This window comes from Neglectibacter timonensis (genome assembly GCF_900048895.1).
GTDB lineage: Bacteria > Bacillota > Clostridia > Oscillospirales > Acutalibacteraceae > Acutalibacter > Acutalibacter timonensis.
Genome location: NZ_LT160635.1, coordinates 169,439 through 226,428 on the forward strand (window position 1 = coordinate 169,439; position 56,990 = coordinate 226,428).

The window sequence follows — 56,990 nt, forward strand, 5'->3', positions numbered from 1 at the left end:
CTCCCCCGCCGCCCGGCTACCGCCCGCCCAGACAGCAGGCGGCTCCGCGCCCCGCGGGGGTGAATCCCGCGCCGGCGCCGCAGATGAAGCTGGTGCGCCGCCCCAGTGTGGCAAAATACTATATTACCGGGGTTACGGCGCTGCTCTACGCGCTGATGCTCCCCATGAACGAGCCCGCGCATTTCGCGGTGTTCGCCATTGTGGAGGTGCTGATTTTCCTGCTTTCCGGGCTGGTTTTCAAGGGCAAAAAGGAGTTTGTGCCCGCAGAGGCGGAAAAGCCCAAGGAAAAGCCGAAGGAGGAGCCCAAAAAGGAAGAGGAAAAACCCTCCCGCACTGGCAACCCGGAGGTGGATAAAATCATCGACGAGGGGAACGGCTACCTGAAGAAGCTGCGCGCCGCCAACGACGCCATTCCCGACGAGGCCCTTTCCGACTGTATCGACAGGATGGAGCGGGCTTCCTCTGACATCTTCAAGTTTATTGCGGAGAACCCGGCGAAAGCGCCGCAGATCCGGAAATTCATGAACTATTACCTGCCCACCACGCTGAAGCTGCTGGGCAGCTACCAGCGCCTTGCCAGCCAGTCGGTGAAGGGGGAGACCATCACCTCCACCATGTTCAACATCGCCGGGATGATGCACACGGTGGCCGACGCCTTTGAAAAACAGCTGGACTCCCTGTTCGGCGACGAGGCTATGGATATCTCCGCGGACATCACCGTATTCGAAACCCTTTTAAAGCAGGAGGGGTTTGTGGAGGACAAAAAGGAAGAAGGCTGAAGCAGGGGAGAGCCCGCGGCCCGTTAAAAGGGTATTTGCCGGGATTTTTACAGGAAAGAATTCGGTTACCGCCGTTACCGTTATTATGAAAAGGAAGGGAAGATCACCATGGATGAAATTAAATTGACACTGGACGCGGAACCCCCCAGGGTTCCCGCGCTCACGCTGGAGGGCGCCCAAGCGCCCAGCCTCACCCTCGCGCCGGAGGAAAAGCCGGAGGAGAAGGCGGAGCCTGTGGTGCTGGACGAGAGCATCCTCTCGCCGGAAGAGCAGAAGGTGGTCAACGAGTTTGCCGACAAGATCGACCTTACGAACAGCACCATGGTGATGCAGTACGGCGCCGCCGCCCAGAAGAAGATCGCCTCCTTTTCCGACAGCGCTCTGGACAAGGTGAAGACCAAGGACCTGGGCGAGGTGGGGGAGGATATTTCCAACCTGGTGGTGGAGCTGAAGGGCTTCGACATCGACGAAGAGGAGAAGAAGGGCTTCTTCGGCTTCTTTAAAAATACCAGCAACAAGATTACCGCCATGAAGGCCCGGTATGACAGCGCGGAGGTCAACGTAAACAAGATCGCCGCAGCGCTGGAAGCGCACCAGGTGCAGCTGATGAAGGACGTGGTGATGCTGGATAAGCTTTATGAGATGAACCTGAACTATCACAAAGAGCTTTCCATGTACATCATCGCGGGCAAGAAAAAGCTGCAGCAGGAGCGGGCCACCACCCTCAAAGAGCTGCAGGATAAGGCGCGCCAGACCGGCCTTGCGGAGGATGCCCAGGCGGCCAACGACTTTGCCCAGCAGTGCGATGGCTTTGAAAAGAAGCTGCACGACCTGGAGCTGACCCGCATGGTGAGCGTGCAGATGTCGCCCCAGATCCGCCTGGTGCAGAACAACGACAAGATCATGTCGGACAAGATACAGTCCACCCTGGTGAACACCATCCCCCTCTGGAAGAGCCAGATGGTGCTGGCCCTGGGCGTGGCCCATTCCGAGCAGGCGGTGCGCGCCCAGAGGGAGGTCTCCGACATGACCAACGCCCTGCTGCGCAAGAATGCGGAAAAGCTGAAGATGAGCACCATCGAGACCGCGAAGGAATCCGAGCGGGGCGTGGTGGATATGGAGACCCTGCGCATCACCAACCAGTCGTTGATTCAGACCTTGGACGAGGTGGTCAGGATTCAGGACGAGGGCCGCAGCAAGCGCCGTGCCGCGGAGCAGGAGATCGGCCGCTTGGAGGGCGAACTCAAGCAGAAGCTGCTGGACATCCATACCTGACGGCCCGTGCGGGCTTGGGATGAGCCGGGGACAGGGGACTTGTTTTCCGGGAACCGGAAGAAAGGAACGCGTTTATGAAACAGAAAAGAATCGCCGCGGCGGTGGTGATGGTGTGCATGGTGCTGCTGGCTTTGCCGCTGGGAGTGAACCGTTCCCTCACAAAGCTGCGGGAAGAGGCGGAAAATTCCTATTATTATGACAGCACGGGGTTTGCCGTCTATTCCGGTATCGATGCCAGGGAAGACGCGGCCAGCAACATGCTCACCGTGGCGAAGCGGTATACGGAGGAGAATGAAAAGCTGGAACCTCTGATCAACGAGCTGGACAGGGCGATCAAGGTTTCCCAAAACACCACCTACGGGGATTTTGGGGAGGAGGCCGAGGCCAACCTGCGTCTGGGAGACGCCGCCCAGGTACTTTTTGAGGAGCTGGAGAAGACCCAGCTCTCTGAAACAGACAAAAAGTACCCCGGCCAGCTGATGGCGCAGATGAAGTCCCAGCAGGACATGATTGTGCGCAGCAGCTATAACGACGACGCCAGGGCTTTCAATGAGAGGCTGGAACGGTTTCCCGTGAACTTCTTAAAGTATGCGGCATTTGTGAAACCGCTGGGTGTTTTTGAGGAAAATTGACCGGCTTCCCCCTTCCGGCAGGCGCCGGAGGGGGGAAAACTTTGGAAAGGGGGCCAACCCTATGAAGCATAGCACAAAGTACCTTAGGAGGCTGGCATCGCTGTGCTGTACGGCGGTGCTGTTCCTGTTTTCAGCCGCTGTGCCCGCTCTGGCTGCCGTGCCGGAGCGGCCGGCCAACCTGTATGTGCTGGACAGCGCCGGCGTGCTCTCGGAGGAGACGGAGAAAAAGATCGTTTCCGCCAATGAGAAGCTGTTCCGGGAGACCGGAGCGGAGATCGTGGTGGTGGCGGTGGATTTCCTGGATGGCGAGACGCTGGAGGATTACGTCTACTCGATCTTTAACAGCTGGGGGATCGGTTCCTCCCAGAGAAACAACGGCCTGCTTCTGGTGATGGCCATTGCGGAGGACGATTACATGGCCCAGTCGGGCTACGGCATTGTGGATTATTTCAGCGGCAGCAAGCTCAAGGGCATGCTGGACGAGTATCTGGAAACGGATTTTGCCGCCGGGAATTACGACGAGGGCGCTTTGAAATTTTTTGAAGCGGCGGTTTCCGAAATGAATTCCTATTACCGGACCCACACCGACGAATATACGGACCAGGGGACCGGCTTTGAAAACGGCGGCGTGGTGGACCGTCCCTACTACGAATCCCAGGGGAGCGGAAACGGTTCCTCTTCCGGCATCGGCTTTGTATTTTCCCGTGTTTTCTCTGTTCTGTTCCGCGTTGTGATCATTGTGCTGGTGGTGGTGGTCTTTATCGTGATTCTGCGGGCGCTGGGCGGACGGGGCGGAAGAGGCGGCGGCTCCGGAGGCGGAGGCGGCGGGTTCTGGACCGGTATGTTCCTGGGGAACATGGTGGGGAACCGCCGCAGCCGCTGGCGCGGGCCTCCGCCCGCGGCGGCGGCTTCACCCGCGGCGGAGGTTCCCGCGGCGGCGGCGCAGGACGCAGGTAAGGAAGGACGCTCCGTATTCTGCCGCTGGGGTGTGAGCAGGGAGTTTTCCACCTCATCCAGCAGATTCCGCAGGAATCTGTTCGCCTTCTCCCCTCAAGGGGAAGGCGAAGGACGTTCCACCTCATCCGTCACGGCGCAGCCGTGACACCTTCCCCTCAAGGGGAAGGCTAAGGGCGCCTTTCTCCAGCCCGGAAGCAAAAGATACTCGAACGAAGTGAGAGCATCTTTTGCTGGAGGGCTGGAGCATAAGGTTCTTTGCCAAGCTTTCTGCGAAAGAAAGCGGAAGGAGGAAGAGATGAAGAAATATTTTTTGTTTGACCTGGACGGGACCCTGACGGATACGGGGGAGGGGATTCTCAAGAGCGTGCAGTATGCGCTGGACGCTTATGGAATCCATGGGGAGCCGGAGGAAAAGCTCCGGCGGTTCGTGGGGCCGCCCCTGCACCAGTCCTTTATGGAATACTACGGCTTTCCGGAAGAGCAGGCGTTTGAAGCGGTGGAGAAATACCGGGAACGCTATCGGGAAAAGGGCGTGTTTGAAAATTCTCTGTACCCAGGTATGGAGCGGCTGCTGCCCGCTTTGGCCCAGAGGGCAACCCTCTGCGTGGCCACCTCCAAGCCGCTGGTGTTCGCCTCCCAGATTCTGAAGATGCGCGGAGTGGACGGCTGCTTCACGGTTACGGTAGGGGCGAACCTGGACGGCACCATGACGGATAAGGCCGAGGTGATCGGAGAGGTGCTGCGGCGGCTGGGCAGTCCGGAGCCGACGGAAGCGGTCATGGTGGGAGACCGGAAGCACGACATCCTGGGGGCCAAGGCCTGCGGGCTGGAGAGTATCGGCGTGGAATACGGCTTCGCCGAGACGGGTGAACTGCGGCAGGCCGGGGCAGAGTATGTGGTCCCCACAGTGGACGCCCTGGAAGAGCTTTGTCTGAGGCTGGTGTAGATGCCGGCAGACCTGTTCCGGAGGAAGGTTGGGGGCGCGATACGCTGCAGCAGCGGCGGAAGATCGTTTTTAGATGCCGTACCCGTTTTCGTAAAAAGGCCCTGACGCAGGAAAAGACTGTGTCAGGGCTTTCTGTCTGCTGTGCGCTTTTACAAAACCTGTTCAAGCTGAATTCTGACTTTATTTTTTGGGGAATTCGTTCTTTATGTCACTGATACCGGCGATATAATTTAAGTCTACGTTATAGAATTTTGCCAGAGCGATCAGACAGTCAAGAGGAATCCGAACTTTTCCCTTTTCATAATCAGAGTAGGTCGTTTGCGCCACATGAATCCCGTGGGCAACCTCAGTCTGATTCAGGTCCTCATCTTCCCGCAGCGCTTTCATACGCTCCATCCATGTCATTTCTCTCACCTCTATCAGCATCTTATCTGATCGCAGTATTTTAGATTGACTTTTAACGGTGTTTCCGTTAAAATTAATTTAAATGGAAACGGGAAGAACAGATATGCAGGGGGTTGGTTTGAGAAAGAACTAAAACCAAAGCAGAACCCGGGCAAATAGGAGGACGAACCATGATGCGTTCCCTTTGAGGGGGACGCCCTTAACCGGGAGCCGGACTTCAAGGACTGGCTCCCGGTGGTTAATATTTCATACAGGGAGGCGAAATGTGATGCAGAGTAATCAGAAAAAAATCCTGATCGTGGTGGACATGCAGAACGATTTTATCACCGGGGCGCTGGGGTCGGAGGAGGCCCGGGCCATTGTGCCCAAGGTCTGTGAGAAGATCAAGGCATTTGACGGTGAAACGCTCTTTACCCGGGATACCCACGGGCCGGAGTATCCGGAGACCCAGGAGGGGAAAAACCTGCCGGTGTCCCACTGTGTCAAGGGAACCTGGGGCTGGGAGCTGGAACCCCATATCGAGGCGCTGCGCGGTTCCGCCCCCATTGACAAGCCCGCTTTCGGCTCTGTGAGCCTGGCGGAGGCGCTGAGAGACAGGGAACGGTGCGGCGGCCTGGAAGAAATCGTGCTGGTGGGGCTGTGCACCGATATCTGCGTCATCTCCAACGCCGTTTTGCTGAAGGCCTTTCTGCCGGAGACCCGGATTACGGTGGACGCCGCATGCTGCGCGGGGGTGACGCCGGAAAGCCACAGAACCGCCCTGGAAGCCATGAGGGCCTGTCAGATCCGGGTGGAAGAGGCGGAATGCTGAGGCTGCGGACGGGAGAGACTGCGATAGAATAAAGAGAGTGCTGACCGTGTTGAACTGAACCGGAGGTTTTTGACGCCAGCCAAACTTTTCGTAAATGGGGGGAGTTCCATGAAGCCGGATCAGGAGAGGCCGGAGGAATATAAAATGCGGCTGGAAATCGCCCTGAAGGCCGCAAAAATCTGTGTTTTTGAAGTGGATATCCCCCGGCAGGCCTATATCTATTTTTTCAACGCATGGGATATTTTTCACGTATCCGATGAAAAAATACTGAAGGATGTTTCCGAATTTGCGTGCTTGAATCCGGAGGATTATCAAAAGGCGATTTCTGACTATTTTTCCCACCCAGGCGACCAAGAAGCGATCGATGAGGCGTTTCGGAACATCTACAGCGGCCTTCCTGCCTCGTATGAGGCGCGGATGAGGGCGGGGGGATCCTCATATCGCTGGTGCAGGATTGACGCGACCCCGGTACTGCAGGACGGCGTTCCCGTCAGGATGATCGGAGTGATTACCGATATCGACAAGCTCAAGCAGGAAACCTTTGCCTTGGAAAAAGCTGTCATGCTGGACAGCTTTACCGGACTTTACAACAAGAAAAGGTTTATAGAATTGTCTGAACGGATATTGACGGAGCATCAGGATCAGAGCCATGCGCTGCTTCTGCTGGACATAGATAATTTTAAGCAGATCAATGATACTCTCGGCCACCAGGTAGGGGATCAAGTCCTCCGGCTGGTTTCAGAAATGCTGAGGGAGGCTTTCCAGGAGAGGGATATCGTCGGGAGGTTCGGCGGCGATGAATTTGTGGTTTTGTGCAGGAATCTGACAAATTGGGAATGGCTGGTTCAAAAGCTGGAAGCCATTCTTTGCTGCGGAGAGGTTAGGGGAATCGTCTGCACCAACAGTGTGGGGATCGCGCTCTTTCCCGGGGACGCGGCGAATTTTTATCAGCTGCTGGAAAATGCGGATGTAGCCTTGTATCAATCAAAGCAGCGCAAGCGCGCCTATACGTTCTATACCAAGGAATAGCACCGGCTTTCCCGCCCTTCGGCAGCAGGCGCGCCGGGAGGAGAAATCAGCTCGGCAGGAGATGGAACGGATTCTTTGGAAAGGCTTCCTTTTTTTATAAAAAATGATACAATGGCAGAAAGACAATCCCCTCTGCCGGAGAGAGGTCCGAGGGGAGGCTTTCCCGGAGAAAGGAAGAGGATTGCGTTGAAAAAGAAGCTGTTTTCCCTGCTGCTGGCCGTTGTAATGGTGGTTTCTGCGGCCCCTGCCGCCCTGGCGGCCACGCCGTTCCGCGATTTGGAACAGGACGCCTGGTACATTCCGGCGGTGGACTACGTCTATGAAGAAGGACTGTTTGGCGGAGTGTCCGCTACGGAATTTGCCCCCAACCAGCCCATGACCCGGGCCATGTTCGTCAAGGTGCTGGCCAACAACACCGCGAATTTTACCCCCTATGACGGCAGTACGCCCTTTACCGACGTGCGCCCCGGGGACTGGTACTGCGACGCGGTGAACTGGGCCTATCAGAACGTGATCGTCAACGGCGTCAGCGAAACCAGGTTCGACCCCGGCGCCAACGTCACCCGGGAGCAGATGGTGACCATGCTCTATAAGTACGCCGTCGGCATCGGGGCAGACACCACAATCGACAGCGACAGGTGGAAGCAGTATCGGGATTTTTCCGCTGTCTCCGGCTACGCCAGGACGCCCATGCGCTGGGCGCTGGGAAAGGGGATCATCAACGGTGTGACCGCTGATACCCTGAAGCCCAAAGCAAACGCCCTGCGGTGCGAGGTGGCGAGGATGTTCCAGAACGCCGCCTTTCTGCTGCCGCCCGGAAGCAGCACGGTATCGCCGGAGAGCAAGCCGGACCCGGCCCTGCCCATGGTCAGGGCGCTGCGCCTGAGTCACCGGCAGCTGCGGGCCTGGGGCGCTGTGGAAACGGACAGTATGTCCGGCGACTATCAGTCCATGGTGGTCAGGTACAAGCTCTTCCCGGAGCTGGATTTTTACCTGCCCTATACCACCCTGGACGACAGCTCCATGCCGGAGGCGGTGGTGGGTACCCTGGACCAGGTGTTCCCCCGCATTGTGGGGAGGTCTGTGGGCACGGCGGCAAACTATCTGGGAGGGAACTTTTCCCTGTTATATCACCCGTTTCCCGATTACCCTCAGGAGGGCTGGTATGAGGTGGCGTACAGAACGGAAAACTGCCGGTTCTACATCAGCATGATGAAGCCGGACCGGTTCTCCGCCTCCGACATCATCGAAATTCAGCCCCTGAAGCCCCTGACGCCCTCTGTGCCGGAAAGCGGACCCGCCCGGATCCAGGACTATCTGGACTGCCTGGACCTGACGCTGTATGAGGCGATGCAGAAATATGGCGTGACGCCGGACGATTCCTATTACGCCTATATGGGGGACAGGATCGCCTTTGAATCCCTGCCCGGGGCGAATTATACCTGCCCGAACCTGAGGGCCAGCAAGTATTCCCGGAACTATGCCTACCTGGATGAACCCCTCTCCGGGGTGACTGCTGCGGCAGAGCTTCTGATACCGGAGCTGGTGGGAACCCCCTATGGGGACTATGACGCGAGCCTTACCGATTACAGTGGGATTTTTCACTTCGAGCGGGACGGATATACGTATTTTGTGAAGTTCAGCCGCAATCCGGAGGAGCTGATCCCCGCCGATGCGGAGGTGTCGGTCTTTCAGAACCGCTCCTAGGCAGCCGCAGAACCAATCGCGCCTGATGCAGCGCTTACGCAAGGGAAAGGCAAGGGGAAGCGTGCAAAAAGATGTTCTCGCTTCGTTCGGCCATCTTCTGGCCCGTATTCTGCCGCCGGGGAGAGGGGACGAGGCTTTCCACGATGCCTAACTGAATAGAAAAAGAGACGTTTCGGAGAAATTTTCACCCGGATCGTCTCTTTTTTGTACAGCGGGGGATGGATTTGTCTTGACAAAATAATAAAATGATATTAAAATAATATCATAACAAAATCAGAAAGAGGGAATTGGCATGGAGGGCAAGGAAAAAATGGTCAACCGTTATCAGGAAAGGGAGGCAAAGGCGGCCAACGGCTTTATGATGCTGCTTGTCACAATCCTGGTGTTCGCGGCGGCGGTATGCGGCATTGTGTTCGGGGCGATTCAGCTGGATGAGTACGGCAGCGGCCTGGGCGCGTTCCTGCTGGCGCTGGGCGTGGTGTGCATCCCCCTGGGGTGCATCCTGTGCCCCGGCTTCAAGGTGCTCAATCCCAACGAGGCGGTGGTGCTGACCCTGTTCGGCAAGTACTACGGCACCATCAAGCGGGACGGCTTCTTCTGGACCAATCCCTTCTGCGCCTGCATCAACCCGGGCTCGGAGCGCACGGTGACCACCATGGGAGCAAACGGCATGAATATCTCCTTCGGCGGCACACGGAAAATCTCGCTCAAAACCATGACGCTGAACAATGAAAAGCAGACGGTCAACGACGAGCGGGGCAACCCCATCATCATCGGCACCATCGTCATCTGGCGGGTGGTGGACACCACTAAGGCGGTGTTCAACGTGCAGAATTACCGCACGTTCCTCTCCACCCAGTGCGATTCCGCCACCCGGAACATCAGCCGCCAGTACCCCTACGACCTGATGGAGGAGGGCAGCAGCGATGAAAAGACCCTGCGCGGCAGCAGCCAGGAAATCGCCGACATGATGAAGCAGGACCTGCAGGAGCGGGTTTCCATTGCAGGGCTGGAAATTTTGGAGGTGCGCATCACCCATCTGTCCTACGCGTCGGAAATCGCCGCGGCCATGCTGCAGCGCCAGCAGGCCGAGGCCGTGGTAGTTGCCAGGAAGAAGATCGTGGAGGGCGCCGTGGGCATGGTGGAAATGGCCCTGGAGCAGCTGAGCCAGGATGAGGTAGTGCAGCTGGACGACGAGCGTAAGGCGGCGATGGTCAGCAACCTGCTGGTGGTGCTGTGCGGCAACAAGGACGCCCAGCCAATCGTCAACAGCGGCTCAATCTATTGACAGGGGCGTGGTCCTATGGAGCAAAAGGACAAGGATAAAAAGCAGATTCTGCTGCGGATTTCCCCCAGCCTCTGGCAGGAACTGGCAGCTTGGGCGGAGGACGATTTTCGCTCCATCAACGGGCAGATTGAATACCTTCTGACCGAATGCGTCCGGAAGCGGAAGAAGGGAAAAGAGCAGACGCCGGATTCCAACCGGTAGCTGTTTGAGAAGAATAGGGACAGGCGGGATTTCTGAAAAAGGCAGGAACGCCCTTTTCAGGAATCCGGCGTCTGACGGCAGGGTGCGAAAACGCTCCGCAGGCCGGCTTCACCGCCGGCTTACGGAGCGTTTGTTTTTTTATGTACAGCCCGGGGCAAGGGGCTGGGACGCCGCCCCGGCTATTTCCCGGCAGGTTCCGGCCGTTTCCTTTTTACGGCCTCCAAGCCCAAGCGGATCAGCTCTACCGTTGCCTCGGAACGGGTTTGAAACTATACTTTTTGATTATCTCTTTAGCACTTCGGGCAGTAAAGCGGAAAGTTTTTAAGTTCTGTATCTGCCCGTATCTGTAACCTTGTTTTACTTCCGCAAACAGAGGGGACAGCGTACCCATTTTATTTCCTGTATTAGAATATTACCTTTCTGTAATTAAATTTGACGTGCATATTTTCATATGGTTATTCACCGTTAGAACACCCCAAGTTTTTTTGTTGGCAGGTGAAGCAGGTGGTATAAAATTAGCTTCTGCAATTATATTACTTTCAATTTTCCCTAAATTGGTTATGCTATAACCGTTTTGAGAGCCAAATCCAAACATATTTCTTCCTACAAACGTTCCTGCTTTACTTTCAAAATTTCCTAATGTAGATATTGCAACAGCGTCAATCAGCTCTGGCTGCATATGTATATAACAAGCAAGCACAAGCATTTCTTTCTGCGGGTGCATGCATATATTTATGACTTGTGACGCTACGCGCTTTGCAAGGGGAATTATATTTTTCTCGTTCTTTTTCACAGAAACGCTAAAAGCAGTAGAATAATTTCCCATTGCCCCTTGTCTGTAACATTTTGTCTGATTACGAATATCGGCTGCAATAACCACCTTATTTGTATTCTCTTCCAACATCATTTTTGCAATCAGATAGTCATTTACAGTAACGCTATGTTGTTTGCATAAAGTCTGTATTTCTTCTAACTCATAATTGCAAACGGTGAAAATATCCCGTTTTATTTTGCATTTTTGAATATAGGCTCTTTCAAATACGCTATATTCCCCATATGTAACCTGCTGTTTCTCTTTTTTCCGTTTCCTATTTGCGTCGCCTACAATCAATTTACTGATAAGCGGCAAGTCGCTATTTGAGGGAAGATCGTTTAAGCCTTGAATTAAGCATTCCGGCGCAAATTGCGGCATTACCCCGTTAGCATAATGCTCTGCGAATTCCTCTGCTAGTTGTAAAAGCCCTCTGCCGTCACACAAAAGATGGTGGGCAATAAAAAATATTTGAAATTCATTTTCATTTGGATAAACCACCACTTTTAGCAGACATTCTTTCTTGACATTCCACCCACGGACAGATATTTCTTCATAATCTTGTTGCCACAAAGCAACTTCGTCCTTTACCAACACTGGAATATTCAAACAATCTTGTATTTGATAATATAATCTGCCAGTGTCCGTTTCCTCTGCAATTAAGCTTTGCAGAAACGGGTGTGCTTTTTGAAGCGTGTCTACGCTTTGTCTTAGCTGTCTTTCATCATAATTGCTTTCTATTTTTGCCATAATTCCAAAGTGCATATTAGGACACATAAAATGCGCACGTTCTGTATACACATAATTTTTAACCGATTTCATATTTTTTCTCCAATTCATTATTTTCTCGCAGAGCAATATCATTCAAAACCTTGTCCTGATGTGCTTCAATGGCTACTAAGATTAACAAAGCAGCAAATACGGCTCCTGCCAAAAACAATGAAATTGCAGAAATCCAATGCCGCCCTGCCACCCAAAATAAAATACCAATTACAAATAATACTCCAATGATTTTCATCATGATAAGTCCCGGTTCAAGCATATTTAGTTTATATTTATAGCGGTTATCATAGTACATATTCTTATGTTTCATTTGCCAAACCTCCCTTGTTTTCATTGTGATATAATTTGAAACCGGCACACGCTTCTATAAGTAACTGCCTTATTTCTTCGGGTGCAATGTTTGTTGTGTTCGTAGAAACAATCGTTGCTATACCATGCGCAAATATCCATGTTTTCACAAACACTTCCGGTTCAATCGAAACAGGAACGTGCTTTGCCAAATCGTAAAGGCTTTCAAGTCTTGTTCCACTATCTGACATACATAGAAGATGAAACAAATTTTTTTCATTTTGAGCAAGCTCCACATACTTTAGTCCCATACTTAAAAAATACGGCGTTTCTGTATCTGATGGCCGTTGCATCATGGTTTCTTGAAATAGTTTTTGCGTTTTTTTGTAAACTTCTTCCTTTAGTTCTTCCATATTGCGAAAAGCATGAAACACTGGTTGAGTAGAACATTTTAATTCACTGGCAAGCAAACGTGCGGTTACTTTTTCAAAACCATATACTTTTGTCAACTCAAATGCTTTTTCAATAATTGCTTCTTTGGGTATCTTAACTTTTGGTGGCATAATATCCTCCTTGCTATAACTAAGATATATATCAATGTTATTATATGTCGCACAAAGTTTTTTGTCAATTCCTCTGGCTGAAAATTAAAAAGGAATTCGGGAACGCCAATATTCCCCGTACCGTACGGTTTCCAGAGCCCCTGTTTGAGAAGCTGAACCGGGCGGCGGGGCGCAATGGAGTCTCTTTCAACCTGCTTGTGCTCCAATGCTGCAAATATGCCCTGGAGAACATGGAGGAAGCTCCGGAAGAAAATTAGCCCGCCGCGAAATGAATCGCGGCGGGGAAAGAGAAAGGCTTTTCTGTTTTCTTGCGGCTGGGGTGTAAGGGGGTTCTATCCCCGTATTCCGCCGCTGTGGGGTGAGTAAGACACTACACCTCATCCAGCAGTTTCCCGCAGGAAATCTGTTCCCCTCAAGGGGAAGGCTAAGGGCGGCCCGGAGGCCGAGGGCGCGAGGGACGGAGCATAAGGTTGTCAGGTTTCGGAGTCCTCTGGGGTCAACTCGATGTAGGCGGCCACCGGGATGTCTGCCGGGGAGTCTACCTGCTGAAACACCAGGAGCATGAAGTTGAAACTGGGGCCTTCCAGCTGGCTCTCCGGTACGAAGAAGCCAACCTGTACAGTTTTGGCTTCGTCTGCCCCCAAAAGGAAGTGGTTATAGTTGGTGACGCCGTCCATGTGTTCGGAGAAGTAGGAGACACCGCGGTAGAGTTTCAGAAGGGTTTCTGTGTCGGCGGCGCTTTCGTCTTGGGCCTGGACGCCCAACAGGCTGGTGATCCAATAAGTGCCCTCCTCTGCGAGCGCATCGTTGTACTGAGGTTTGGACTGGGAATCCCAACAGGAAATTGCGCCGTGCCCCTGCAGCGCCACGTCAAACAGGACAAATTTCAGGCTGGCGTCCTGGGAAAGCGTTTCGCTCACCTGGGGATCAGCCAAATCTTCCAGAGCGATGCCCGCGTCCGTAATACTGTTGTATATCCGCATGTTGTCCACAGTGATGTCGAGGGAGCCGGACTGGACGCCCTCTGTGGTGGTCAGGGTCTCGCCCAGGCCTACGGTGGGGGCTTCGCTGTATTTTATCTGTATGGCATCCCGCTCCTGGCGGGGCGGATCGTAAACTATGGGCTCGCCGTCGTCGAGCCAGGCGGATTCCTCGGAGGGATTGCCGTAGCCGCCCTCTACAGGCACGGTGAATTCCGCTACGGGGTTGTTTCTGTCCTCCCAGGCAAAAAATTTTACCACCACGGCGGTGGCGTCCTTTTCCAGGGGAAGGTAGTACTGGATTCCGAGACCGCCGTCTTGGGCATATTTCGAGAGCTGTTCCAGCGGAACGCCGTCCTCATCATACGCCAGGGCCACCACATTGTTGCTGTCTGCGTCCAGAGTAAGCTCCGTCAGTGCCGGGGTGACCTTCACCTGTTTCAGGGTGCATCCGTTTTGAGTCTCGTTGACGTCATAGGTTCTGATCAAGCTGTCATCCTGCCGCACCTGAAGGGAAAAGACCGCGGGTTTTTGGCCGAGGTCGTAAGTTTTTTCCCGGTAGCTTCCGGATTCCAATATCATCAGCTTGGGGTTTTTTCCCACCGCGGAGCGCAGGGTCACGGTGAGGGGAAAGCTGCCGCCCAGATCCTTCCCGGTCAAGTCCAAAATAGACACGCCCACAAAGGAGCCGCTTTCTGTGCGGGAAAGCCGCCCCTGAAGCGCACGGCTGGGCAGAAGCTCTGTCTCCCCGGATAGAAAGCCCAGGTCAGCGTCAATGAAGCGCACCTCTTCCGGCGCGCCGGAGGCCTGCAGCTCTATCCCAAGGATCAGGGTTTTCCCGTCGCAGTACACGCCGCTGACCCGGAACCCGTTCTGGGCCTCGCCTGTCACGGGCGCATAGTATTCCTCCGTTCCGCCCTGGGTGAGGATAGGGCTTTGATAGCTCTGCGAACCGCCGCCCTTGAGAAAAGCGACAATGTTCCCCAGGAAGGGAAGCTGCTCCGCCAGGGCGGGGTTGGCCGCGCTTACCCCAACCAGAATGCATAAGCCCGCAGCGCAGGCTGCCGCGGCGATACCCACGCTGCGGAGGGCGCGGCGCAAAGGCCGGGGTTGTGGCTTCGGCATCTCCCCTAAACTCGAGTAGGCCTCTTTGAGAGCTCTGTCCACCAGGGCGGAAGAGACCGGCGCGCCGTATTCTGCCACCACTGCTTCTCTCATTTCATCGTATTCTTTCATGAGTTAACCGCCTCCTTGCAATAGATGCTTTTAAAATGGCTGCGCCCCCGCGCCAGCCTCTGCTTGACCGCGTTTTCACTGATGCCCAGCACCCTTCCGATTTCCCGCTGGCTCATATCTTCCACATAGAAGAGGGTGAGCACCAGCCTGTCCCCGGCGCTGGTTTCCTCCAAGGCCGTGCGTACGTCCAGTATATCGTCCCAGTTGTTCTCTTTGCTTTCCTCGGGCAGAAAGTCGCTGAGCGGTACGGTTTTTCTGCGCCGCAGAATGGTATAGCAGTGATTGATAAGAATGCGTATCAGCCAGGTTTTGAAATATTTTTCCTCCCGCAGGGTGCACAGCTTTTGAAATGCCGTGAGCACCGTTTCCTGCATGGCGTCCGCTACGTCCTCTTCGTCCTTCAGGATCGCCCTGGCCGCCGCCAGCAGGGAGAGCTTGCTCTCCTCCATCAGCTGCACAAAGGCCTCCTTGTCGCCGCTTCTGGCGCGTTTTACCAACAGATTCACAGCGCATCATCTCCTTTCGTTTTCCCAAGTCATCCATTAGACGCGGCTTTACCCGGGGAGGTGCCGCCGCGGATTTAAACTTTACCGGGCATTCTTCCGCGTGGAGGACGAAAACGGGCCTGCCGCGGACAAAACCGCGGCAGGCCCGTGGGACGCTGGACTTTAGACAAAGAATAAACGGCAGGGGAGGGCTTCTCCCAAAAGATAACCTCGCCCCCCGCTCGGGCAGCTTTCCCTTGTTCTCCCCGCAGCGGCAGAATACAGGCAGAAGATGGTCAAACGAAGCGAGAGCATCTTCTTGCCGCCTCATCAGCCGCCTTGCGGAATCCGGGAGCAGGCAGGGGCCGCGGGAGTAAAGTTGAAAATTTGAAGCCGGAGCGGAGCGGCTCCGCGGCTTAAAAAAGAGGGGAAGGTTGAAAAATTTTGCGGCGGATCTGTTGGGCGGCCTGCTGGGGGGTGAGGCTGTCCACACAGATTTTTTCCGTATCCATTGCCTCGTAGAGGGGCAAACGCTCCAGGCTCCGTTCCAGGATGTCCGCCGTGCGCAGCCCGGCATCCACATCCTTCTGCAGATGCGCCCGCAGGGTCTGGGGGGAGAGGGAAAGGGTGAATTTATACACCTGCACCCCTTCCGGCGCCAGCAGGGAAAGAAGATTGTCCAGAATTTCCTGGCGGTGCATCACCCAGCAGAAAATCACGTTTTCGTAGGCGGAGCAGGCCAAAAACCGGCGGAGCAGGAACACGATGTTTTCCTGCACCATGGCCTTGGTCTCCTCTGTGACGAGAAAGGGTTCCATGTCCCAGCACCAGTCCCCGTCCAAAAATGCGCAGGGCGGCAGCAGCTTTTTCAGCTCTTGGCATACCGTGGTCTTCCCCGCGCCCATGGTTCCGTTGATGAAAATAAGACGCTTCATAACGACGATTTACAGCCCCATCCCCCCAGGGAGGGCTCCCCCTTTCGCTTGCTTTTGCCGTGTCAGAGTTCGATCCGCATGCCGTCCCCGGCGAAGCTGACCCGGTCCCCCAGGACTTCCCGAGCCAAGGCCAGCTCGCCTTCAAAATCCCGGAGGATTTCCACCCCGTGGTGAAAGAAGAGCACCCGGCCGAAAGGCACGCCGGAATGGAGCAGTTCCCGGCAGAGTTCAAAGGCCCGGTGGTGGCCTGTCTCCAGCAGCACCAGGTCTGAGCCGCCCAGATGGGGAAGCAGCTCAGAAAAATCCCGGAAATCCCCGGAATAGAGAATCTGCCTGCCCTCTGCCCGCAGCACAAAGGAAAAGCTCCTCCAGGGCTCTCCCTGCGCGGGGGTCCCCAGATGATAATTGTGGAAGGCCGAAACCGAGAGCCCGCTGCTGAGCAGCTCCCCATCCTCCACCAGATGGGGCTCCAGGGTGAAGACCGTCTCGTAATTGCCCTCGCTGCCCCGCAGCATTTTGCAGACCCCGTCGAACACATCCAGGTCCGGCAGGAACACGCGGATGGTCCTGCCCCGCAGACGCTCTTCGTTTTCCGGGGACAGGGTGCAGAGCTTCCGCAGGTTCCACAGCAGCTCCGGCAGGCCGCCGGTGTGGTCCATGTGGGTGTGGGAGATGAAAATGCTGTCGGTACGCAGCTGGTCGATTCCCAGCAGGTAAGAGGTGTAAGAGCAGTTCTCCCCCGCGTCCAGAAAATAGAGCTTTCCGCCGGTCTCCAGGGAGACGCTGGTGTGGTGGCGTCCGGGCATGGGCTCGGTGCCGGAACAGCTGCCGAGAACGTGCAGAATCATAAAAATGCCTCCGTTTTCTGATGTTGAATTTTACAAGTGACCCGGGGAGAAAAGCGGGCAGGTTTTTTCCGGGTTCAGGCCCGGAGCGTAAACCTGCGCCGCCACGCCTTGCTGCGGTAGCGCAGCAGGAAGAAAACGCTGCGGCAGGCCCAATCCGCGGCCATGCCGTACCAGACGCCCTGCAGCCCCAGGTTCAGCGCGCCGCCCAGCAGGTAGCTGAAGCCCACGCGGAACACCCACATGGACACGACGCTGACGATCATGGTGTACTTCACGTCACCGGTGGCCCGGTACACGTTGGGGAACATGAAGGCGGCGGGCCACAGGGTGGAACTGACCACCGCGGAAAACAGCAGCACCCAGCTGGCCAAGGCCCCGGTCTCTTCCGTCAGGTGGTAGAGCTGGAGGATCAGGGGAATGGCCAGGGAGAAGACCAGGTTGATGGCGATGTTGCAGAAGAATGCCAGGCGAAGCAGGCGCAGGGCGTAGTAGCGCACCTGTCTTTCCTCCCCCGCGCCGAAGCAGCGGGAGATGATGGGCACCGCCGCCGTGCCGATGGCAGCCCCGGGCAGGATCTGGAAAACCCCGATGGCGTTGCCCACGGCGTTGGCTGTGATGGCCACCGTGCCGAAGGAGGAGATCAGGCTGACCACCATGATCTTTCCGAACTGGAACATGGCGTTTTCAATGCCGTTGGGAATGCCGATGCCCAAAATACGTTTCACCGTTCCCCCTTCCAGCCGGAAGCGGAAGGGACGAGAGAAGTGGAGGGAGTATTTCTCCCGCCGCAGAAGCAGCAGCACCACCACGGCGGCCACGATCCGGGAGAGGAGGGTGGGGATGGCCGCACCCTCGATCTCCCAGCCCAGCCCGTAAATCAAAAGGGCGTTGCCGGAGATGTTCACCGCGTTCATGAGGAAGGAGATCAGCATGGGGGTGCGGGAATCCGCCATGGTGCGGAAAATGGCCGCACCGCCGTTATACAGGGCGATGAAGGGGATGGAGAACAGGGTGATGGTCAGGTAGGTATCGGCATACCCCATCACCTCCTGGGTGATGGAGCCGAACACCGTGCGCAGGATCACCCCCCGCAGGAAGAACAGGGCGGCGGTGACCACGGCGGAGATCAGGAAGATCAGCAGGATCAGCTGGTCTGAAACCCTTCTGGCCCGCTCCTCGTTTTTCGCCCCCAGGTACTGGCCCGCCACCACCGCGCCGCCGGTGGCCAAAGCGGTGAACAGCTGGATCAGCAGGATGCTCACCGAGTCCACCAGGGAGACGGCGGATACCGCCGCTTCCCCCACGCTGGAAATCATGACGGAGTCCGCCATGCCCACGAACATGGCCAGAAACTGCTCCGCCACCAGCGGCAGGATGATGCGGAAAATGTCCCTGCGGCTGAAGATCAGCCCCTCGGGCGGCTTTTTCATCGGAAACCCCTCCCCAAAGCAAAAGTTGCGTTTGAAACTGATTTTACTCTTTTTGGGGAAATCCGTCAAGAAAGGGAAAGGGCTTCGCTCCGCCCTGCGCCGGCAGCGTCTCTTCCGGCACGGTTTTCCGGTACAGGAATACTCAATAAAAAGAGGGCCGTTGTTTTCAGGCAGAATTCACAAAAATGGAAAATAGGCAAAAAAAAACTTACGTGTGAGGAAGAAATGACGTAAAATAAAGCGTCGGGGAACGGGCCTGGCCTGCATGGCCGGGGAAAAGCCGCCCGGCTTACCGCAGCCCGGAAAGGCCGCGGCGGAAACGGAACCTGAAAATGGCATGTAGATGTAAGACCAGCTGGAAACAGTGCGTGATCTATGGAAGCTGATACGCTTCGGGAATCACGCGCTGTTTTTTGTTTTGCCCGGAAAACCAGGGGCGTCTGCAGGGCCTGGAGGCGGGGAAGGCATGGGAAAGAAACGATTGCAGCCCGCCGCCGCGTCGGGTGGGTTTCCGGGAATTCATTGCAAAGGAGAAACAGAGATGAATGAGACAAAAAAACACTACCTTGCGGAGGAGCCGCTGGGAAAACTGCTTTTAAAATTTTCGGTGCCCTGCGTGCTTTCCATGCTGGTAAGCGCCCTGTACAACATTGTGGACCAGATTTTTATCGGCCAGGGGGTGGGGTATTTGGGAAACGCGGCCACCAATGTGGTATACCCCTATACGGTGGCGGCCCTGGCTCTGGCGCTGCTGGCAGGGGACGGCTGCGCAGCGCTCTTGAGCCTTTCCCTGGGAAGGGGGGAAAAGGAATCCGCCCACAGATGCGTGGGCAGCGGCATGATGCTGTGCGCGGCGGTGGGACTTGTGCTGATGGCGCTGGGCTTAGCCTTTCAGGAAGAAATCCTGACACTGTTCGGCGTGACGGAGTCCTGCCACGGCTATGCGGCGGAATATATGACGGTAATCACCCTGGGGATCCCCTTCTATGTGTTCGCCTCCGGCATGAATTCCGTCATCCGTGCAGATGGGTCGCCGGGGTATTCCATGTTTGCCACGGTGTTGGGGGCCGTGCTCAATTTGATTCTGGATCCGGTGGCTATCTTTGCGCTGGGGATGGGGGTGTGGGGCGCGGCTGCCGCCACCATCATCGGCCAGGCGGCCTCCTGTGCGGCCACGCTTTTCTATTTCCGCAGGCCCAAATCCTTTTCCCTGCAGAGGGCCAGCTTCCGGCCCTCCGGCCTGCTCTGCCGCAGAATCGGCCAGCTGGGGATTTCCAGCTTTATCACCCAGATTGCCATCGTGGCGGTGATGGCGGTGGCAAACAACATGATTGTGCTCTGCGGGCCGCGCTCCGTCTATGGGGCGGATATTCCCCTTTCTGTTGTGGGGATTGTCATGAAGGTGTTCGGCATTGTCATCGCCTTTTCCGTGGGGATTGCCGTGGGCGGGCAGCCCATTGTGGGCTTCAACTACGGCGCCCGCAATTTTGAGCGGGTCCGGGGGACGTACAGCCGGATCCTCTGGGCCAATTTGGCGGTGGGGAGCCTGGCGATGCTGCTGTTCGAGGCCTGCCCCCAGGCGCTTGTGTCGCTTTTCGGGAATGAAAGCCAGCTCTACAACGAGTTTGCCTGCCTCTGCTTCCGCGTTTTCCTGGGAGGAATCCTGCTGTGCTGTATCCAGAAAGCCAGCAGCATTTTCCTGCAATCCATTGGAAAGCCGGTGAAGGCGGCCGTGCTTTCTCTGTCCCGGGACGTGGTGTTCCTGCTGCCTGGAGTGGTGCTGCTGGCACGCCTGTTCGGGGTGGAGGGGATGCTTTGGGCCGCCCCTGCGGCGGATGCGCTGTCCGCCCTGCTCACCTTGCTTCTGGTGGGGGGAGAGCTGAAAAAGATGCGGGGGAACCGCGCCGGCGTGATAAGTACAGTTTGCGGATAAGCCCTTTTGGGAACAGGGGCGGAGCGCCGCTTTTCAATTTTGGAAGGGCTGGTCACTGGGGAGGGAGGTCCTTCAGGCTGGACTCGTCCGCCGCAACCTTGACCCTGCCGCTGGCCAGCAGGGAGAGAAAGGCCTCTACCAGGCGGGGATCGAACTGCTTTCCGGCTTCCTCCCGGAGGATTTCCATCACCCGCTTCAGGGGGATGCCGGGCTTGTAGCAGCGCTTGGAGACCATGGCGTCGAAGGAATCCGCCACACAGAGGATTCTGGCGGTGAGGGGGATGTTTTCCCCGGCGATCCCCCTGGGGTAGCCTCCGCCGTCGTACCGCTCGTGGTGGCCGGTCACCGCGGGGATGACGTAGTCCAGGGAGGGAAGGTGCTTGATGATGCCGATGGAGGCCTCCACGTGGCCCTTGACCACGCCGAATTCCTCCTCCGTCAGCCGGCCCGGCTTATTGAGGATGCTTTCCGGAATCCCAATTTTTCCCACGTCATGCAGCAGCGCCGCCTGCCGCAGCATTTCGATGGTGTCCTGGTTCATGCCCAGGGCCTCCCCCAGGGAGGTGGCATAGTAGGCCACGTTGTTGGAATGGCGGAAGGTGTAATGGTCCTTGGTGTCGATGGCCGCCGTCAGGGCGAACACCGTGGATTCGTATTCCTGATAGATGTACTTCGGCGCGCCGGATTCCTCCAGTTTTTTGACGCCGTTTACGGTGGTGTCGAAGACCCGGATGGCGTTTTTCCCGCTGCGCTTGGCATGGTAGACGGAGAGGTCCACATTGTCCAGCAGTTCCTTGGGGGTGGAAGCCCCGTAGGGGTAGGCGCTGATTCCCGCGCTGATGGTCAGGCGCTTGATGGAGTATTCCCCGCCGCTTTCGTTCAGGCTGTAGATCTGGCGGCTGATGGATTCCGTCAGCTTTTTGGCGGCCAGCACGTCGTAATGGGGCAGCAGGATTGCAAATTCCTTGCCGCTGTACCTGGCCGCCACGCCGTTTTCCCCAATGCTGGCGGTGATGACCCTGGCGATGCGCTGCAGGGCCCTGTCGCCCTCCGCCATGCCGTACAGCTGGTTGTAGAGCTTGAAGTCGTCCACGTTGATCAGCACCAGCACCAGGGAGGATTTTTTGCAGGAGAGGAAGAGCTCCTCCATCTTGGCGTTGAAATGTTTCCTGTTGTAGAGCCCGGTCAGCTCGTCGGTGACGGCTTCCCGGTAGGCCTGCTCGTAGAGCATGGAGTTTTTGATGGCGATGGACGCCACGGAGGCCAGGGCCGCCAGAAAGGCCACGTCGTCCGCGCTGATACGGCTTTTCCCGTTTTTATGGGAGAGCAGGATGATGCCCACCAGCTCCCCCTGGTCCTTCAGGGGCTGGATGTATTCCACTCCCAGGCCGGCAAGCAGCTTTTTTTCGGAATCCCACATGGCCTTATAGGCCACGCTGTAGCGGAACTCCTTCAGGAACAGGCCATCGTCCCCTTCCTGAAGCCGGGCTACAATGGGGCTGTCTGCCCGCAGGAAAAAGGAATTGTCCGCAAGGGGCTTGTCCGTATGGACGGTGGAAAAGGGCGCGTCCCTGTGGTCCTGCATGCAGATGTAGACGGAATCCGCCTCGGTGGAGGCTTTGACGGCCCTGGTGATCTCCTCGTAGATGTCCCGGATCCGCAGACTTTTGGAAACCGTGAGGCTGAACTGCTGCAGGCATTCCTGCTTCATGCGGTCCTCCTTGATGAACACGGCGTTGAGGAATTTCTTCCACACAAGCATGAACAGCAGGGAGACGATGAGGAACAGGCAGCCCAGCACCAGGGTGGAATTGCTGCCGCCTAGCCGGGGGAAATACGCCTTCAGGAAGGAGAGGAACCGCGGGCTCAGGTTATAGAACAGGATGACCGAGGCGATCAGCGAGGCGCCGTAGCACACAGCTTCGCTGGTGAGCATCTTCAGCCGGAACAGCCGCCGTTTTGTCAGGGCGTAGAACATGAGCCCCGCGTTGAGCAGGCAGCAGAGGATGTCGATGGGGAAGCCCTTCAGGGCGGGGATCAGCAGGGCCAGGTTGCCGCTGAACATCAGCACAATGCCCGCCAGGGTGGGCTCGATCTGCTTGCGGAAAACAGGGTCCTTTTTGCAGTTGGTCACAATGATGTAGATCATGTGGAACATGATGCCCGCCGCAATGGCAAACAGCACGCCCACGGTCCAGCTCATCTCATAGACAAAAACGGCGTTTCCGTCTACCAGGACCAGGTCCGGCCATTTCAGGAAAATGCCGGTGGGGATATTGGCCACAAACCCGGCGGTGAGCAGCAGGAACCAGAACTTGCAGAAGCCCGGCCTGCGCTGCCCGGAAAAGGCGTTGACAAAGTAGAACAGCGCGTAGGCCAGATAGAGCAGGCCGCCCAGGGAGACATGGTACCAGAACTGATAGGAGGGCCAAAGCTGAATCCGCATAAAGAAGGAGCCGCCCGTCCACACCATGGAGGCCAGGATCACAAAGAGGTAGGAGGTGACGATCCGGTTTTTCTTGGCCGCCAGGAAGACCAGGAACAGGAAGGTGTAGCAGGCAAGGGCGATCACCGGGATATAATCGAAAGCGCCCATCAGGAACCCCTCCTTTCGCAGAACCCCTGGGAAGAGAGCAGGTTCTCCATCTCGTGGGGGGAGGGATTCATGCGGGGCGGCTCCCCGTACCGCTCCCGGCAGGCGGCGAAAGCGCCGCAGCGGAGGATGGTCACCTGCAGGGGATCGATGCCCAGGATCTTTTTCAAATCCCTGTAATCCTGGTCGATATAACGGAAATAGGTGCTCAGCTGCTCCCGCAGGATTTCCGCCGTCACGGCGGAGGAAACCAGGGAATCCGGGGACATCTCCACATAGAGGTGCATATAGGGGCGGTTCTCCTTGCTGAACTCCTTGCGGGCCGTCCAGTCCGTCACCGGGAGGCCGGACAGCTCGACGACGGTTTTGATCCCCTGCTCGGAGATCCTGGTGAAGCCGCCGATGTCGATGATGGTGGGGATCCTGTCCACATACTCGAACCTGGGGATGCGGGCGCCGTCTTCCCGGCTCTCCAGTCCCGCGCAGCGGTAGACGTCCCCCACCCGGTAACGGGCGAAAGCCCCTCCCTTAAACACGGTGACGGCCAGCTCGTATTTTTCCCCGGGGACCACCTGGTCCATCAGATAGGTCCGGGGCTGGAAGGAGGGGTCGGAAAGGCTTTTCATCATATCCTGCTCCGGAATGAATTCGTAAAAGCAGGTGTCGGGGAAGAAATAGATGCCGTTGCGTGTCCAGGTTTCCGTGCCCACCAGGGAGGGCTCGGTGCCGGCAAAGAGTTCCATGGGCCGTACGCCCCAGAGCTCCTCCAGGTCGTCCCGGTAGCAGCGGTTGTCCGTCCCGGCCACCATGAAGCCCTTGAGCTCAAAGAGGTCCTTGGGCATAAGGGCGCGGCCCTCCCTCCTGCAGCGGTACTTGCCGCGAAGGATTTTCACGGCCATTTTCGGGCTGCATTTGAGCAGGGATTTCAGCCCGCCGCCGGAACTCATGGAGCCCAGGCTCATGCTTACGGCGTAGGCCACGCTGCCCAGGCCGAAAAAGTAATCCAGCCCCTGCTTCATGGCCAGTTTGAAACCCGCCTTGTTCCGCTGGCTGAAGGTCATGTCCACTGCCTCCTCCACGGGGGGCAGGAAATCGATGCTCACAGCCTCGGAAAGGGTGACTGGAAGCAGGCCTGTGGCGTAGGGAAGGGGTGCCAGGCCGTAGAGGATTTTATCGTGAGGGCGGGTTTTGAACTGGCCCTTGGCCCGGCTGGTGCACAGCAGCTCGCAGGCCACCACATTGTCCCGGAAGGTATCCAGCATGCCCCGGGTATAGGGGGCCAGCTTGACGGGGTGCCTGCCGCCTTCCCAGGTGGTCTGAATCCAGATCAGAGGCTTCTCCGGCAGCATGTCGTCCCGCTTCAAAAGCAGCACGTCGGCGTAATCCTCATAGGTAGTGAGGGGCACCATCCGGCGGAATTCCTCCACGGTTTTCGGCTGTTTCCCCTTGAGGATACTTCTGCCCAGCTGGGAGTCCGCCCAAAGGCCGATCTGCTCCAGCAGGAGACGGTTTTGTATCTTCATATACCCGGGAAGGTCCAGGTCCAGGAACCCGCAGTACTGCTCCCAGATTTCCCGGTACTGCTTCTTTTTCAGCATCTCGTCCACAGGCTTCACAAGGCTACCCCTTTCTCAAGGTGCGCAGGCAGCGCACCACACTGGAAGGCCGCGGGATCAGGAACGGGGCCTCCCTCCGATACTCCTCATAGTCGCAGAAGGTTTTGGGAAAGGTCCAGACATCCTGAAAAACCGCATACAGGAGGTCAAGGACCGTGCCGGTAACCGCCAGCACCAGCAGCGGCGCGCCGCCCAAAGCCGCGTACAGCGAAAAATAGAACCCCGCGTACCACAACACCCCGGGGTGGCGGCAAAGGGCGTACATCCCTGTGCGGCATACCCTTCTGCCCCGGCTCTCCCGCACATAGGTTTCCTCAAAGGGCAGGGCGAAGAAAAGAGTGTAGCAAAGCAGCAGCAGAAAACACAGGGCGAGAATCCCGCCCGGGACCAGACGGGCGGGATTCCGGTTTTGGCCCTTCCAGCAGGCGGCCGCAGTCAGCAGCAGCAGACCCGCGCAGGATAGGGCAAATGCGCCGTGCAGCTTCCTGCTTTTCCACCGCACCTGATTAAAATCATAAAGCAGAAAAAAGAGGTAGCAGACCGCGGTGCCAACCCCAAAAATCATAGCGCCCTGCTCCTCCGTTTTTTCAAATTCAGAAACATTATATGTCATATTGGGAGTGGATTCAAGCGAATTCGCAAAATAATCAAGAAAAATTCGGGATCATCTATACAATTTCACCAAATAGTAATTTAAGCAGTTTTTATACTGGCGGATTATCCTGCATTCAGGCAGAGGCGTCCGGAAGAACGGCGGATGCCGCACGGAGAGGCAGGGCACGGAAAAGGAGCGGGGGAAAATTCCGGGAAGAAGCCCTGTAGGTCGAAATTGTCAAAGAAAAAACTGCATCGTCCATTCTTTTTATATGCTTTGCGCGGTATAGTGTGAAGATAGAACGGCCGGAGGGGCCGGATTGTGGGGAGGAATTTTACTATGGGATTTACTGCGCGCCTGATCCTTATGGCCAAGCGCCATTGGGGGACTCTGGCCGTTGCCTGCCTGGGAATCATCGGGGCGGCTCTTTTAAACCTGGTGACGCCGGAAATTGTACGGCGGCTGACGGCTTCGCTGGAACTGCCCGGCGGGGCCAACACCCAGCTGCTGGTGCTGTTTTCCCTGATTTTGGTGGGGGCGTACCTGCTGCGGGCGGTCTGCCGGTTTATCAGCCTGGCCATCAGCCACCTGGCGGCCTGGCGGTTTGTGCCGGAGCTGACGCTTACCGTGTACGACAAGCTGCAGAGCCTGTCCATGCGGTATTTTCACGACAAGCAGACCGGCGAGCTGATGAGCCGGATGATCAACGACACCCGGCAGATTGAGATCTTGGTGGCCCATGCCCTGCCGGACCTGGTGAGCAACGTGCTCATCGTGGTGAGCGTTGCGGTCATGCTGTTCTGCATCAACTGGCAGCTGGCCCTGCTGACGCTGATCCCGGTGCCCCTGGTAGTGCTGGTGGGCGGGCAGTTTTCCAAGCGGGTGGCGCCGCTGTTCCGCATCAACCAGCAGGTGCTGGGGGAATTAAACGGCGTGCTGCAGGACAATCTCTCAGGCATGAAGGAAATTCAGACCTTCGGCCAGGAGGGGACTGAGCACGAAAAGATGGTGAAGCGCTGCAAGCGCTATTCCGAGGTGAACATCCGGGCGAATTTCGCCAACGCCTTTTTCAACCCCGCCGTGGAGTTCCTCACCTCCCTGGGCACGGTGATCGTGGTGGGGCTGGGAGGCTTTATGGCGTCCCGGCAGGCGATGCCGGTCTCCGACGTGGTCGGCTTTCTGATGTACCTGAGCCTGTTTTACCAGCCCCTGGCCATCCTGGCCCGGCTGGTGGAGGACGTGCAGATGGCCTATGCCAGCGCGGTGCGGGTGTTCGACGTGCTGGACGCCGAGTCCGAGGTGAAGGAGGAGCCGGACGCAGGGGAGCTGAAGGCGGAGCGGGGAGAGGTCTCCTTCGAGCAGGTGAGCTTCCGCTATGAGGAGAAGGAGCCCGTGCTGGAGGACGTGAGCTTTACGGCGGCCCCCGGGCGGATGCTGGCCATCGTGGGGCCCACCGGGGAGGGGAAATCCACGCTGATTTCCCTGCTGGAACGGTTTTACGACCCCCTGCAGGGGACAATCCGGATTGACGGACAGGACATCCGCGGCGTGACCCTGGCGTCCCTGCGCAGCCAGATTTCCCTGGTGCTGCAGGATACCTTCCTGTTCAACGGCACCATCGCCCAGAACATCTCCTACGGCATGCCGGACGCCTCTGTGGAGCAGATTGTGCAGGCGGCCGTCACCGCCAGGGCGGACGGTTTTATCCAAGGGATGCCGGACGGCTACAACACGGTGGTGGGGGAACGGGGCGTGCGCCTTTCCGGCGGGCAGAAGCAGAGGCTTGCCATTGCCAGGGCGGTGCTGCGGCAGACCCCCATCCTGGTGCTGGACGAGGCCACCTCGGCGGTGGATACGGAGACGGAGTGCGAAATTCAGGCGGCCATTGAGCAGCTTTCCGGCACCCGCACCATCATCGTCATCGCCCACCGGCTTTCCACGGTGATGCGGGCCGACCAGATTTTGGTGCTCCACCATGGGCGGATAGCCGAACAGGGCACTCACCAGGAGCTGCTGGAGAAAAACGGCGTCTACGCCCGCCTCTGCCATGTGCAGCAGCTGCAGGAGCAGACCCTGCAGTTTTTGGGCGGGAGCCTATAAAAAGATCTCCGAACAGAGTGAGGAGATCTTCTGGATACCGGGGAGGAGGAGGTTAAGGCCAAGACAGGCTTCCCCTTGAGGGGAAGGCAAAGGGCTTTCCACCTCATCCGTCGCGGCGCAGCCAGCAGATTTTCTACGAAAATCTGCTACACCTCTCCCCTCAAGGGGAAGGCAAAGGTCAAAGGCTTCCCCTTGAGGGGAAGCTGCCGCCGTAGGCGGCTGATGAGGTGGAACGCCCTTGCTCTTCTCCAGCCAGGAAGCAAAAGACGCTCGAACGAAGCGAGATCGGCTTTTGCTGGAAGGCTGGAGCTCAGAGTTCTTTGCCAAGCTTTCTGCGAAAGAAAGCGGGAGAAAAATAAATAAGGAGGAATCGTTGTTATGATTACCAAAATTGCCCATACCGCCATGAAGGTGACGGACATGGAACGTGCGGTTGCTTTTTACTGCGGAGAGGTGGGGTTCCGAAAGGCTTTTGAGCTGCCCGACGCCCAGGGGAATCCCTGGATTGTGTATCTGAAAATCTGTGACGGCGCCTTTCTGGAACTGTTCTACGGCGGAGAAAAAGACCGGGATCCCGCCTATGCGTCCGATAGGGTGGGATACCACCACTGGTGCGTTTCCGTGGGAGATTTGACGCCCTTTGCCGCGAAGGCCTTTGAAAAGGGCTGGATCGGATCCCCGGAGCCGCAGCTGGGAAAGGACGGGAACCGCAGCATCTGGATTCACGACCCGGACGGGAACGCGCTGGAGCTGGTGCAGTACGCGCCCGGCTCCCCGCAGATGCAGTCCAATCAAGGACCCTATGAGTACGGGAGAGAGGGGCTGACCGGGATCGCCCACGTGGCCTTCACGGTTTCCGATATGGAGCAGGCGCTTGCTTTCTACCGGGAAAAGCTGGGCTTTGCGCTGATCGAGTCCCTGAAGGACGAGGAGGGGAAGCCCTGGCTCAACTATCTGCGCGTCGCTGACGGAACCTATCTGGAACTGTTTTACGGCGGCAGGGATAGGGTGGAGGAAAAGGACAGCTCCGCGGGCTTTATGCACATGTGCCTGGAATGCGGGGATATCCAGGAGACGGTGGAGGCGCTGCGCGGAAAAGGCGCGCCCATCGACGTAGAGCCAAAGCAGGGCGGCGACAAAAACTGGCAGGCCTGGACCCACGATCCGGACGGGAACAAAATCGAGCTGATGAAGATTTCCCCGGAATCCCCCCAGGCGAAGGCATAAGGGGAAAGGCCCGCCAAAAAACCAACAAAGAAAAAAGGAGTGAGCCAATTGTATCAATCCATCAATTTCGGCGTCATTGGAGTTCAGGAGACAGACCTGGAAAAGAAAATGCAGCTGGCAAAGCGCCACGGTTTTACCCATATGGAAGCCGGCGCGGACGAGGTGACGGCCTGCGGCGTGGAGAAGGTGAAAGCGCTTTTGCAGCAGTACGGCATGGAAATCACCTGTTTCAACGTGCCCTTCCATCCCGTTCAGGTATCGGAGGAGGAGTTTGCGTCCCGGATGGAAGCCCTTCCCGCGCAGGCCAAGGCCATGAGCCAGGTGGGCTGCAGCCGCAGCATCATCTGGATTATCCCCGGCAGCGACACCCTGCCCTATGAGGAGAATTACGCGCTGCACGTCAGGCGGCTCTCCCAGGTGGCCAGGGTATACGGGGAGTACGGCATCCGCCTGGGGCTGGAATTCATCGGCCCGTACACGGCGCGGAAAAATTCCAAATACCCCTTCCTGTACACAGCGGAGAAGATGCTGGAGCTGGCCCGGGACTGCGGTGAAAACGTGGGCCTGCTTTTTGACAGCTGGCACTGGTTCACAGGGGCGGATAACCGGGACGTCTTCGCCCATATCGGAGATCCGGGCGCCATTGTCAACGTACATATCAACGATGCGCCGGAGGGCCCTCTGGAAGAGCTGGTGGATTCCACCCGGGGCCTGCCCGGCGAGACGGGACGGATCGACATCCAGTTTGTCCTGAACGGCCTGCGGCAGCTGGGCTATGACGGCCCCGTGGTGGCCGAGCCCTTCAGCCCTCTGCTCAGCGCCCTTTCCGACGACGAGGAAAAGACCGCGCTGGTCAAAAAACATATGGACCTGGTCTGGAACGGTTCTGTTTAAGCCGCTCCGTCTTTCTGAAAAAAGACGGCCAAAGACTTTTTATGATGCGGAACCGCTTGCTCTGAGAATATCTCCGAACTGCGTGAGGAGATATTCTATGCTCGTCTCATTGGTTTTTGGCATTGCTCCCGGGGCATTGGCGGCTGCCGGCGGAAGGAAGGGGAATCCTCTTTGAGGATTCCCCTTCCTTGTTTTCCGAACAGTCCAATCATATAACAAAACAAAATAACATAACAAATATCATAACAAAAGTACTTGCGTTATTTCGTTTTTTCTTATGTTGCTTCTTGAAATTCTTATAAAAATTAAGAAAAATAGAAATAACACGGGAAATTTTGTAAGACTTCTTATGAAATTTCTTATGAAAAATTTTTTATAAGCGGTACAGGCTGCCCCCGCTCACACGAAAGGAGCGGGGGCATGCTGCAATTTGACGGCTCACCAACCGGCGTCTCATAGAAAAAAATCTCCGATATCAACGCCCAAAACCTGCGCCAAACCGTACAGCTCTATATCGGTGACAGTTCTCCTCTTTTCCTCAATCCGGGAGATGGACCCCCGGCAGATGTAAACGGCGTATGTTTCCAGTTTTTCTGACAGAAGCTTTTGGCTCATCTTTTTGGCCATACGAAGCTCCCTTACTTTATCCCCCACCATATTGCTGGCTTTCCCGTCGATAATTCTCGCCACGACTATCTTTCTCCTTTAAATTGTCTTGACATAGGACAATTCCAAGGCTATACTTTTTTTCAGGAAAGTATGTCCTGTAATAGGACAAATAGAGGCAGAAAATTTACGCTGGGCGCAGAAAAAAAGCCTCCATATTTTGGAGGCTTCCAATCTTGGGAGAATCCCTGTTCCATACGGAGGGACGCGATCCGCTTTCCGGCAGACTCTAACCCTATTTCCCGTAGCAATCACCTTGCTTGATGACGGTATTGAGGTCTATTGTGAGCTTCACGGAGGATGCCGAAATGTTCACCGGACGGATTCTCTGTACTGGGAACAGCTCATTTTATCAGTTCTTTATTCTGCCCCGGAGTGATTTTGCCATTCCTTCTACAGCGGTCAACACGATTTGCTGAGCTTCAAGGGGGAGCTCTTTCAACAGATAATCCAAATAATTTGTTTTTTGATAGTTTCCCGCAATCAGGCTGTCCATGAAGACTGCGTCAGCCGAGACCTCCAGGGCATTCAGCAGCTTGAGGCAGGTTTCCAGTTTTGGGATTTTTATACCGCTTTCAATAAAACCCAAATAGGTATCACTGATTCCAACCTTGGCGGCAAGCTCCTTTTTATTCAGGCCGCGCTGCAGACGGAAGTTTTGCAGGCGTTCTCCCAATCTGTCTAGGCCCAAAAGCCCGGCGCTTTTCTGCGAATAGAAAGCCTCATCGCGCCCAACTAAATAATCAATGGTTACATCAAAAAAATCCGACAGGACGATCAATCCTTCGATATCCGGCTCTCTGGTTTTGGTTTCGTAGGTATATATCCTTGCCTTGCTGATACCGGTAAGCTCCGCCAATTTTTCTTGGCTTAATCCCCGTGATTCCCTCAGGCTTCTCAAATTTTTCACCATTTCACTGTGCTCCCAAAGTGATCAAAATGCTGACAAAAAAAGCATATCTTCTTTACAAAAAATTGTCTACAAGCAAAATGATGTCAACTGATACAATTGACATCATCAAATTGAAGGTATAAAATATTATTTGTTATCCTTGCATCTTACTTCACGCAACAGAGAAATAGCGGCTCTTTTCGCCTCCCTGTTATTGAGATGGCGCAATTGAGAAGCCAATATCTCGTCCTCATCATTGATAGGCTCCCGTACTGGTGAGCGGCCTACAAGAAAATCTATAGTCACGTGGAAATAGTCGGACAGGCGTATCAGCATTTCAATTTTTGGTTCATTTACTCCGGTTTCGTATTGCTGAATGGTAGACGGGACAACATCCATTTCTAACGCAAGCTCCATGATAGTGAGTCCTTTTTCTATTCGGAGCATCCGCAAGTTTTCCATATCTATCATCCTCTTACAGCGTTTTTTTCTTTTGTTAATATTTTACCTTTATTTTTTTGTCCATTCAATCATGTATCATGTTATTAATTGTAAATCATGTTTTTTGAGGAGATAAATATTGATATCAGCACAAATGGCAACCGATATTTCTAAACTAATTAGGATTGAATTATCCTATCAGTTACAGAATAAACTGTCTCATTTAAATCTAACTCCCGAACAATTTTCGCGCAGGTACGAAATACCAATGGAAATTGTCTCCTCGGTTTTAAAACAAGAAACAGTTTCTGTTGCTGAAATGGGGCGGATTTGTTCATGGATCGGCGTTTCAATAGATTCTCTCAAATATCCGCCGAGCGCTGATAAGGGCTATCGTACAATGAAAAAATTACTGAAACGTTCTGCAGCTAAATGCAGTGATTTTTATGAGTTCGCAATGAGCCGTTACCCATATATCGATTCATCTCTACCTAAAAATGAATATGAACGAAATATTGCCTGGATAGATTTTGAAAACAAATATAAAGGAAGAACGCCAAACAGATTGAAAAAATGGACGGTAAAGCTCTGTGCTCATTTCTTGCCAAGGCACATTGCCGTTGGTCTGGTTTCGGGTTTGGTGAAACAGGAGCTTCCGATGGATTTGAAACGCACGAAGCGAAATATAAAATCCTGCCGTTCGAAAAAGGAAAAATAATCGATTTTTCGGAAAGGAATGGTCGTGATGTGGTTATGGAGAAAAAGCTGATAGAAAGAATCACAAGAAGTCATTCTGAATTATGGCGGTACGACTGCAACCACTTGAAGGTATCAAGTGGGCTGGCCGCATCGGAGTACGAATTCCGAGGGATGGCCGTTCTTTCAGAAGAAGCTGCGGAGAAGGAAGCCCCTGCGGTGAAGAGGTTGGTCAAAACCTGTTACGAAAGAGACTATTTCCAAACCCGGGCGGCAAAAAAGTGTATTTATATGGCTGGGACCCCGGTAGCGGCAGATTTGCGCAGGCGGATTGGCATGAAGTATTTTCGGAATCCCGCAGGGCGGGGCAGCCGCTATGATCCTCTGAAACGTCAAGCTGCTGACAACGAATACCTGATCTTTCCGGATACCCTTCCGGAGAACGCTCGCGGCGTCCCCTTGGCGTTAGTTTCTGACGGTGCTGTAATAGGAGACGGACTTTGGCGCGTTGCCGATCCCACCCTGTGGGACTGCGGGATTCTGGCCTCCGAAATGTTTGCTGAATGGATGAAGACTGTGGGGAGTTTGGGTCTTTACGACTGCGTTTGCCAATTTCCTTTTCCTCCGCAACGAGAAGGGGACTGCGAGGTGATGGAACGATTTCTAAACCCTTTGCGCAGATATTGGGAAACCGGACAAGAGATGGGGCTGTCTGAAGCGCTGGAAACTCTGAACGGATATGTGGATTCTCTGTATCGGGAAAGGTGCCCTATAGACATACAGGGAGAACCCAGCTTGCCGGAAAGCCGAATTCTCTATTTGCTGGCGTTGAGGGATAAGCGGGGCTCTGCGGCCAAAATCGCCAGGGAAGGCGAAGCTTATAACAGCCGCAATGTTCTGGCCCACCCGGATGTGCCGCGAATCTCCCTGCCGACTTTGCTTACCATATTGAATAGCAAAGAGCCGGTACAGCCTGAGAAATTGGGTGAAAATCTGCTTTCACGGGCGCAGGATCCTTACGGTAGCCTAAAAACGCTGGTGAAAAAAGGCTATTTGCGCCGGGTGGAAACGGAGCGGACAACGGTGGATAAGAACGGCAAAAAGCGGAATACAGCATATGAGTCTGATGTGGAGTATACGGGTTTCTTTGTGGAGTGGATCAAGTTCTATCTGCCGGAGGATCCGGAGCAAAGGAGCAGAGCATGGGAACTTGCCCTGCTTCCCAGTAAAGAGAGAAACCCGCAGTTCCCGGGTGGCAGTGAATACAAGACCTTGAAAATTCTGTGGAGCGCAGAAAAGCCGCTTATGAAAAAAGAGATTAAGGCGGAAAGAGGAATGCCTGAAACAATAGACAGGCTGCTGGAAAAGGGGCTTGTGGAAGAGAGGAAAGGCCAATACCGGCGCTACCGGCCTCTGCTTTCAGAAGTGGACTTTCACGCCGCCGTCATCCGGGAAATCCTTTCCAGAATGGACGAAAGAAAGAATGCCGTGATTTCTATGGTTGGTCAACAGATAGGGGAAACATGGCTTTCAAACGTATGACTGCAGAGGCGGTGCGGCCTCATAGGAGACAGGCTTTCAAACAATGCCTACAGCAGAATGGAGAAGAAAGCGCCCCCGCTCCTTTCGTGCGAGCGGGGGCATGCTGCGGCCTGACGGTCGCTACAGGTTTCACTTGGGACGGTCTGCGCCGGAATCAGGAATCCCGCAATTCAATGGGGAACAGGATTCCCGTCTCCAGCTCCTCGGCGCTCTCCACGGAATCCTCATCCCTGAGGTAGCGCTCCACAGCAGGGCCGCAGACCCGGTACTCCGGATGGCTGCCCAGCCACCCTGCCAGGGAATCGTAGGCATATTTCAAGGTTTCATAAGGGCCCGTATGGGTGACGGCGGCATACCGGCCCGCCGGAATCACGCGGATACCGGCGCCGTCCACGTTCACCTGGGCTTGGGCCTCCACGTCCATAGACTCATAGGAAAACTCGCTGCCGTGGTACATTTGTTGCGTGAAGCCTGAGCGGGGAATGTTCCGTCTCTTCATCTCCTCCTTCAGCTCCCGGAACAGCTCGTGGGTCTGACTCACGTCGATGGTGCGGCGCAGGGAAAAGACCCTGTATTCCGGGCAGTCCATAAGGACGACAGGATAGTGCTCCATGGTAAGTTCCTCCATTCTGATCACGTCTTCCTCCATGCGGCGGATGCTTCGGCGCATCTCGGTCAGCTCCCGGTGGGCCTGGAGCCTGCGGGCGTGAAGCCTGCGGGCCAGCTCCGCCTCCGGCAGGCCGAGCAGCTCGGGGATACAGGAGAGGGGAAAGCCGTAGCCTTTCAGCTTCTCGATTTTTGCGAGCACCGCAAGCTGCCGCTCGTCGTAATAGCGGTAGCCGTTTTCTTCCCCGATGCGGGCGGGATGCAGCAGGCCGATTGAGTCGTAATGCCGGAGCATTCTGGCGGAGATATGGCCCAGCCTGGAAAATTCGCCGATGGTGAGCATGATCGTTTCCTTTCTTTCCGATTTTTGATGGAGGACCGGTCCTGCTAAGAGCATACACCTTCTCACTGTGGCAAGGTCAAGCGTTTTTTCAATTTTCTATATAAATGTTTCCGCTCTCTTTTTTTACAAAAGCCCCCCGCCGCGTTCCGCAGGATGAGAACAAGGCGCCGGGAAAGCCCGTCCCCTGGATTACGTGCCGGGCACAAAATCAGACAAAGACAAATTGCCGCAGACAGCAGGAAAGGGAACAGGCATTTCGTTTGCCTGTTCCCTTTTCTTCCTGCCGGTCAAAAGAACGGCCGGTGTGATGAGCACGGGGTTCAGCCCGTCAGATTTTGAACTCGGGGGGCTGTGTCTTGGCCGGGTCGAAGTTCTGGCCGCCGGGGCGGGACAGATCGAAATAGATGCGGGAATCCACGGTTTCTCCCCAATGCTTCTGAGACTGGGATTTATCCTGTACCTTATTGAAGGCCTCCCGGAACATGGTATTATGGGCCTCCTCCCGGTTCAGCAGGAAATCGATGGTCTCCCGCACGCCTTTATCGTCGATCTGCCGGTACAGGTACTGGTAGACCACCTTGGCGCGCTGCTCGGCGGCGATATCGGAGAGGATGTCTGCCGCGGCGTCTCCGGTTTCGTTGACATAGGCGGCGGTCCACAGGTAGCCGCTGGCATTGGAGAGCATGGGCGTCAGCCCTGTGAGCACGTGGGCCTCCACATTGCCGATGGTGGCGTTCATGGCGTCCAGGTCATGACCGTTGAGCATATTGACGCAGGCGCTCACCATTTCCAGATGGCAGAGCTCCTCGGCTGCCACGTCGAGAAACAGGTCCTTGATCTCCGGGTCTTTAATGCGCATGCTCTGGGACAGGTACTGCAGGGCGCTTTTCAGCTCGCCCTGAGGGCCGCCCAGCTGCTCCTGCAGCAGCGCAGCGTAATTGGGGTTCGGCCTATCCACTCGCACAGGATGCAGGTATTCCTTTTCATGCTTGAACATAGAGAAAACCTCCTTTGGTGTTTCTCCTAGGATTTGCAAAAAAAGAAATTTTATTCCCGCTTTCTTTCGCCGCTTTCTTTCGCAGAAAGCTTGGCAAAGAACCTTATGCTCCAGCCCTTCAGCAAAAGATGCTCTCACTTCGTTCGGGCCGGAAGAAGCCCGGTACTTTCCGCAGGAAAGGCGGCGCTGCGTGCCGGTGGCACGTGTCCAGCGCTGTTCTCCGCTGTCGCGTCGGTCGGTCTTACCGGTCCCCACCGGGGACCAAGACCCGTAGCGGAGCGGAGACCGCTTCGCGTTCGGGGGGTTCTTCCCGAAGATCTCCGAACAGAGTGAGGAGATCTTTTGCTTCCGGGCTGGAGAAAGGGCTTTTGCCTTCCCCTTGAGGGGAGAGGGGAAACAGATTCCCTGCGGGAATCTGCTGGATGAGGTGGAAAGCTTCCCGCTTACACTGCAGCGGCAGAATGCGGGCGGAAGATGGTCGAACTTCGTTCGAGCATCTTTTTGCCACCTCATCAGTCACCTCGGTGAAGATATCTGAACAGAGTGAGGATATCTTTTTGACAGCTTCCCCTCAAGGGGAAGCCTACCTTCTCCTGTGCGGCGGCTAGGGGACTATTTCAGGATCAGCCGGGTTTCCCCGGGGTTCAGGGCGGGGAGCTTTGTGCGGATACGGGGATGGGTGAGCTCCTGCCTGACCATGTCCCGCAGCAGGGTACCCCGGTTGTAGCCGTGGACAACGCGCAGCTCGGTCACGCTTTCCGGGCTGTGGGAAAGCCAGTTGAGCAGCAGCTCCCTGGCCTGCTCCGCCGAGGTGCCGTGCAGATCCACCGTCATGACGGAGCCGTTCCGGCTAAAACGCATGCGGATCTCTCCTTTTTTCCAAAATAGCCGCTGCCCCCAGGGGACGCCGTTTTTCTCCGGAACAGACGGCAGTGCTTTTCTTTGGTCTGATTATAGCACGGCGCGCCGGGAAAGGCCAGCCACAGGATGGGCGCGGGGAGGAAACCCTGTGGGAAAAGGAAAAATAGGAAATTCCAGAGAAAACAACAAAAAACCTCTTGACATAAACTTCACTTTAGGTTCTATGATAGAAGGGACAGCAGCCGGGAGGACGGTTCTGCTGGCAGTGGGCACGGCCCGCGTGGAAAGTCAGAACAAATTCAGAAGAAGGAAGGTTCGAAACAGATGGAAAAGGCAAAGGTTTACTTTACGAAGGCGCTTACGCCGGAAGCGGTAATCAAGCTGTACGACGTGCTGGGCGCGGAGCTGCCCGGCAAGGTGGCGGTGAAGGTGCATTCTGGCGAGGTGGGAAACCAGAACTTCATCCGTCCCGCGTTTTTCAAGCCTGTGATCGACCATGTGAAAGGCGTCATCGTGGAGTGCAACACAGCCTATGAGGGGAAGCGCAGCACCACGGAGGATCACTGGGAAACCATGAAGCTGCACGGCTGGACGGATGTGGCGGAAGTGGACATCATGGACGCCGAAGGCGACATGACCCTGCCTGTGCCGGAAGGAAAGCGCATTCAGGAAAACTATGTGGGGGCGCATTTGGAGAGATATGATTCCATGCTGGTGCTCTCCCATTTCAAGGGCCACCCCATGGGCGGCTTCGGTGGGGCGCTGAAGAACATCTCCATCGGCATTGCCTCCGCCTACGGAAAGGCCGTGATCCACGGCGCGGGCAAGGCGGAGGAGATTTGGACCGCGGATCACGATTCCTTCCTGGAGTCCATGGCGGACGCGGATCAGTCCATTGTGAAGCATTTCAAGGGCAACATGGCCTTTATCAACGTGATGTGCAATATGTCTGTGGACTGCGACTGCTGCGCGGTGGCGGAGGATCCCAAAGCGGCGGACATCGGCATCCTTTCCTCTCTGGACCCCGTGGCTCTGGACCAGGCCTGCCTGGACCTGGTATACCAGGCGGACGACCCCGGCAAGGCGGATCTGATCGAGCGCATCGAATCCCGCAACGGCGTGCATACGGTGGAGGCCGCCGCGGCGCTGGGCGTGGGCAGCAGGGAGTACGAGCTGGTTTCTTTGGACTGAAACAAGCCGGCTTCACTTGCGCCCGGTGAGCTTCCGGATGCTTTTCTGTCCTGACCGCAGGCGGAGGCCTGAGAGCTGGGGGAAGCTGTTTTAAAGGACAATGAAAAATCCCGGCGGAACCCTTTACGGGGGTTCCGCCGGGATTCTTTTCGTCTGCAAGGGGGGACTGTTTCCTGTGCCGCAGTGGGTCAGGCGTACAGGCTCTCCAGCAGCTGGTAGGTAGAGGTCATGGAAGACGTGACGGTGCAGGAGAGGGAGCTGCACAGGACAAAGGACTGTCCTTCTATGGACTTCTCCGATTTCAGGCCGCCCCGGGCCGTAAAGTGCTTGCCCTCCGAATACATGATTTCATAGGTGTCGCCGGCGTCGCTGCCGTCTTCCGCCAGATAACGCCCGTTCCGGAAGTCGTCCAGCAGGCACTGCTCCAGCTGTTTCCGGAAATCGGATTCATTCTTCAGGCCCGAAAACTCCACGGTGTCGGAGCCTGGGTTCGTGGAGACAGCCTGCTTTTCGCCGCCGTTTTCCGGCTCTTCGTTGGCGTAGTGGGTCACCCAGGAGGCGGCGTCCACGGCGTTGACCGGGAAGAGGCCTCTGATATACTCATCGCTGGTGAGCACCTTATCGGTCAGCTGTTTTCCTTCCAGATAGAGGGCTTTCGCCTCGTCTCCGGCATTGGAGAAGAGCACATAGGACCGGTCGGTGGTATTGTCGGAATTTGAAAGCTCATAGCAAAGGGTATAGCGGTACAAGGACGGTTCCGGCAGACTGTTGCGGCCGATCAGGTAGGGGAACTGCCTTGTGCGCTCATAGGCGATGAATTTCTCGTTGGCCTGGCGCACCTGGTCGATCAGCTCCGGATTCTGCACGGCGGCACGGATGGTTTCATAGACGCGGTCCCGCTCCGGCTTGGCAGCCTCCTGCTCCGTCAGTACCGGGGTTTCAGCCATATAAGAATAGACGTTGTTATTGAAAGCGCCGGCGTTTTCAATCTGCAGGGACGGGGGCACATAGGTGTCCATGCCGAAAGCGCCCAGGCTCACCGTGAGGGTGAAGGCCAGGAACACGGCCAGCACGCCGCAGTAAGGGATGCTGTGACGGAACAGCTGCTTCAGGCTCTTCCAGTAGAGCAGCTCCGTCACCAGATAGGCCAGCGCGGAGAAGAGCAGCGCGCCCAGGTAGTAGGAGAGGGTGCTGTTGGTCAGCTGGAACAGCAGATAGCCGAAGCAGAGCCCGCCTGCCGCGCAGGAAAAGATGCGGATAACCACCTTGGAGGGGCCGAAGGAGACGGAGCTTTCCGCGCTCTCGCTTTTGCGGCGGCGGTACATGGCCGCGGCGCCCAGCAGAAGGGCGGCGGTCAGGGCGACCCACCACAGGGAGAAAAGCCACTGGAAGGTGTAGAAGCTGGACTGCACGTAGGCGGCTGCCAGCGGGCTCAGCGCGCCCACAAGGTACGGGGAATAGTTGAGATAGATGCCGGGAATGGTATTGTTGATGACCGCTGTGCCCACAAAAATCAGCGCGGGCCAGGTGACGGAAATCAGCACGATGGAGACCAGCGTATCCATGGTGGAGCCGCTGCACACCGCCACAAACACGGTGAAGGAGAACACCGCCGCCGTCATGACCAGGAGCTGCGTCAGGATGGAGAACAGCAGGGTCAAAACCTCCGGTGCGAGCACCCCGAAGCAGGCTGCCACAATCCCCTGCAGCAGGACGGCCAGCAGCAGCGGCGCGTAGAGGCAGAGGTAGCCCGAGAGGAACCTGCCGTAAAACAGGGCCGTCCGGCTGACGGGCATGGCGTGGAACAGGTCCACCTCCCGCTTTCTGTGCAGGAAGCCGAAATTGGTCAGGGTAAAGATCAGGGCGAAGAGGATCATGGCGGAAACGCCCAGGATAGTGGTGGCCGCCCGGGTGGAGATGACCACGTTGTTCACCGTGATTTCATAGAGCTGGGCCTCCGACATCCCTTCATAGTAATAGTTGTTTCTGCCGGAAAGGGTGAACAGCAGAAGGACCGGATAGGACAGCAGCAGGATGGCGGCATAGACGGCCGTGATGCCGGCGGAACGCCGCAGCTGCCAGCGGAACACGCCCAGAATCTGCCTGCCGGGGCTAACCGACGATGTTGTTGATGTCATAACCTGCCGCCTCCATTTCACTGATAAATACCTCTTCCAGAGAGAGGGGAACCGCCTCCTGGAACTGAGGGCCGAATTGCTCTAAAGCGCCGAGAATTTCTTCCAGTTCGCCCCGGGCCACAAAGGAGAGCACAGAGCCGGAACGCTCCCAGCTGACAATGTCGATTTTTTCCTTCATTTTGGGGAGTTCCGGCATATCCAGGAACACGGCCTGGATGCGGTGGATGCCCAGGCGAAGGGAATCCAGCTCCTTCTCCAGCAGCACGCCGCCCCGGTGCAGCAGGGCGATGGTGTCGCAGAAATCCTCCAGCTCCCGCAAGTTGTGGGAGGCGATGAGCACCGTCATTCCCCGGTCCGCCACCTCGCCGGCGATGAGCTTTTTCAAAAGCTGCCGCACCACCGGGTCCAGCCCGTCGAAAATTTCATCCAGCAGGAAATAATCGGGCCGGGTGGACAGGGCCGCGATCAGGGCGGCCTGGCGCTGCATGCCCTTGCTCATATCCTTGAGCTTATCCTTCCTGTTGATGGGGAACATGGCGCACAGCCGGTCGAAGGTCTTGTCGTCCCAGCCGGGGTAGAAATCCCGCAGGAGGCTTTTCAGATCCTCCAGGGTGGACTGGGGCGGGAAATAGGGATAATCTGAAATAAAAAACAGCCGGGACTTGATTTCTGTGTGCTCATAGGGCGGGCTGCCCTCAAAAAACACGTTCCCGCCGTCGGGACGGTACACCCCCGCCAGGGTGCGCAGCAGCGTGGATTTTCCCGCGCCGTTGGAACCCACCAAACCGAAAATACTGCCTGTGGGAATCTCAAAGGAGACGCCGTTAAGGGCTGTAAACGAGCCGAATTTTTTGGTGAGCGTTTTGATTTCAATCATGCTTTTCACTCTCCTTCCTCCTGCTGTCTTCCGCCTGTACGGCGCTGAGGAGCTCCCCGAGGGCCACTCCACAGTCCAGCGCCTCCCGGGCGCTGACGCGGACCTTTTGAACCGCCTCTTCCCGCTGTTTGTCCACAGCGTTCTGTTCCCCGGTGAGAAAAGAACCCTTTCCCGGCAGGGAGCAGATGACCCCGTCCCGCTCCAGAAGGCCGTAGGCCTTCTGCACCGTGTTGGGGTTGACGCCCAGCTCCTGGGCCACGGAACGTACCGACGGAAGCTGTCCATCCCCGCCGAAAGCCCCTGCCGCCGCCATTTTCACAATGCCGCGGTAGATTTGGTCATAGATCGGCAGCCCGCTTTTGTAATCGATGCGGAGCACAGTATCACCTCCACTGAATCCTGTTGCTGTATTATATATTCTAACCGTACTATTATATTTAGTACAGTTAGAGTATAGCACCCGCCCACGCAGGTGTCAAGGAAAAATTTACGAAAAAAATGGAGGCCGTTTCAGAGGCGAAACGGCCTGTGCCGGGCCCTGGAGGTTCGGGGTCAGGGGCGGGGGTTCCCTTTGGGGCGGCGGGGGGAGGTGAGGCGGAAGCTTTCCTCCGTCATGCGCAGCAGCTCCTCCTCCGGCACGTCGGATTCCAGGTACACGGTGTTCCAGTGGGTTTTGTTCATGTGGTATCCGGGCCGCACGCCGGTATAGGCGCTGCGGAGCAGGTCCGCCTCCATGGGGCTGCATTTCAGATTCACCGCGTCCCGGCCGTCCACCTTCATCACCAGGGCAAACCATTTCCGGCTGTCCCAATGGCGGGCCACCCAGCTTTGGAAGTCCTCGGGGAAGGGCTGGTCCACCACGGCGCCGGGGAGTCCGGCGCAATAGTTCAGGTAAGCTTCCCTCGTCATAAGCAGGTCTCCTCACTATATAATCTCGTATAATGTATTTGCGGTATTTTTGATAAGGACATCGTAGAAAAACTTGTTATCCCGTAATGGATATGGGATAATGAACGCAATAGATGTGAATGAACTAGATAGCGAACCATTCGGACACGCTGCATATCTAACGAGGTTGTATTGCCGTAAGAATCAGAGGGTAACCCTGTCTGTATATCTTTGCATGGGAGGGCTCTTGTTGTTTTACTGTAGCATCGACATTGCTAAGCGCAATCACGAAGCTTCAGTTATTGACGCCGAAGGGAAACCGCTGCTAGACAGCGTGACCATAATCAACACTCAAAAGGGTTGCACAAAGCTGTTTTCACCGAATGAACCGGCAGCCACGTCCCGAAGTTCTTTCTCTTTTTTCTCTCTAAACCGGCCATGACTGGCTTTGTTCAACAAATTGGTCAACTTGCGGGTGGAGGCAGCAAGCATATTCTCCAGCGTTGGACATTGCACCAATAGTCCTTTTGAGGTCACGCCTTAGAGAGAACAGGCCGTATGAAGCAACGCCGTCGAAGAAAAAACCAAGAATGACAAATAAAAGTGAGGAAACATTATGAACCTTAGCGCCATTTCAACGACTTGGGCTTTACTCGAAAAAACTGCAAAAATACTAATACTCACTGAATCAGATCGACTCCCCCTGGCCGAGAAGATAAGAATAGACAATTTGATTTACGTGGCAGAAGTAAAGATCATTGACATAGGCATTAACAATACCTATGAACAGGAAATGATGACCCTGACGGAGGAGGATTTGTTAATTATCCTACTAACCACAGATGGTTTTATGAGCAAAGGGTATCGCGACAAATTCTCCCCGTTCTCTAAGCCTCCCGGATTTGCGGGAAAATACATCTTTATTCGCTTGGACATTCCGGAAGGGTCTTTGCTGTCCGGGCTTAATACCGACATCGGCAAGGTGGAATCCATCATCCATGAATATCAAGCATTTGGCAGCGGAAAAAAAGTTCGGGTCACTACTGATAAAGGCACCGATATCACTACGCAAATTGCTTATCAGGAATTACTGCCTTACCATGCCCGTCTGTTGGGTGGGCATGCATTTCTTCCTCCGGCGGAAATATCAGAAGAGTTGGACCACTCCTCAACCAATGGAACAATCGTGGTGGATATTACGGTAGGGGAAATCAGGTTTGGATCTGATTTAATTGATTCGCTTGGCATAGTCGACCGCGAAGTTCGAATCACGGTGCAAGACGGACTTGTTGTAGATATTGACGGCGGTGACATAGGGCAACGTTTCAAAACCGGCTTAAACAGGCTAGATAAGAATTTACAGGTAGTGGTGGAATTGGGACATGGATTATCAGACCTTTCTCCTACGGGCATAATTGGGGTTGATGAAAGCATGAACGGAACCTGCCATTTTGGTATTGGTGATAGAAATCCTTATCATATTGATGTTGTTATCTCAAATCCTAAATTTGAAATTATCAGCGAATAATTCTCTCGTTTTCCCCTTGACATTGCTTTACAGGTTTTTATAGATAGTCTTTCTGTTTTGAGATACCGGAAATTTCACTTCCGCTCCCTTAAAATTCTGCCGGGGTGGAAAGCACGGATGCCCTGTTCCCCGAGGAGAAAACCGGAGGGTCAGGGCGGCGGAGAGGCCGTGTTTTCCGAGCCGGAGGAAGGGAGGGCTTCCAGGTAGGCGGAAATTTCCCTGCGGCTGCGGAGGATCACGGTCTTTTCCCGGTAGGGCTCCACCCTTTTTTTGGTCCCGTCCCGTCCTGCGTCATAATCCCCCGCCCAGCGGAACATGGCTTTCAGCATGTTCCAGCCGGGGCGGTAAAGGCAGGGCTCCAGCCCCAGGTTCTGCCGGAGCCAGCGGGTGAAAATCCTTTTGTACCGCACCCCAAGGGGGAGCTCCAGCAGAAGGATGGCGTCCGCCTGGCGGAGCCCTTCTTCAAAGCAGGCACGCCCTGTGTCCTCCATCACATAATGGGGCTGGCGGAGGATCTCCGCAAAGAGTGCGTCCCGCTCCGCTTCCGGGCGTTTCCGGTTCCCCGAGGGCGCGCCGGGGTCGGGGACGTAGACCACCTCGTCCAGAGAGTGGCAGGGGATGCCTGTGCGCGCCGCGATCTGCCGGGCCAGCGTGGATTTCCCGCTGGCCACGGAGCCTGTGAGATAGAGCTTCATCCGGTCCCCCCTCTTTTCTTGGCTTTGGCGCCGTCCTTCCCGGAGGCTGGGTTTTTGCATTGTCATGCCTCCAGTATAACAGACCGGCGGCCTTTTGGACAGAAAAAAAGAAAAATCGGAGAAACCCTCAAAAGGGTTCTCCGATGAGGAAAAAGCATTCCGTACGGCGCGGACCGCGTCAGAATTTCCTGGTAAACCAATAGGCCAGCTCCCGGACGGTTTCCAGAGGGCCGGGATACTCAGAGTTTTCCTCATGGAATACGCCGGCCCCGTTGGTCCACAGCGTCATGGTGGCCCGTCTCAGCTCCTGCCGGACGGCGTCGTAGGACTTCCCCTCATTCTGGGACATCAGCTTTGCGTAAAAATCCTCCGGCTGGCCGTGCTGGGCTGCTTCGATGGTATACCTGGCGCATTTTCCCTGCTCCCCCGCAGGCAGCCGGAGCGTGTGACAGAGCTCGTCTATCGTCTCAAAATCTTCCGGCGACTTGTATCCCTTCTTCATCGAGATACCTCCCAAAATAGATTCCATTCCTATTAGTAGAAAATGGTACTTCTATTTTAGTGAACTGATTCCACAAAGAAAGAAATGTGACATCATTTTTTCTATTAATTTGTAATTTTTTGTCAAAATAATGTGAGGAGAGGCGGTTTTCTGTAGTTTAAGAAGGGAAAATGGGGAAAAAGGTAAAAAAGAGCCCCCGCTCAGGTGCGGGGGCATGGGGAAGGAAAAGCGCCTGCGGCACGGCCGCCATGGGAGGGAAAACATCATGGGGCCGGGACTGCCCGTCAGGGGGAAAGAAACCTGCGCAGCTCCTCTTCCGGCATGGGCCTGGCGTAAAAATAGCCCTGGATGTAATGCACGCAGGATTTGGCGATGGCCTGCTGCTCGGCCCGGGTTTCCACGCCTTCCGCCACAACCGACAGGCCGTTGATGGCAGCCATTTTGACAATGGATTTCAACAGCGCATCCTGCTTGGGGCTGGTCAGAATCTGCCTGGTCAGGGAGCGGTCGATTTTGATGATGTCCGCGGGGAGGTTGGACAGGTAGTTGAGGCTGGAATACCCCACGCCGAAGTCGTCCAGCGCAATATGTACGCCGGCCTGCCGGAGTTTTTCCAGGGCCTGCGCCGCCTGGTCGATGGACTGGATCAGGACGCTCTCGGTGATTTCCAGCGTCACAAGCCGGGGGTCGATGCCGGTAGAGCGGATCAGGTTCAGCAGGTGGCCGGCGCTGTTTCCCACCAAAAGCTGCTGCACGGAGAGGTTGACGCCCATGCGTGTGAGGCCCAGCGCTTCGCCGTGTTCGCGCATGAACAGGCAGGCCCTGCGGAGCACGTAATCGCCCAGCTCTTCCACAATGCCGTTGCGCTCCGCCAGGGAGATGACCTGGCCAGCGGAGAAAAAGCCGCCCTTTCCGTCGGGCAGGCGCGACAGCGCCTCAGCCGCAGTGTACCGGTTCTCACAAAGCCGCATAATCGGCTGGTACCAGACCTCCAGCGTCCCGTCCTGAATGGCCTCCTTCAGCCGGCGGAGGATATCGGCCTCCGTATGGATCATTTCATCCAGCTGGCCGTTATAGACGGTAACCACCCGGTCAGATTCCTTGGCAAAGCGCAGGGCGGATTGGATGTGGTCCAGCAGCTCGCTGGGCGTTTTGCCGTGTTCCGGATACATACAGGCGGAGATGCGGACCTGCAGGGTGAAGGAGAGGGCGCCGGCTACCACCGGTTCGGCAAACAGGCTTTGCAACCGGTCGGCAAAAGAAGCCGACCCTTCCCCAGACAGGGAGACGCCCAAAAACACGTCGCCGTTGATGCGGTACAGGTACGAGCCGAAGGGGCGCGAGAGGCGGCGCAGGACCTCATGCAGAATCTCATCCCCGATTTCGGCGCTGAACAGCTCGTTGTACTGGCTGAAGGAGCAGATATCCACACAGAAAAGGCTGAACTGCCTCTTCTTATCATAAGAGATCAGCATGTTCGTGTCCCGGAGAAATTTCAGCCGGTTGCCCACGGAAAAGACCGGGTCGGAATAGGCCAGCTGTTCCACCTGCCTGCGGTAACGGTTGAAGGTTTTGGACAGCTCCATCATCTCCAGGTCCGTATATTCGTCAAAGACCACGTCGCTCTTTCCCTCGATGAGCTGCCGGCACTTTTCCGTGAGCATCCGGACGGGGGATTCCGCCGCCACCTGCCGGTAGTAGGCGCGGATCAATTCTGAAATCTGGTCCGCCGCCCCGCCCTGGTCCGGCGTGCAGCAGAGGTACTGGTACCGCGCCATCAGAAAGCTCTTTTCCCCGCCGATGCGCACCTGCAGCAGAAGCTCCAAAGAGAGGCCCTTGGCAAAGTCGTCCCGCTTCTGCTCGTCCATCTCCTCCCGCAGCGCCACCAGATAGCTGCTCTCGTCCAGCCTGCCCGCCAGGAACGGGCTGCGGATGTAGTCGTTCAGCCGGGGCCGGATGCTTTGCAGATACTCCTCCTCTTTGTCCGGGCCGATCAGCCGGACTGCCTGGGCGTAGCCCTCCAGGGAGAAGAAAAACAGCGTGACCGGAACGCCGCCCTCGTGAAGCCAGCCGTCCAGGGCGGCGGTAAAGCCCTTGCGGCTGCAGAGGCCGGTGGCCTGGTCCATGCGGCCCGCCTCTGCCAGCAGGCGGTTTTGCCGGAGGGTTCTGCGCAGCAGGAAGAGAAGCGACAGCAGCAGAACCTGGATCAGGATGCAGAGCAGGGCCAGGCCCAGCCGCTGCCCGACGCTGAGCCACCCGGACCGGGGCTGGATGCTGAGCGTCCATTGGGTGGGCAGGTTGAAGGCCGTTTTCTGGGCCTGGGAAAAATCGGCGCCTGCCTGGGAGCTTGCTACAATTTCCTTGTTTCCGTTCTGCGGCTCCACCCGCCAGAGCTCATAATCATACCCCTGGGCGGACAGGTTTTCCAGGCCCAGCTGCCCCAGTACATAGTCCCGGTCCAGCGCCACGGCCACCTGGCCCAGGTATGCGCCCTCCTCCACAATGGGCTGCAAAAACAGGAACACCTCCTGCCCCTCGGGGTCGTTCTGCAGCACCACGGGACCCTCCACCACCAGCTCCTTGACCACCTTGGACATGGTGTAGATATAGGAAAAATCCCGCAGCTCTTTTCCGTCGAGGCTTCCGTATTTGTCCTGGGGCAGTATCAGCCCCAGGATGTCCCCCTCAAACAGGGCGACCATACAGACCTCGGGCCGCTGCAGCAGGGGGACGGCAGCGGTTTCAAACCAAGCGGAGGCATCCGCCTGGGCAGACTGCGCCGTATGCACGGTCTGCGCCAGGGCGGTGGCCTCATTGACGGTTCCCTGCAGCTGCAGGACAATTTTCTCCCTGTAATAGAACAGGATGTTTTCCGCTTCCCTCTGCCGTTCGTCCACGATGGCGCCGCGGACCAAAAGAATGGACGTCAAGCTGACTGCAAAGACCAGCAGAACAGCGAAAATGTATGCGGATGCCCGCTGAATCCGTTTTTTCATATGCGCCTCATTTCCGCTGGATATGGTAATACCCTTTTCCGTTTTGCTTGACATAGTAGAGCGCCTCGTCCGCGTCGGCAATCAGCTGGGAAAGCGTCATGCCCGGGCGGAAGATGGAAACCCCGATGCTGCACTGGACCGGGATGCTCTGCCCGCCGGACTGAACGTTTGTCTGGAGCCGGAGCACCAGTTCGTCCAGCACGCCGCGCAGCTCGGCTTCGTCGTCCAGGCCGGTCAGCAGCAGAACGAATTCGTCCCCGCCGTACCGTCCCACCACGCCGTCGTATTTTTTCTCGTACTCCCGGAGAATGTACCCGATGCTTTTCAGGGCGATATCGCCGCCGGCATGGCCGCGGCTGTCGTTGAGGTGCTTCAGGTTATCCATGTCCACAAAGCACAGGGCCTTTGTCAAAGACGGCTCGGCTTTTTTCAGCAGGGCGTCCGCCTGGTTTAAGAAGACGGACCGGGTGACCGTGCCGGTGAGGCTGTCGGTAAGGCCGTCGCTGGTCAGGCGCAGGACCTCCTGAAAATCTGCGGTCTCCGGCCGTTCATCCCGGTAAATCCTGTTTTCCAGCTCCTCGATGGAGTGCACCAGCAGGTCCACCACCTTCATCTGGACGGAGAGGTACCGGCGCACCAGCCACAAAAGGCCGACGCACAGGAACAGGGTAAGCCCCATGACCAGCACCAGGGCCGGGAGGATTTCCTCATAACAGGACCAGAAATTTACAGAGCACAAAATATCCCAGCCCGTATTTTCCACCCGCTGGTAGGTGGTGTAGTACAGGCTTCCGCTGCGCAGGCTCCAGAAAGCGCCGGGCTGGGCGGCCAGAAGACGCTCCTCCAGCTGGTCCGCCGTGACGCCGAACAGCACGCTGCTTTTCAGCACGTCCGTGATGGAATCCCCATAGGGAAGCCCTTCCGTGGAGGACATGACCTGCCCCTGGGTGCCGATCAGCGTCGCCTCGGAGCCGCCATCCCCGGCGGACTTCTGCAGGATGTCCACCACTTCGTCAAAGTAGATGGCGCAGAACAGGCACCCGGTGATCCCGCCCCGTTCGTCCAGCAGCGGGACTGCCACGGTGTAGTTCAGCGTCGCGCCGTCCGCGCCCGCGGCAAAGCTGTCCGTCACCTGCAGCTGCCCGGTGGAGAAAAGCCGCTGCATGTAATCCCGGCTGGCAAGGCTGGCGGGCTCCGCGCCGTCGGAATAGACGATGATATCGGAATCCACATAGCAGAGCATCATGTACCCGAAATAGGGGCTCATCTGGTCCAGCTTTTTCACCTTGTCGATGGGAGGAAGCCCCGGATCGTAGAACTCCGGAAGGCTGGCCAGGGATTCCAGCAGGCTCACCGTGCCCTCCACCCGCTGGGTGACCTGCGCACGGCTTGCCGCCAGGGACACCTCGGCGTTGGCCCGCATCCGGCTCACGGAGAGGACCGCGCCGCCCAGCAACACCACAAGCATGACCAGCCCGCAGAATAAGATGCTGTAACGGGTGATGGGGGCAAATGAGATATCCCATTTCCCGTCTGCTTTCTTTTGGTTTTCTTTTGTCTTCATGTGGAGGTCTCCTTCCAGGATACGGACCGCCGGTCCAAAGGGCCGGAATGGCCGAAGGCTATTTCCAGAGGGACGCGCCGTCATAGACGTTCATGGCGGTGTCCCAATAGCCCAGCCTCCGGCATTCCGAGACGATGAGGCGGCGGATCTGTTCAAATATGGCGGCTGTTTTCCCGGCGAACAGGCCGCCGTCGGGCAGTTGTTCCACGGCTTCGCGGCATGCCCGGTAAATTTCCAGGTTCTGGGGGTTTATGTCACGGCATACCAGTTTCGGAATACTTCTGCCGATGCTGAAATTCCTGGCCAATATCCCATAGATTTCCCGCAGCGCGTCGTAGCCGATGTGTTCTGTGATAAAGTCCAGCAGGGTGCGGGGGATCAGCTGATGTTCGTAAGGCTGTTCCTCCTGCCGGCGGAGCGCCGCCTGAAGGCGCCTTGTGTCTTCGGGCGTTATCAAGGCGGCCGCGTGGGCTGCGGCAGGCTCCACCGTCAGGGTCAGCAGCTCCAGACTGTCCAGGTACCGCCGCACATGGCAGGCGATGGATTCGGGGGAAATCCGGATCCTCTGAAGCGCCGTCAGATCCATCTCCACTGAAATGCCCCGCCGGGGCGCCGCCGTCACCACACCCCAGTCCCGCAGCATCTTCACCGCTTTGACGGAGGTATCCCGGCTCACGCCGTAGGTTTTCTGAAGCTGGTCATGGGTGGGCAAATGGTCGCCGGGCTGGTAACGGCCGATGGCGATGAGGCCCAGCAGGTCCAGGCACATGGTGGAATACCGCTCTTGGGCCAGGCTGAGCTGTTCTCCCAATTCCTCCGCCTCTGCCAGCATGGGACAGGGGGAGAGAAGCTGATGGAACTGCTGCCCTTCCGCCTGCTCCGCAATGATCCGGTATTGGCGGAAGACGGCGTCCAGCTGCACCTGCTCCGGCACGCCGCCTGCCTTCGCCGCCTGCAGCAGCGCTTCGATATGGGAACGGTATTGCGCCCGGTCTTCCAGGGAACTCCGGGGCGGCTCCTTTCCCCGAAAGCCCAGGCTGTCCACAACCCGCAGGAGCAGCTCGTTCTCATTTCTGGCGATGAAAAAGCGCCCCAGCCTGCTGGAGAGCCGCCAGAAATCCTCGGGACGGCTTGGGTCCATCTGAGCGAGAATCCTCTCGGGCGTGCGCCAGTCTCCGCCGGTACACAGCCGCAGCCCCCGCAGGTAGATGGGGCGGCAGAGCAGGTCCGCCGTACGCATCAAATCGTCCACCTGGGCCGGGTCCGCCCTTCTCGCGTTCTGCAGCGCCTGCCCCTGGGGCAGGGGGGAGGCGGAGAGGACAACGGGCCGTTTCCTGGGCATTATCTCCAAAAACCCGTTCTGCTCCAGCAGCTCCAGCGCCCGGCGAACCGTCCGTTCCGAGGTCCCCAGTTCCCTGCACAGCACGGACCTGCCGGGAAGCCTGGCGCCCACAGGAAGGAGGCCGGATTCGATTTTGTTTTTGAGCTGCCGGTAGGCCCGCTCATATTGAATCACGCCGCTTTTCATTCCCGTACCCGCTTTCAGTCTTCTTTGTTTCCGCTTTCCTCATCGGACGCACGCCCCTGTTCCAGGGCGGTGTTGCAGCTTTCGTCGATGGCCGCCGCCGCCTCCTCCGGCGATTTTTCCCCGGTGAGCAGATCGTTGATGTTCCGGTAAAACACATCCCGGACGCCCTGCCAGTTGAGGCTGCCGCGGATATTGTCCACGGTATCGGCGGTGTTTTCCCCGTAGGCTTTCAGCATCCAGATCTCATCCTGGTACTGCTGGGTGACGGATTTGCTCACCGGAAGGGTGCCCAGCGTATACTTCATCGCCTCCCCGTCCGACAGGAGGAAGCTGAGAAAGTCCTTGGCAACCTGTATTTTTGTTTCATCCCCGTTGTCAAACACGCAGAAGCCGTTGCTGGAAGTGGTGCAGAAACCCGCGCCCGAAGGGTCGGGGAAGTTGGCGGTGAACACGTCTACCCCCTTGTTTCTGGCGTCCCACAGGTTGGTCAGGTTTCCCACGCACATGGCCAGCTGCTGGTTGTAGAACAGGTTGACGCAGTCCAGCAGTTCCAGGTTCTCCGCCCCTTTGGGAGTGATCCCCTGTTGGTCCATCTCCTTGATCCAGGCAAGGGCCTGTATCCCCTCCGGCGTGTTCACCGAAAAATTTCCGTTTTCATCGTAGAGAGGGCAGCCGTAGGCCCGCAGCAGGGTCATGATGTGGCTGTCCCCCTGGCTGTTGGCGGCGTACATCATAAAAGCGAAGGTGTTTTCATCGGTCAGGGATTCCTTGAGCCTTTGGCAGATGAGGTTGAATTCCTCCGTGGACCAGTGGGCCACGGAATCGTCCTGGGGAATGTATTCCTCCAGGCCTGCGGCCTGCATCATGGTCCGGTTTACCATCAGCGTATTTTGCAGCTGGTGGTAGGGCAGGGTATATACCTTCCCGCCGACGGTGTTCTGCTTCCAGATGGATTCATCCACGTCGCTGCGCAGCTCCGGGGTGATCATGTCGTCCAGGGGGACCAGCCATCCCCGCTTCACATACAGCGGCACGTTCCAGGAGCCTGCGAAGAAGATATCGGCGGCCTCCGGCGTTCCGTACTTGTCGGCCAGCTGCGCCTGTTCGTCCAGATAGTCGTAACGGCTGATGGAAAATTCCACGTCGTACTTGTCATACTGCGCCTGGAAACGTTCCGCCGCAGCCGTGAGCATGTCGTAAACCTCGGCCTCGCCCGCCCCGGGGATGTTCCCAAGCCCAATGGGCGGCGTTTTGACGGTGAGCGTCACCTTCTCCGGCTCCGCCGGTTCCTGCGCCCGGCAGCCCGCCGGGGAGAGGCAGAGCGCCGCCGCCAGCAGGGCGCAGAGCAGGTTTCTTTTCCTCATGAAATTCCCTCCCGTTCCTTGATTGTCGCAATCTTTTTCAGCAGCAGCTTGATGTCCAGCGGCTTGGTGGCCACGTCGTCCATGCCGGAGGCAAGGGCTTTTTCCACGTCCTCGCTGAAGGCGTTGGCGGTCATGGCGATGATGGGGACCGTGGACGCGTCCGGCCGGGACAGCGCACGGATGCGCCGCGCCGCCTCGTTGCCGTCCATCACCGGCATCTGGACGTCCATCAAAATCAGGTCAAACCAGGAAGGCGCGCTGGCTTCAAATGCTTCCAGGGCCTCCTGCCCGTTCCGGGCCTCCGTCAACTGGCAGCCCTGCTCTTCCAGAATGGACACCACGATCATCCGGTTGATCTCATTGTCCTCCACGGCCAGGATGCGTTTTCCATTCAGGGACCAGGCCGCGTCCGGGGAATCCTCCGCCGGGCCCTTCTCTCCGGAGGGCGCCGCCGCGGGGAAGGGGATGGAAACGGTGAACACCGTCCCCTTTCCCAGCTGGCTTTCCACCGAGATGGAGCCGCCCATCTTCTCCGCCAGGGTCTTGCTCAAGGTTGTGCCCAGCCCGGTGCCGTTCTGGGAGGCGACGCGCCGCTCCTGCTCAAATGGCGTCCAGATGCGCTGCAGAAATTCCGGGCTCATGCCGCAGCCCGTATCGGCCACCTGAAATACGGTGCGGACCAGGCCGCCGGCCGGCTCTTGGTTCACGGTGAGGGAAACCTCACCGCCCTCGGGCGTGAATTTCACCGCGTTGCCCAGCAGGTTCGTGAGAATCTGCTTGACGCGCAGGGCGTCCCCCTCCACCAGGGGCTGCTTCAGGCCGCCGCAGTCCAGCCGGAACTGCAGGCCCTTGTTTTCCACCTGGTTTTCCAGCAGAACCTGCACCTCTTCCATCAGAAGCTTCAAATCCATCTCTTTGGGATAGAGCTCCAGCTGCCCGCTCTCAATTTTCGACATGTCCAGAACGTCGGTGATGACGCTCTGTAAAAACGACGCGGATACCTCCGCTTTTTTTAAGTATCCCTTTAGCTTTTTGGGATCGTCCAGACTCTGGCGCATGAGGTACTGCAGCCCTACAATGCCGTTGAGGGGCGTGCGGATTTCATGGCTCATGTTGGCTAAGAAGGCGGATTTTGCCTGCTCCGAGGCCCGGGCGACCTTTGCCGCGTTCACCGTGTGGTAGATGAAATAAGTGACCAGCAGAATCAGCGCGCCCAGCACAAGGAAAAAGGGGAGGGAACGGGAGATCAGCGTCTTCACCTGATCCTCCGTCACCTGGGTGGAGACCCGCACCACCAGATACCACTCGTTCCCGGCATGATGGTCCAGGGATTGGAACAGGGCGTAATAGGAGCTTCCGTCCAGGCTGTATTCCACGAACAGGCTTTCCCCCTGCTCCACCGCCTGGAGGCAGGCTTCCAGCGAGCCTCCGTTTTTGAACTGGGCGCGGGCCAGGGGTGTCAGAAAATTGTTGTCCGGGGTGCTGTACTGCTGGCTCGCCGTAATGATGTCGCCGGATTTTTGCATGACGACGGCGATTCCCTGTCCGTCAAAGCTCTCCAGCCGCATTTGATCGGCAATTTCCTCGATGGACACCAAACCCACCGCGCCGTTGATCTCTTTCTCCCCGCAGAGGACCGGTTCGGCCAGACGCACGCCGTAAACCAGGAACTCGCCCCATTTTTCCCGGCTGACCTCGTCGTACCGGATGGCGAAACGGCCGTCCGCACGCTGGAATTCATCCGCCCAGGGCATATCCTGAAGGGAGCTTTTCAAATAGGAGCTGTTGTACGCCTCGCCGTCCGTGGTGATGAGGTAGAGCGTGTGAAAGGAGGTGGTTTTGGCCTCCACCCCCAGGTTATAGAGTACGTCCTCAAACCGGCTCTCCCTGGCGGCATTAATCCGGTTGAGGATCACCTGCAGGTACTCGGTCTTGCTGTCCATCTGGTTGATGATATTCAGGTGGTCGTGATCCGCAATCTGTTCCATAAAGGACAGCGTCGTGGAATATACCGCCTGCTCGACGCTTTGATAGTACAGCCAGTAGCCGCCGCCCAGGACGCAGAAGGAGACCAGCAGAATCAGCGCCCATACCCGCAGGCTGCGCCTGTTTGCCTTCAAAGTCCTGCTCATTTTCCTGCCTCCCCTCCTGTATGCCGCCTGTGCAAAGTAAAAAGTGCAATCTGGGAACCTATACAGACTAATTAACCCAAAAACCCCTGTCCCGCAGGCATATCCCAGAATTTTCAAAACTGGGTACTTCTGCAGTCTATTTATTATAACATCTGTACTGCTGTTTGGCAAGATTGAGGAAAGCGATATTTATGCCTGCAGGGCCAAAAGCGGTCTGGACAGCAAAGACCGGCCCAAACGGGCTGGCCTTCCAGGAGGAGGCCAAGAGTCTGTGCCGGGTTTTGCCAAAGGCTTCTCCCGTTGGGATCTTTTCCCGGGGCCTATGCGTTAACCTGCTTTTTCTCCGTTCTTCCCAAAAGATAATCCAACGAGACTTCAAAGACATCCGCAATTTTCAGCAGGATTTCCACTTTGGGTTCCCGCGTCATCAGCTCATAATTTTGATACGTCTTCTCGGTGATATCGCAATAGATTGCAACCTCCCGCTGGGTGAACCCTTTCTCTTTTCTGCATTGTTTTAACCGTTCTGCCAATATTTCTCTCATATTCCATCACCTACAATTGTTCTTGACTTAACAAGTATAGGAAGATAGAATGAAGGGTATACCAACGATTGTTGGTGAATTTGTTTAAAGGACAAAAACTATGGCAAACTTTTGCTTAAAATGCTGGAACGAGATGAATGGTACGGACTGTTCTCCCCGAAAATACCGGATGTCTGAGGAGTTGGAGCTATGTGAGGGGTGCGGCAAATGGACGAATGTGGTTCTGGGGGAACGCGGGTATTCCTATGGGAATAAACTGAAGTTCCTTCTGGTTCCTTTCAGGGCTGCTGGGGCAGTTTTATATGTCTTATGGAGAATCCTCCTTTTGCCCTATTTGATCTGCAGGCAGTACAGGAAAAAGAAGAAGGGACGGGGTCAAAAACAGCCGCCGCCTGTTTGACGGCGCCGCGCCGCCCGGAACGGCGTGAAAAAGCTCCATGGGAAGAGAACCTTCCCATGGAGCTTTTTGTTTTCCATTTGATTGTCTGAAAGGACCCCGCAGGCCCGCGGAGCCCTTCCTGCGGCGGGACTTTGCCTTTCAGGCTCAGGCGAAGGGGTTTTCGCTCTTGTAGAGCATACCCTTGGGCTGGTTGAAGCCGATGTCCTGAACGCCCAGGAACTTGAACACCTCGAACAGGGCCTTGCCGTGATGGCCGAAGGCCACGGCGCCGTGGTGGGGGTAGTTCTTCTCGATGAGCACATGGCGGTAGAAGCGGCCCATTTCAGGGATGGCGAACACGCCGATGCCGCCGAAGGAGCGGGTGGGAACCGGCAGGACCTCGCCCTGGGCCACATAGGCCCGCAGCTCGCAGTCCGCGGTGCTCTGGAGGCGGAAGAAGGTGATGTCGCCGGGGACGATGTCGCCCTCCAGGGTGCCCTGGGTGACCTCCTCAGGCAGGTTGCGCGCCATGATCATCTGATACTTCATGGTGGGGGCGCACAGCTTCTTGGAGCAGGTGTTGCCGCAGTGGAAGCCCATGAAGGTGTCGGTGAGGCTGTAATCGTATTTGCCCTTGATGTCGGCTTCGTACATGTCCTTGGGGACCGTGTTGTTGATGTCCAGCAGGGTGACCATGTCGCCGCTGACGCAGGCGCCGATAAACTCGGAAAGGGTGCCATAGATGTCCACCTCGCAGGAGACGGGGATGCCCCGGCCCGTGAGACGGGAGTTGACGTAGCAGGGCACAAAGCCGAACTGGGTCTGGAAGGCGGGCCAGCATTTGCTGGTGAGGGCCACATACTTGCGGTAGCCCCTGTGCTCCTCCACCCAATCCAGCAGGGTGAGCTCATACTGGGCCAGCTTGCTGAGGATTTCGGGCTTCTTGTTGCCCTCGCCCAGCTCCTGCTCCATCTCCTTCACCACGCCGGGGATGCGCTCGTCGCCGGCGTGCTTGTTGAAGGCCTCGAACAGGTCCAGCTCGGAATTTTCCTCGATTTCCACGCCCAGGTCGTACAGGCGCTTGATGGGCGCGTTGCAGGCCAGGAAGTTCAGCGGCCGGGGGCCGAAGCTGATGATCTTCAAATCCTTCAGGCCCACAAGGGCGCGGGCGATGGGGATGAACTCGTGGATTCTGTCGGCGCAGTCCTCTGCGTCGCCCACGGGGTTTTCCGGTATGTAGGCCTTGATTTCCCGGAGCTTCAGGTTATAGCTGGCGTTGAGCATGCCGCAGTAGGCGTCGCCGCGGCCACCCACCAGGTCGTCGCCGGATTCCTCCGCGGCGGCAATGAACATGGCGGGACCGTCAAAATGCTTGGCCAGCAGGGTTTCGGAGATTTCCGGGCCGAAGTTGCCCAGGTACACCACCAGCGCGTTGCAGCCGGCGTTCTTCACGTCTTCCAGCGCCTGCACCATATGGATTTCGCTTTCCACAATGCAGACGGGGCACTCGTACACGCCCTCGCTGCCGTATTTTTCGGTATAGGCCTTCATCAGGGCTTTTCTCCGGTTGACGGAGAGGGTTTCCGGGAAACAGTCGCGGGAAACGGCGACGACGCCGACCTTGACTTCAGGGGTATTGTTCATCTTTTCAAGTCCTCCGTTTCGTAAAATTGTACGAACAATTTGTGCTTTCATCATAGCGCAAAACCGCAAAAAAAGCAAGAGCTTTTTCGGGAAAAGGGGGACAAAACCCATAGCGGAAAAAGGGCGGCACAGGGCGGCGTGCCAGGCTTCTTCCAATCTGAAGCCCGCGGCTGTGTGAGGATTCGGCTGAAACTCGAGCGCCGCGCCGTTTTTTGTGGAAACCGGGGCCGGGCTGTGCTATACTGAAGCCAAAAAGGGGCTATGGAAAGGTAGGAAGTGAAACATGGGAAATCTTATGGTTCTGGAAGCGACGCTGCAGGATTCCCTGCGCGGAATTTTGGGGGACGCCGCTGCGGTGCTGGTGGTATTCGGCGCTGTGTTCTCCCTGCTCAACTGCTTTTTGGGATACCGGCTTGTCAAGCTCTGGTCCGCGCTGTGCGGGTTTGCGGTGGGCTGGGTTGCGGCGTTTGCCGTGTCCATGCATTTTCTGGCGAACGCGGGCGTCAGCGCGGTCATCGGGATTGCGGCGGGGCTTCTGCTGGGAGGAATCGCCTTTTTCCTCTACAAGGCGGGCGTCTTTGTGCTGTGCGTATTCCTGGTGTTTTTCCTGTGCGTGGGGCTGATCCCC

At 56.6% G+C, this 56,990-nt stretch carries 51 protein-coding genes and 1 pseudogene (1 of these 52 cut by a window edge); 20 read left to right on the plus strand and 32 right to left on the minus strand.

Annotated features, from left to right (window positions below; all coding sequences use genetic code 11):
• The 5 genes from BN3911_RS01415 to BN3911_RS01435 all read left to right on the plus strand — a co-directional run.
• The coding region (locus tag BN3911_RS01415; RefSeq protein ID WP_187127660.1) for a 5-bromo-4-chloroindolyl phosphate hydrolysis family protein at positions 1–779 on the plus strand (779 nt) is incomplete at its 5' end.
• 108 nt (positions 780–887) lie between these two features.
• Positions 888–2,054, plus strand: a complete 1,167-nt coding sequence (locus tag BN3911_RS01420) for a toxic anion resistance protein (RefSeq protein WP_066860316.1) — start codon at positions 888–890, stop codon at positions 2,052–2,054.
• 74 nt (positions 2,055–2,128) lie between these two features.
• The gene (locus tag BN3911_RS01425; RefSeq protein WP_066860319.1) at positions 2,129–2,686 is read left to right on the plus strand and encodes a LemA family protein; all 558 of its coding nucleotides are present in this window, start codon (positions 2,129–2,131) and stop codon (positions 2,684–2,686) included.
• A 61-nt stretch (positions 2,687–2,747) separates the two neighbouring features.
• The gene (locus BN3911_RS01430) at positions 2,748–3,788 is read left to right on the plus strand and encodes a TPM domain-containing protein (RefSeq protein WP_066860322.1); all 1,041 of its coding nucleotides are present in this window, start codon (positions 2,748–2,750) and stop codon (positions 3,786–3,788) included.
• Positions 3,789–3,938: 150 nt separating this feature from the next.
• Positions 3,939–4,589: an HAD hydrolase-like protein gene (locus BN3911_RS01435; RefSeq protein WP_066860559.1), complete on the plus strand. Its 651-nt coding sequence runs from the start codon at positions 3,939–3,941 to the stop codon at positions 4,587–4,589.
• A gap of 180 nt (positions 4,590–4,769) precedes the next feature.
• On the opposite strand, the gene BN3911_RS01440 is transcribed toward BN3911_RS01435, so the two are convergent.
• Positions 4,770–4,994, minus strand: coding sequence for a helix-turn-helix domain-containing protein (locus BN3911_RS01440; protein WP_066860325.1), 225 nt, complete (start codon positions 4,992–4,994; stop codon positions 4,770–4,772).
• Positions 4,995–5,262: 268 nt separating this feature from the next.
• Between BN3911_RS01440 and BN3911_RS01445 the strand changes: the two genes are divergently transcribed.
• The 5 genes from BN3911_RS01445 (at position 5,263) to BN3911_RS01465 (ending at position 10,030) form a co-directional block, all read left to right on the plus strand.
• Positions 5,263–5,805: a cysteine hydrolase family protein gene (locus BN3911_RS01445; RefSeq protein WP_066860328.1), complete on the plus strand. Its 543-nt coding sequence runs from the start codon at positions 5,263–5,265 to the stop codon at positions 5,803–5,805.
• A gap of 108 nt (positions 5,806–5,913) precedes the next feature.
• Positions 5,914–6,834: a GGDEF domain-containing protein gene (locus BN3911_RS01450; protein WP_066860331.1), complete on the plus strand. Its 921-nt coding sequence runs from the start codon at positions 5,914–5,916 to the stop codon at positions 6,832–6,834.
• Between the two features lie 186 nt (positions 6,835–7,020).
• Positions 7,021–8,541, plus strand: coding sequence for an S-layer homology domain-containing protein (locus BN3911_RS01455; protein ID WP_187127661.1), 1,521 nt, complete (start codon positions 7,021–7,023; stop codon positions 8,539–8,541).
• A gap of 292 nt (positions 8,542–8,833) precedes the next feature.
• Positions 8,834–9,829, plus strand: coding sequence for an SPFH domain-containing protein (locus tag BN3911_RS01460; protein WP_066860337.1), 996 nt, complete (start codon positions 8,834–8,836; stop codon positions 9,827–9,829).
• Between the two features lie 15 nt (positions 9,830–9,844).
• Positions 9,845–10,030: a type II toxin-antitoxin system antitoxin gene (locus BN3911_RS01465; protein WP_066860340.1), complete on the plus strand. Its 186-nt coding sequence runs from the start codon at positions 9,845–9,847 to the stop codon at positions 10,028–10,030.
• Between the two features lie 293 nt (positions 10,031–10,323).
• Here the strand turns inward: BN3911_RS01465 and BN3911_RS17080 are convergent.
• The 4 genes and pseudogenes from BN3911_RS17080 to BN3911_RS01480 all read right to left on the minus strand — a co-directional run.
• Positions 10,324–10,435: pseudogene (locus BN3911_RS17080) on the minus strand (cysteine-rich KTR domain-containing protein); the annotation flags it as partial.
• A 7-nt stretch (positions 10,436–10,442) separates the two neighbouring features.
• Entirely contained in the window at positions 10,443–11,663 is a 1,221-nt protein-coding gene (locus BN3911_RS01470) for a hypothetical protein (protein WP_066860343.1), read from the minus strand.
• Positions 11,650–11,934, minus strand: a complete 285-nt coding sequence (locus BN3911_RS01475) for a hypothetical protein (RefSeq protein WP_066860345.1) — start codon at positions 11,932–11,934, stop codon at positions 11,650–11,652. Before BN3911_RS01475 ends, BN3911_RS01470 begins: the two co-directional genes overlap by 14 nt.
• Positions 11,924–12,475 carry a TetR/AcrR family transcriptional regulator gene (locus tag BN3911_RS01480; protein ID WP_066860348.1) on the minus strand — a complete coding sequence of 184 codons (552 nt, stop codon included), beginning with the start codon at positions 12,473–12,475 and terminating at the stop codon, positions 11,924–11,926. The genes BN3911_RS01475 and BN3911_RS01480 overlap by 11 nt, the downstream gene beginning before the upstream one ends.
• A gap of 44 nt (positions 12,476–12,519) precedes the next feature.
• Here BN3911_RS01480 and BN3911_RS01485 point away from each other — a divergent pair, with 44 nt between their 5' ends.
• On the plus strand, positions 12,520–12,732 hold the full coding sequence (locus tag BN3911_RS01485) for a hypothetical protein (protein ID WP_066860351.1): 213 nt from the start codon (positions 12,520–12,522) through the stop codon (positions 12,730–12,732).
• A 216-nt stretch (positions 12,733–12,948) separates the two neighbouring features.
• Here BN3911_RS01485 and BN3911_RS01490 read toward each other — a convergent pair whose 3' ends face one another.
• The 5 genes from BN3911_RS01490 to BN3911_RS01510 all read right to left on the minus strand — a co-directional run bounded on the left by BN3911_RS01490 (position 12,949) and on the right by BN3911_RS01510 (position 18,389).
• Entirely contained in the window at positions 12,949–14,691 is a 1,743-nt protein-coding gene (locus BN3911_RS01490; protein WP_066860354.1) for a DUF4179 domain-containing protein, read from the minus strand.
• Positions 14,688–15,197 carry an RNA polymerase sigma factor gene (locus BN3911_RS01495; RefSeq protein ID WP_074039097.1) on the minus strand — a complete coding sequence of 170 codons (510 nt, stop codon included), beginning with the start codon at positions 15,195–15,197 and terminating at the stop codon, positions 14,688–14,690. The genes BN3911_RS01490 and BN3911_RS01495 overlap by 4 nt, the downstream gene beginning before the upstream one ends.
• A 395-nt stretch (positions 15,198–15,592) precedes the next feature.
• Positions 15,593–16,111: an AAA family ATPase gene (locus BN3911_RS01500; RefSeq protein WP_066860356.1), complete on the minus strand. Its 519-nt coding sequence runs from the start codon at positions 16,109–16,111 to the stop codon at positions 15,593–15,595.
• Between the two features lie 62 nt (positions 16,112–16,173).
• A complete protein-coding gene (locus BN3911_RS01505) occupies positions 16,174–16,959 on the minus strand; it encodes an MBL fold metallo-hydrolase (protein ID WP_066860359.1) in 786 nt (261 codons plus the stop codon).
• A 74-nt stretch (positions 16,960–17,033) separates the two neighbouring features.
• On the minus strand, positions 17,034–18,389 hold the full coding sequence (locus BN3911_RS01510) for an MATE family efflux transporter (protein WP_066860362.1): 1,356 nt from the start codon (positions 18,387–18,389) through the stop codon (positions 17,034–17,036).
• 541 nt (positions 18,390–18,930) lie between these two features.
• Here BN3911_RS01510 and BN3911_RS01520 point away from each other — a divergent pair.
• Positions 18,931–20,322, plus strand: coding sequence for an MATE family efflux transporter (locus tag BN3911_RS01520; protein WP_066860368.1), 1,392 nt, complete (start codon positions 18,931–18,933; stop codon positions 20,320–20,322).
• Between the two features lie 52 nt (positions 20,323–20,374).
• Here the strand turns inward: BN3911_RS01520 and BN3911_RS01525 are convergent, their stop codons facing one another.
• The 3 genes from BN3911_RS01525 to BN3911_RS01535 are packed head-to-tail and all read right to left on the minus strand — an operon-like array spanning position 20,375 to position 25,096.
• On the minus strand, positions 20,375–22,918 hold the full coding sequence (locus tag BN3911_RS01525; protein ID WP_066860370.1) for an HD domain-containing phosphohydrolase: 2,544 nt from the start codon (positions 22,916–22,918) through the stop codon (positions 20,375–20,377).
• Positions 22,918–24,531 (minus strand): GH3 domain-containing protein, encoded by a 1,614-nt coding sequence (locus BN3911_RS01530; protein WP_341440260.1) that lies wholly within the window; start codon positions 24,529–24,531, stop codon positions 22,918–22,920. Before BN3911_RS01530 ends, BN3911_RS01525 begins: the two co-directional genes overlap by 1 nt.
• 4 nt (positions 24,532–24,535) lie before the next feature.
• Entirely contained in the window at positions 24,536–25,096 is a 561-nt protein-coding gene (locus BN3911_RS01535) for a hypothetical protein (RefSeq protein ID WP_066860373.1), read from the minus strand.
• A 369-nt stretch (positions 25,097–25,465) separates the two neighbouring features.
• On the opposite strand from BN3911_RS01535, the gene BN3911_RS01540 reads away from it, so the two are divergent.
• The 3 genes from BN3911_RS01540 (at position 25,466) to BN3911_RS01550 (ending at position 29,347) form a co-directional block, all read left to right on the plus strand.
• Positions 25,466–27,226 carry an ABC transporter ATP-binding protein gene (locus BN3911_RS01540; protein WP_066860376.1) on the plus strand — a complete coding sequence of 587 codons (1,761 nt, stop codon included), beginning with the start codon at positions 25,466–25,468 and terminating at the stop codon, positions 27,224–27,226.
• A gap of 378 nt (positions 27,227–27,604) precedes the next feature.
• Entirely contained in the window at positions 27,605–28,453 is an 849-nt protein-coding gene (locus BN3911_RS16905) for a VOC family protein (protein WP_082942005.1), read from the plus strand.
• Between the two features lie 48 nt (positions 28,454–28,501).
• The gene (locus tag BN3911_RS01550) at positions 28,502–29,347 is read left to right on the plus strand and encodes a sugar phosphate isomerase/epimerase family protein (RefSeq protein WP_066860381.1); all 846 of its coding nucleotides are present in this window, start codon (positions 28,502–28,504) and stop codon (positions 29,345–29,347) included.
• 453 nt (positions 29,348–29,800) lie between these two features.
• Here the strand turns inward: BN3911_RS01550 and BN3911_RS01555 are convergent, their stop codons facing one another.
• The 3 genes from BN3911_RS01555 to BN3911_RS01565 form a co-directional block, all read right to left on the minus strand.
• The gene (locus tag BN3911_RS01555) at positions 29,801–30,037 is read right to left on the minus strand and encodes a helix-turn-helix domain-containing protein (RefSeq protein WP_066860384.1); all 237 of its coding nucleotides are present in this window, start codon (positions 30,035–30,037) and stop codon (positions 29,801–29,803) included.
• Positions 30,038–30,365: 328 nt separating this feature from the next.
• Positions 30,366–30,926 (minus strand): helix-turn-helix domain-containing protein, encoded by a 561-nt coding sequence (locus tag BN3911_RS16910; protein ID WP_082942006.1) that lies wholly within the window; start codon positions 30,924–30,926, stop codon positions 30,366–30,368.
• Positions 30,927–31,052: 126 nt separating this feature from the next.
• Positions 31,053–31,367 carry a helix-turn-helix domain-containing protein gene (locus BN3911_RS01565; RefSeq protein ID WP_066860387.1) on the minus strand — a complete coding sequence of 105 codons (315 nt, stop codon included), beginning with the start codon at positions 31,365–31,367 and terminating at the stop codon, positions 31,053–31,055.
• A 247-nt stretch (positions 31,368–31,614) separates the two neighbouring features.
• Between BN3911_RS01565 and BN3911_RS17085 the strand changes: the two genes are divergently transcribed.
• Together BN3911_RS17085 and BN3911_RS01575 are read left to right on the plus strand one after the other, a co-directional pair.
• Positions 31,615–32,064 (plus strand): hypothetical protein, encoded by a 450-nt coding sequence (locus BN3911_RS17085; RefSeq protein ID WP_187127662.1) that lies wholly within the window; start codon positions 31,615–31,617, stop codon positions 32,062–32,064.
• A 35-nt stretch (positions 32,065–32,099) separates the two neighbouring features.
• The gene (locus BN3911_RS01575; protein WP_066860392.1) at positions 32,100–33,584 is read left to right on the plus strand and encodes a type IIL restriction-modification enzyme MmeI; all 1,485 of its coding nucleotides are present in this window, start codon (positions 32,100–32,102) and stop codon (positions 33,582–33,584) included.
• Between the two features lie 154 nt (positions 33,585–33,738).
• On the opposite strand, the gene BN3911_RS01580 is transcribed toward BN3911_RS01575, so the two are convergent.
• The 3 genes from BN3911_RS01580 to BN3911_RS01595 all read right to left on the minus strand — a co-directional run bounded on the left by BN3911_RS01580 (position 33,739) and on the right by BN3911_RS01595 (position 36,391).
• Complete coding sequence (locus tag BN3911_RS01580; RefSeq protein WP_066860395.1) at positions 33,739–34,533, minus strand: MerR family transcriptional regulator; 795 nt, start codon at positions 34,531–34,533, stop codon at positions 33,739–33,741.
• Between the two features lie 328 nt (positions 34,534–34,861).
• Entirely contained in the window at positions 34,862–35,530 is a 669-nt protein-coding gene (locus BN3911_RS01590; RefSeq protein ID WP_066860574.1) for a manganese catalase family protein, read from the minus strand.
• A 612-nt stretch (positions 35,531–36,142) separates the two neighbouring features.
• Positions 36,143–36,391 (minus strand): Smr/MutS family protein, encoded by a 249-nt coding sequence (locus BN3911_RS01595; protein WP_066860400.1) that lies wholly within the window; start codon positions 36,389–36,391, stop codon positions 36,143–36,145.
• A gap of 324 nt (positions 36,392–36,715) precedes the next feature.
• Between BN3911_RS01595 and BN3911_RS01600 the strand changes: the two genes are divergently transcribed.
• Entirely contained in the window at positions 36,716–37,582 is an 867-nt protein-coding gene (locus tag BN3911_RS01600) for a DUF362 domain-containing protein (RefSeq protein ID WP_066860403.1), read from the plus strand.
• Positions 37,583–37,770: 188 nt separating this feature from the next.
• Here BN3911_RS01600 and BN3911_RS01605 read toward each other — a convergent pair whose 3' ends face one another.
• The 4 genes from BN3911_RS01605 to BN3911_RS01620 form a co-directional block, all read right to left on the minus strand.
• Complete coding sequence (locus BN3911_RS01605; protein WP_147578483.1) at positions 37,771–39,720, minus strand: ABC transporter permease; 1,950 nt, start codon at positions 39,718–39,720, stop codon at positions 37,771–37,773.
• Complete coding sequence (locus BN3911_RS01610) at positions 39,695–40,597, minus strand: ABC transporter ATP-binding protein (RefSeq protein WP_066860409.1); 903 nt, start codon at positions 40,595–40,597, stop codon at positions 39,695–39,697. The genes BN3911_RS01605 and BN3911_RS01610 overlap by 26 nt, the downstream gene beginning before the upstream one ends.
• Positions 40,590–40,976, minus strand: a complete 387-nt coding sequence (locus tag BN3911_RS01615; RefSeq protein ID WP_066860410.1) for a GntR family transcriptional regulator — start codon at positions 40,974–40,976, stop codon at positions 40,590–40,592. Before BN3911_RS01615 ends, BN3911_RS01610 begins: the two co-directional genes overlap by 8 nt.
• A 173-nt stretch (positions 40,977–41,149) precedes the next feature.
• Positions 41,150–41,506 carry an MmcQ/YjbR family DNA-binding protein gene (locus BN3911_RS01620; RefSeq protein WP_066860411.1) on the minus strand — a complete coding sequence of 119 codons (357 nt, stop codon included), beginning with the start codon at positions 41,504–41,506 and terminating at the stop codon, positions 41,150–41,152.
• A 595-nt stretch (positions 41,507–42,101) separates the two neighbouring features.
• Between BN3911_RS01620 and BN3911_RS01625 the strand changes: the two genes are divergently transcribed.
• Positions 42,102–43,013: a 2,5-dihydroxypyridine 5,6-dioxygenase NicX family protein gene (locus tag BN3911_RS01625; protein ID WP_066860415.1), complete on the plus strand. Its 912-nt coding sequence runs from the start codon at positions 42,102–42,104 to the stop codon at positions 43,011–43,013.
• Positions 43,014–43,162: 149 nt separating this feature from the next.
• Here BN3911_RS01625 and BN3911_RS01630 read toward each other — a convergent pair whose 3' ends face one another.
• The 9 genes from BN3911_RS01630 to BN3911_RS01675 all read right to left on the minus strand — a co-directional run bounded on the left by BN3911_RS01630 (position 43,163) and on the right by BN3911_RS01675 (position 56,362).
• On the minus strand, positions 43,163–43,708 hold the full coding sequence (locus tag BN3911_RS01630; protein ID WP_147578484.1) for a P-loop NTPase family protein: 546 nt from the start codon (positions 43,706–43,708) through the stop codon (positions 43,163–43,165).
• Between the two features lie 178 nt (positions 43,709–43,886).
• The gene (locus BN3911_RS01635) at positions 43,887–44,210 is read right to left on the minus strand and encodes a hypothetical protein (protein ID WP_066860421.1); all 324 of its coding nucleotides are present in this window, start codon (positions 44,208–44,210) and stop codon (positions 43,887–43,889) included.
• 284 nt (positions 44,211–44,494) lie between these two features.
• Positions 44,495–47,260 carry a bifunctional diguanylate cyclase/phosphodiesterase gene (locus tag BN3911_RS01640; protein ID WP_242871053.1) on the minus strand — a complete coding sequence of 922 codons (2,766 nt, stop codon included), beginning with the start codon at positions 47,258–47,260 and terminating at the stop codon, positions 44,495–44,497.
• Complete coding sequence (locus tag BN3911_RS01645) at positions 47,214–48,770, minus strand: sensor domain-containing diguanylate cyclase (RefSeq protein ID WP_066860425.1); 1,557 nt, start codon at positions 48,768–48,770, stop codon at positions 47,214–47,216. Before BN3911_RS01645 ends, BN3911_RS01640 begins: the two co-directional genes overlap by 47 nt.
• Before the next feature lie 58 nt (positions 48,771–48,828).
• Positions 48,829–50,298 (minus strand): GntR family transcriptional regulator, encoded by a 1,470-nt coding sequence (locus BN3911_RS01650; RefSeq protein ID WP_066860427.1) that lies wholly within the window; start codon positions 50,296–50,298, stop codon positions 48,829–48,831.
• Positions 50,299–50,312: 14 nt separating this feature from the next.
• Positions 50,313–51,662: an ABC transporter substrate-binding protein gene (locus BN3911_RS01655; RefSeq protein ID WP_066860429.1), complete on the minus strand. Its 1,350-nt coding sequence runs from the start codon at positions 51,660–51,662 to the stop codon at positions 50,313–50,315.
• Positions 51,659–53,794: a hybrid sensor histidine kinase/response regulator gene (locus tag BN3911_RS01660; protein ID WP_066860432.1), complete on the minus strand. Its 2,136-nt coding sequence runs from the start codon at positions 53,792–53,794 to the stop codon at positions 51,659–51,661. The genes BN3911_RS01655 and BN3911_RS01660 overlap by 4 nt, the downstream gene beginning before the upstream one ends.
• 320 nt (positions 53,795–54,114) lie before the next feature.
• Positions 54,115–54,339 (minus strand): helix-turn-helix domain-containing protein, encoded by a 225-nt coding sequence (locus tag BN3911_RS01665; protein WP_066860434.1) that lies wholly within the window; start codon positions 54,337–54,339, stop codon positions 54,115–54,117.
• A gap of 544 nt (positions 54,340–54,883) precedes the next feature.
• Positions 54,884–56,362 (minus strand): L-fucose/L-arabinose isomerase family protein, encoded by a 1,479-nt coding sequence (locus BN3911_RS01675; RefSeq protein WP_066860440.1) that lies wholly within the window; start codon positions 56,360–56,362, stop codon positions 54,884–54,886.
• A gap of 283 nt (positions 56,363–56,645) precedes the next feature.
• Between BN3911_RS01675 and BN3911_RS01680 the strand changes: the two genes are divergently transcribed.
• Positions 56,646–56,990, plus strand: partial view of a TM7S3/TM198-like domain-containing protein gene (locus BN3911_RS01680; protein WP_066860443.1) — the 5' portion only. 237 nt of this gene lie beyond the right edge of the window; 345 of the gene's 582 nt are visible here — the first part of the coding sequence; its start codon is at positions 56,646–56,648; its stop codon lies off the right edge, out of view.

Bases quoted from the DNA above. Each gene is read 5' to 3' on its own strand.
- BN3911_RS01500 (WP_066860356.1), bottom strand. From the start codon at position 16,111: ATGAAGCGTCTTATTTTCATCAACGGAACCATGGGCGCGGGGAAGACC.
- BN3911_RS01630 (WP_147578484.1), bottom strand. From the start codon at position 43,708: ATGAAGCTCTATCTCACAGGCTCCGTGGCCAGCGGGAAATCCACGCTG.
- BN3911_RS01440 (WP_066860325.1), bottom strand. From the start codon at position 4,994: ATGACATGGATGGAGCGTATGAAAGCGCTGCGGGAAGATGAGGACCTG.
- BN3911_RS01525 (WP_066860370.1), bottom strand. From the start codon at position 22,918: ATGGGCGCTTTCGATTATATCCCGGTGATCGCCCTTGCCTGCTACACC.
- BN3911_RS01620 (WP_066860411.1), bottom strand. From the start codon at position 41,506: ATGACGAGGGAAGCTTACCTGAACTATTGCGCCGGACTCCCCGGCGCC.
- BN3911_RS01640 (WP_242871053.1), bottom strand. From the start codon at position 47,260: ATGTCAAGCAAAACGGAAAAGGGTATTACCATATCCAGCGGAAATGAG.
- BN3911_RS01675 (WP_066860440.1), bottom strand. From the start codon at position 56,362: ATGAACAATACCCCTGAAGTCAAGGTCGGCGTCGTCGCCGTTTCCCGC.
- BN3911_RS01645 (WP_066860425.1), bottom strand. From the start codon at position 48,770: ATGAAGACAAAAGAAAACCAAAAGAAAGCAGACGGGAAATGGGATATC.
- BN3911_RS17085 (WP_187127662.1), top strand. From the start codon at position 31,615: ATGGAAATTGTCTCCTCGGTTTTAAAACAAGAAACAGTTTCTGTTGCT.
- BN3911_RS16905 (WP_082942005.1), top strand. From the start codon at position 27,605: ATGATTACCAAAATTGCCCATACCGCCATGAAGGTGACGGACATGGAA.
- BN3911_RS01505 (WP_066860359.1), bottom strand. From the start codon at position 16,959: ATGATTCTGCACGTTCTCGGCAGCTGTTCCGGCACCGAGCCCATGCCC.
- BN3911_RS01420 (WP_066860316.1), top strand. From the start codon at position 888: ATGGATGAAATTAAATTGACACTGGACGCGGAACCCCCCAGGGTTCCC.
- BN3911_RS01575 (WP_066860392.1), top strand. From the start codon at position 32,100: ATGGAGAAAAAGCTGATAGAAAGAATCACAAGAAGTCATTCTGAATTA.
- BN3911_RS01580 (WP_066860395.1), bottom strand. From the start codon at position 34,533: ATGCTCACCATCGGCGAATTTTCCAGGCTGGGCCATATCTCCGCCAGA.
- BN3911_RS01660 (WP_066860432.1), bottom strand. From the start codon at position 53,794: ATGAGCAGGACTTTGAAGGCAAACAGGCGCAGCCTGCGGGTATGGGCG.
- BN3911_RS16910 (WP_082942006.1), bottom strand. From the start codon at position 30,926: ATGGTGAAAAATTTGAGAAGCCTGAGGGAATCACGGGGATTAAGCCAA.
- BN3911_RS01450 (WP_066860331.1), top strand. From the start codon at position 5,914: ATGAAGCCGGATCAGGAGAGGCCGGAGGAATATAAAATGCGGCTGGAA.
- BN3911_RS01480 (WP_066860348.1), bottom strand. From the start codon at position 12,475: ATGCCACCAAAAGTTAAGATACCCAAAGAAGCAATTATTGAAAAAGCA.
- BN3911_RS01520 (WP_066860368.1), top strand. From the start codon at position 18,931: ATGAATGAGACAAAAAAACACTACCTTGCGGAGGAGCCGCTGGGAAAA.
- BN3911_RS01600 (WP_066860403.1), top strand. From the start codon at position 36,716: ATGGAAAAGGCAAAGGTTTACTTTACGAAGGCGCTTACGCCGGAAGCG.
- BN3911_RS01535 (WP_066860373.1), bottom strand. From the start codon at position 25,096: ATGATTTTTGGGGTTGGCACCGCGGTCTGCTACCTCTTTTTTCTGCTT.
- BN3911_RS01435 (WP_066860559.1), top strand. From the start codon at position 3,939: ATGAAGAAATATTTTTTGTTTGACCTGGACGGGACCCTGACGGATACG.
- BN3911_RS01565 (WP_066860387.1), bottom strand. From the start codon at position 31,367: ATGGAAAACTTGCGGATGCTCCGAATAGAAAAAGGACTCACTATCATG.
- BN3911_RS01470 (WP_066860343.1), bottom strand. From the start codon at position 11,663: ATGAAATCGGTTAAAAATTATGTGTATACAGAACGTGCGCATTTTATG.
- BN3911_RS01635 (WP_066860421.1), bottom strand. From the start codon at position 44,210: ATGAAGAAGGGATACAAGTCGCCGGAAGATTTTGAGACGATAGACGAG.
- BN3911_RS01540 (WP_066860376.1), top strand. From the start codon at position 25,466: ATGGGATTTACTGCGCGCCTGATCCTTATGGCCAAGCGCCATTGGGGG.
- BN3911_RS01485 (WP_066860351.1), top strand. From the start codon at position 12,520: ATGTCGCACAAAGTTTTTTGTCAATTCCTCTGGCTGAAAATTAAAAAG.
- BN3911_RS01475 (WP_066860345.1), bottom strand. From the start codon at position 11,934: ATGAAACATAAGAATATGTACTATGATAACCGCTATAAATATAAACTA.
- BN3911_RS01595 (WP_066860400.1), bottom strand. From the start codon at position 36,391: ATGCGTTTTAGCCGGAACGGCTCCGTCATGACGGTGGATCTGCACGGC.
- BN3911_RS01590 (WP_066860574.1), bottom strand. From the start codon at position 35,530: ATGTTCAAGCATGAAAAGGAATACCTGCATCCTGTGCGAGTGGATAGG.
- BN3911_RS01655 (WP_066860429.1), bottom strand. From the start codon at position 51,662: ATGAGGAAAAGAAACCTGCTCTGCGCCCTGCTGGCGGCGGCGCTCTGC.
- BN3911_RS01430 (WP_066860322.1), top strand. From the start codon at position 2,748: ATGAAGCATAGCACAAAGTACCTTAGGAGGCTGGCATCGCTGTGCTGT.
- BN3911_RS01465 (WP_066860340.1), top strand. From the start codon at position 9,845: ATGGAGCAAAAGGACAAGGATAAAAAGCAGATTCTGCTGCGGATTTCC.
- BN3911_RS01665 (WP_066860434.1), bottom strand. From the start codon at position 54,339: ATGAGAGAAATATTGGCAGAACGGTTAAAACAATGCAGAAAAGAGAAA.
- BN3911_RS01460 (WP_066860337.1), top strand. From the start codon at position 8,834: ATGGAGGGCAAGGAAAAAATGGTCAACCGTTATCAGGAAAGGGAGGCA.
- BN3911_RS01425 (WP_066860319.1), top strand. From the start codon at position 2,129: ATGAAACAGAAAAGAATCGCCGCGGCGGTGGTGATGGTGTGCATGGTG.
- BN3911_RS01445 (WP_066860328.1), top strand. From the start codon at position 5,263: ATGCAGAGTAATCAGAAAAAAATCCTGATCGTGGTGGACATGCAGAAC.
- BN3911_RS01650 (WP_066860427.1), bottom strand. From the start codon at position 50,298: ATGAAAAGCGGCGTGATTCAATATGAGCGGGCCTACCGGCAGCTCAAA.
- BN3911_RS01605 (WP_147578483.1), bottom strand. From the start codon at position 39,720: ATGACATCAACAACATCGTCGGTTAGCCCCGGCAGGCAGATTCTGGGC.
- BN3911_RS01510 (WP_066860362.1), bottom strand. From the start codon at position 18,389: ATGAAAAAGCCGCCCGAGGGGCTGATCTTCAGCCGCAGGGACATTTTC.
- BN3911_RS01625 (WP_066860415.1), top strand. From the start codon at position 42,102: ATGAACCTTAGCGCCATTTCAACGACTTGGGCTTTACTCGAAAAAACT.
- BN3911_RS01610 (WP_066860409.1), bottom strand. From the start codon at position 40,597: ATGATTGAAATCAAAACGCTCACCAAAAAATTCGGCTCGTTTACAGCC.
- BN3911_RS01490 (WP_066860354.1), bottom strand. From the start codon at position 14,691: ATGAAAGAATACGATGAAATGAGAGAAGCAGTGGTGGCAGAATACGGC.